The organism is Pigmentiphaga sp. MLSB6-MA01 (assembly GCF_058793475.1).
The window spans coordinates 1-55,432 of record NZ_JBXAFV010000012.1; the positions used below are offsets into that span (position 1 = coordinate 1).

The window sequence follows — 55,432 nt, forward strand, 5'->3', positions numbered from 1 at the left end:
GCGAGTTCACGCCCGCCCCGCCAACCGCGCCAACTCCGGGAAGTCCCGCGCAGCGGGACCGGCTTCGCTGCGCCCCACCGCGGGCCGCCCCACCCCACCGGTCAAGGACGGTTTAAGAACCCGATCCCAGACATTCATGAATGTCGATTCAACCTAGTGGTGCCGCCAGTACCCGTGGATGTCCTCGGCCACCGGCATCGCCGCCAAGAGGCCCAGCAGCACCGCCAGGGGCACGGTCGACACGAAGCCGAAATAGGCGAACGACAGCGCCCCGCCCACGCCGCCCGCGAAGAAAAGGCCGACCAGCATCGCCAGCACTCGCAGCTTGGCGCGGTCGGCCTTCACGAAATGCCCCGGGTCGGCGTCGCGCGAGACGTTCCAGTAGAACAGCTTGCCCAGCTCGATGCCGATGTCGGTCACCATGCCGGTGACGTGGGTGGTGCGGATCTCGGCGCGCGAGATCTTGGTGATGATGGCGTTCTGCAGGCCCATGATGAAGCACAGCAGCATGACGGTGGCCGGCACCGCCAGCCAGCGGAACTGCTCGATGTTGCCGCCCAGCAGGCCGAAGCACAGCAGCAACCCCGCTTCCAGCAGCAACGGCAGCGCGTACTCGCTGGCCAGCCGCGAGCGGCGGCCGAAATTGATCAGGACCGCCGACGTCGCCGCGCCCAGCACGAAGAACAGCAGCGCGGCCAGCCCTTGCAGGAAAAAGGCGATGCCCCCCAGGGCCAGGTGATCGGCCATGGACGACAGGATGCCGGACATGTGGGAGGTGTATTGCTGGACCGCCAGGAAGCCGCCCGCGTTCACCGCGCCGGCGACGAGGGCCAGCAGATAGGCGAGATGGCGGTTGGCCTGGGGCGTGCGCTCGACGGCGGTCAGTCTGCGTAGGTAGAACAGGGGCATGGCGCGGGCATTCCGGGAACGGCGGCGGCGCATGGGCCACCAGAGGCCGCGCCGGACGACCCGCCAAGCATAGACGTTTTCCCGCCCCCTGCGGGAGGGGCCGGCCTCAGTCGGCCTTGCCCTTGCCGCCCTTCTTCGGCGCCTCGGCGCGCGGGGCGGCCCCGAGCAACAGATCCGCGCCGCTCATGCGCTCCAGCCAGGACAGGGTGTCGGCATACGACAGGTAATGCCGCAGATACCCCGGCGCCAGATCGTGCATCAGCATCAGCGATTGATGGACGAGATGCAGCGAGTTCAGCGGCCCCGCGTTCTCGGGCACGTTCTCCAGCGCCTGCCGCAGTTCCCTGCCCACGCGCAGCTCGGCCCACAGGCCGCGGAAGTAATCCAGCACCGCCATGTCGCCGGCGCCGTCCTGGAGCGCGGCGCCGTTCGCGGACAGGAGCTCGACCAGCGTGGTCAGGCCATCGGCCGGCTCGGACGGGGCCACGGGTCCGGCCGAGCCGGCCGCCTGCGCCACGTCGCGGGCATAGCCGGCCAGCGCGTCGGCCAGCTTCGCGTCCAGGATGCGGCGCGCCTCGCCCTCGTGCCCCGGCACCCGCCGCGCCAATGCCTCGATGAAATGAAAGCGCAGCGGATCGACGCGCTCCGCCCCCTGCCCGCGCCAGGCGTCGAGCAGCGCCGCCGCGTCGGTCACGGCGTCCCTATTCACGGCGCTGGGAAGACCGCGGCATGGGCGCGATCTCCACGCGCCGGTTGCGCGAGCGGCCCGCGTCATCGGCGTTGGACGCCACCGGCTGCTCCGCGCCGAAGGCGGCGGCGAATACGGAAGACGACGGGATTCCCTCGTCGATCAGGGCACGCGTCACGGTCAGCGCCCGCTGCGCCGACAGTTCCCAGTTATCGGCGAAACGGCGGTTGTCTTCGCGTATCGGCCGGTCGTCGGTGAATCCGCTCACCATGATGATTTCGTCGCGCGCCTGGAGGTAGGCGCCCAGCGGCCCCACCAGGCTCCTGAGCAATTGCCGGCCTTCCGGCTGCAAGGCGTCGGAATTCAACGCGAACAGCACATTGCCGCTGATGCCGATGCGGCCGTCGACCAGCGTCACCCGTCCGGCGGCCAGCGGTCCGGCCAGCGCCTGCTCCAGGGCCTGCCGCCGCTGCACCTCGCCCTGCCGCCGCTGCACTTCTTCCTCGAGCCGGGTCGAGAGCTCCAGTTGCGTGCCGATCACGCCCACCAGGAGCAGCACGAAGGCCCCCAGCATGACCGCCATCAGGTCGCCGAACACCGCCCAGACGGGCGATGCCGGTTCGACGCTGGATTCGATATCCTCGGCCATCAGGACGCCTCGCCCGCCGGCGCCCGTTGCGCGTCGAGCTGCCGCAGTTCCTCGACGATCTGTTTCTGCGACATCATGCTCAGGTCGATCACGTCCTTGGCCTGGGCCACATAATAGGCAAGCTGCTCGTCGCTACGCGCGATGGCCTTGTCCAGCGCGCCCTCGATACCGCGCAGTTGCTCCATCAGCTTGTCGCTGGACTCGCCGAACAGCTTGACCGCCTGGCCCAGCGCCTCGCCCAGGCTGGCCACCTCGACGGCGCCGCCCGCGACCTGCGCCGCCACCGACTCCAGCCTGCCGGTCTCGGTGCCGACCTGCTCGGTGAAACGCGTGCCCACCCGGTCCAGCATATCGGCCGAGGCCGCCACCAGCGCATCAACCGCCTCGCGCTGTTCGGTGCTGGCGTGGTTCACGGTATCCAGCAGGCTGCCCACGGTTTGCAGCAACCGCTCGCGCTCCTCCAGCATCGCGTTGTCGCGCGTCATGCCGTCCGACAATTGCTGCCGCAGCTCGCCGATGATCCGGGCGGCCGCCAACGGGGCCTCCGAGGCTGCCTGCACCAGCCGCTCGATCTCGGCAATGGTGGCGCGGGCGTGGGCCTCGGACTCGGCCGCGATCTCGCCCGCCGTCCGCGCCAACGTCTCGCAGATTTCCTGTTGCCGGCCCGCGATCTGCGTGCCGGCTTCGCGCCATTCCTGGCTCAGCGATCCGGCCAGGGTTTCCAGGGCGCCCGTCCAGGCCGCCTGCCGCGCCTCGTCCCGCGAGGCCAGCTCGGACCTCAGCTCGCCATGTGCCTGCCCCACCGTGTGCAGCAGCGAGGCCGCATGGCGCTCGAAGGTGGCCGCGGCCTCGGCCAGCGCCTGGCGCGTGTCGCCGGACATCTGCTCGCTGACCTGCCCCTGGCGCGCGAGCGCCTCGTTCCAGGCGCCCGACACATTCTGGACGCTGGCCTCCAACTGGCCGGCCACGCGCTCCACCAGGCTGGCCGACCCTTGCTCGAAGGTTTCCGCGAAGCGCTCGAAGGACGTCCGCATGTCGCCGGCCAGGGCCTCGCCCGCGCGGCGGTGCTCGTCCAGCGCCGAACGCCAGGCGCCGGACACCGTCCCGGCCGTGGCATCGAGGCGGGCGGCGATCCCGTCCACCAGTCCTGCCGTACGCTGCTCGAACGCGCCCGCCAACTGGTCGAACGACGCGCGGACATCGCCGGCCAGCGCCTCGCTGGTACGCTGGTGGCCGGCCAGCGCCGCGTTCCAGGCCTCCGACACCTGCCCTGCCACGTTCTCCAGCCGCGCGGCCACGGTTTCCACCATCTCGGTCGACCGCTGGGCGAAAGCCTGCGCGACGCCATCGAAGGTAGCGCGCAGTTCTCCCGACAAGGTGGCGCTGGTCTGCTGGTGCGCCGCCAGCGCCGTCCCCCAGGTCGCCGACACCTTGTCCACCGACGCCTCCAGGCGGGCGGACACGCCGTCGACCAGGCTGGCCGAGCGCTGCTCGAACGTCCGGGCAAACCCGTCCAGCACCGCGCGCAGGTCGCCGGCCAGCGCTTCGCTGGTCCGCCGGTGCTCGCCCAGCGCGTTATTCCAGGTATCGGCCACCGTGGCGGTGCTGGTCTCGAAGCGGCTGGACAACATGTCCAACTGCCGCTGAACCGCCTGCGTAACCGTCCCGTGCAGCGTGGCCGTCTCGCGCGCCAGGCCCGCCATCGCCGTCTCGACCGCCGGCTGGATGGTGGCGCCCGCCACCCGCGCGCTGTCGGCCAGGCTTTCCTTCAGGCTCTGCTCCACCGACCCGGCCAGGCGCCGGTACTCGGACTCGACGCGGCCATGGAAGCTTTCCTGCCCGGCCGCCAGGCGCTCGCCCAGGGCCTCGTTGTGCCTGGCCACGGACTCGGCCAGGGCCTGCAACCGGTCGACCAGCGCCGGCATCAGATCCGCCTGCCGCTGCAACAGCTTGAACGATTCCTCGCGCTGGTGAGCCAGCGAATAAGGACGCAGCACCGTCCCGATGCGCGTATCCAGCGCCTGCGCCGCCTGCAGGCGCTCGCGCCGGCACAGCGAGGCCAACAGTCCCAGCATCGCCGACGCCGCCACACCCGCCACCGAGGTGCCGAACGCGAAGCCCAGCCCCTTGACCGGCGCCGCCAGCGACGCGCGGATCGCCTGCAGATCGGTCGCGCTTTCCAGCGCCACGCCCGTGCCCCGCAGCGTCGCCACCATGCCCAGGAACGTGCCCAGCATGCCCAGCAGCACCAGCAGGCCGGCCAGGTAAGGCGTCAGCGCGGGCCCCGGCAGCCCCACCCTTTCGCCCTCGACGCGCAGCCTCACCGCGTTGCGCAGCGAGGGATGCACTTGCTCCAGCCACGTCCCCAGGCTGGACGGCGCGGACGACAGGTCCGCCACGGCCCGCGCCAGCGACGACGTCGCCTCGTGGAAGCGCCGCAGTTCCAGCCCGCCCAGCACGTAGAACGCGGCGATCAGCAGGATCACCGCCAGCGCCAGCAGATTCGAGCCGACATAGCCCACGCCCACCCAGCCCACCACGGCCAGACCCACGAAGAAAACCACGAAAGGAAGATATCTGCTCATCTAGGATGGATCAGCTTGCGCGAAGGGCCGCCAGCAGCCCCTCGACCGGTTGAAATCGGAAATCCAGTTCGGCCAGCAGGACACCCCGCATGTCCGCGCGGAAAGCATCCAGCCAGGGGCCGGGATCGTTGCCGGCCGGCTCGCCGGCCGCTTGTTGCTTCTGGACGGAAGCCTGGCCGGCCTTGCGCAGACGCAGGAAATGACCTTCCAGCAGGCCGGGCACCGAGGCCAGCAGATTGCGCTCCTGCGTGCCCAGCACCCGCTCCATGACCGCGTCCACCGCGGCCAGCCGCGCCATGTCGGGCGACCCGGCGGCCAGCATCGCGCGCAAGCGGCCGCGCAGGGCCGCGATGCCGGTCTCCATCTGCTGCTGCTTGGCCAGGCAGCGCTGGCGGTAGCGGGAAAAATCGGTGTCGTCGTCCGGATCGACCAGCAGCGCGGGATCACGGCGATGGCGGCTGCGCACCGGGCGCAGCACCCTGTCCTGCTCGATGGACAGCGCCAGTTCGTCGCGCACCCGCGCGCAATCCTCCCGCGCGGCCGAATCGCAGGCAGGCGTGCTGGCGGGCGCCGCTTTGGCATTGCCGCACAGCACCGCGGACAGCGCGATGGCATCGGTCCAGCCGAGCCACAGGCTCAGCCGGTCGGCTAGCGGCTGCCGGGGGGTGGGAACGTGGGCGTGCGCCAGGCGGGCCAGCAGGCGGACGAAAGCCGGGCCGCTTGCGCCTGTGCGCCCGGAGATGTGCGCCATGGGACCGGACGGGCAAAACCCGGGAGTTTACACGCCCGGCCGGGTGGGGCCGAAGCCCTGGCGGGAACGGTTGACACCGTCCCCGCCGGATTTAGTAATGAATGGTAAGAATGACGTCATCCAAATAGTTGTCGGGCGTCGGCTTGCTTCCTGCGAGGATCTTGCCGTAGATCGGCACCGTCTGCACCGCGCCGGTGCCCTGGCCGTTGGGCGGGCCTCCGGAGCCGGGCGGCGTGGACATGCCTATCGTCCGCGCCGGATCCGAGAACAGGTCGTAGCCCAGGTACTCCGGTGTCGCCAAGGTCTGGCTGACCATGCGGCGGGTGCTCCCCGGATTGCCGCCACTGTCGGCCGTCAGTGCCCAGGACGTCCCCGACGAACAGCGAAAGCTGATGGACCCGGGGGTCGTTTCGTTCTGCGCGGTCTGCGCGGTACCTTCGATATCACCGAAGGCGAGCCCGCTCACGCTGTCGATCGCGCAGCTTTTCACGACCCTGGCCGTGATGTACATGGTAGCCGTGGCGGACTGGGACTGGGCCGATGCTGGCTGGGCCGCGAGGCATGCCAGCATGCCGGCCGCCGCGAGTGAAATGCGAGTGTGCATGGTCACGCTTTCCTTGGTGAGTTGATCGCCGGTTCGTCCGGACAGGTTCAATAAGCGATGCTGAGATAAATGGAATCCCGATACGAATCGGGCGACGGAAAGACGGGCTGGACGGGAATCCTTCCGTACAGGGATACGCTCTGGGCCAGGCCGTTCCCGGTGCCGCTGGCGGTTGCCGCCCCCGGGTCCGTCGGCGCGGCGGGGAAAGGCACCAGCCGGCTCGAATCGGCGTACAGGGCATACGGCAGGTATTCGGTCGTTCCCAACGTCTGGCTGCCCATGCGGCGCACACCGCCGTCGGCATTCCCCCCCAGGTCGGCGGTCACCCCCCAGGCCGTGCCCTTGGAGCAATGAAAACTCAGCGTGACCGTGCCGTCCTGGGGCGTCGCCGCAATGCCCGAGAACACGGGAAACGCCAGGGCCGGGCCGGTGGTTTCTATCGCGCAGCCCTTGACGATGGTGGCGGACACGGCCATGGGCACGCCGACGACGTCGGACATGGCCGGCTGGGCCGCCGCGCAGGCCAGCAGCCCCGCGGCAATGAGATGGATACGCATGCTTGCGATTTCCTTGATAAAAAACGGGATGGACACGATGAGGGCTCCTTGCTGGCGCTTGCTGCTAGTAGCTGACGGTGACGATGACGCTGTCCTGGTAGTCCCCCGGCGCGGGCAGCACCGTGCCGGCCGGGATGCGGCCGTAGACCGGCAGCGTCTGCACGGCCCCCGTACCGGAATCGCTCACGCCACTGCCCACGGCCTGGTTCCACACCTGGGTCCGATTGGCATCCCTGTAGAGCTGGTAGGGCAGGCGCTGGTCGCCGCTGGCCATCTGCCGGCTCCCGCTGCCCGCGCCCGCGCGATTCAGCCCGTCGCCCAGGTAGACCGTATAGGGCGTGGCAGCGGAACACAGCACCCCGACGCTGCCCTGCGCATCGACATTCGACGCCGTCGTAGGCATCGCGGGCAGGTCGCCGAAACCCACCGTGCCGGTGGAAGCGATGCTGCAGGAGCCGGGAATCACGAAGCGGGCCGTGGACCAGACCGACATCTGGAAACCCGGGTCGAAAAACTCCCCCATGCACATGGGCCAGCCGTTATCCAGGTCCGCATACTCCACCAGCATCGTCAGGATCATGTCGTAGCTTCCCGGCGATCGCGAGACCGCCTGGTTGGCCGCGGCGGTGACCGTGACGCGGCCGTTCACGACGATATTGCCGCCCGATGCCACGCCGGCGGGATACGGCCCGGCCATCACGGCAGGCGACAAACCCGTGTTGGCCGGGCTGGTCAGCCGCACGGATACCGGCATCGATTCGCCGGACCCCGATCGCGTGGCTTGCGACACGAACCAAGAGGTGACACACAGATGCACGGGCTGACCCGGTGGTATCCCATAGATGCTGGGGCAAGTGACCGAGAAATCGATATCGAGCAACGCGGGGCTGCTCAAGGTCGCCGCCGTATAGGTATAGGTCGAGATCGGCGCGGCGCCGCCGGTGCAAGCTTGCGCCGCGGCTTCCCCGGTCGGCGCCAGCCAGACCGCCAGCGCGGCCATCCATCCAAACAGATATCGCATCACAGGCATGGGACCGGCCCCAGTTGCGGCTGCGCGGGCCCGGCCCGATCGTAGGCGAAGCGCGCGGTGCAACGGCCCGCCTTGCCCAGGTCCACCGTCAGCACATTGCGCTCGCTCAATCCGCGCACGTAGACCTGGCCGTCGTAGCCAACCACCGTCTCGTCCCCGCCCTCCAACCGGACCGGGCTGCCCACGGGGGGCGCCTGGCCGGCCCGGTCGCGCAGCGTCACCACCGCCGCCTGCACGCGGCGCGCGCCGAAGTCCAGCACCGCGCCATGCCGGTAGGCCGCCATGGCCACCAGTTCGGTGCGGGCCGCCTCCCAGCCGTCGGGCAGCGTGGCGGCGTCGATGAAGACCTGCTGCGCCGAGTACGGCCGGATATCGGGCAGCAGCATCGTGCCCCGTTCGTCGGTACGGCCCATGGCCACGCCTCCCTGCCGGATCTCCACGCCCGGTCCGGCCTGGGTCACGACGGCGAAGGCCTGGCCGATGCGGTTGGCCGCATACAAGCCGCCCGCCGCGGCCACCAGCGCGCCGTCGGCCTGCACGCTGCCCCGGCCGCGGCCGTAGGCCTCGTCGGCCTGCACCCGCAGCAGCGCGGCCGGCGCGCGATAGCTTGCATAGGCCGACCGTATCGCATCGCCCCCTTCATACTGCTGATTGGACAGTCCCCACCCCACGTCGCCCTGCCGCATGCCCGTCTGCGACACGGCCTGCACGCCCACGCTGTCGCGGCCGCCGTCGCGCCGGGCGCTGGCGGTCACGCTGGCCTGGCCGTCCAGCAGGAAGGTCAGCCCGACGTAGATGCCGGTCGCGCCGCGCCCGTCCATGTCCTTGAAGGCGCTGGCCTGCAGGTTCGCGCTGGGGGACAGGGGCCGCGAGACTGTCACGCTCATGGTCCGGTAGCGGCTCTGCCGGGTGCGCATGCCGCTGTAGTTCAGGTTGATCGAGGTGCTTGGCAGCCACTGCGGCATAAACGTGAAGCCCAGCCGCTCGAGCCGGCTGGCCACCGCGCTCGCGTCCCCCCACTCGGCCACCGTGCCCTGCCGCGCGGCCTCGCGCTGGCGCTGGCGCAGCAGCGAAACGCGCGCGACGTCGGCATAGTCCGGCGACTGGCGGCGCGTGCTGGCATAGATCCGCACGCCGGCCACGCGGCCCTCCAGCGTCAGGGCCCCTTGCGCGCCGGTGCGGCCGCGGTACTGGCTGCCGGCCAGCGAGGCCGTCAGCGCGCCATGGCCGCCCAGGCCCCGCACCATGCCCGCGCCGGCATTGGCCAAGCCATCGGTGGAGGCCTCGGCGTGTCCTTCCAGCGTCAGGGCGTCGCTCCAGCCGTGGCGCCAGGACCCGGTCGCGAACACGGCGTCGTCGTAGTCGTCGGACCGCGCGCCGTAGTTCCAGCGCGGCACGCCCACGTCCAGCGAATACTGGCTCAGCCCGGCGCGCAACTGGCCCGGCACGTAGTAATAGGCGCGCGTGGTCTCCACCTGGCGCCCGAGCGCATCGGTGGTCACCAGCCGCACGTCGCCGTTGGCGATATAGGGCAGCGAGCGGATATCGTACGGCCCGGCCGGCACCTCGCCCGAATAGACGCGCTGCTGGTTCACGTACAGGTCCAGCGATGACGGCAGCGCCGCCGCCCCCGAGAACCGCGGCAGCGGCGTGGTCACGATGTCGGTGCGCTGCTCGAAGGCGCTGGCGATCTGCACCCCGGCCAGGCGCACGCTGTTGCTCCACGCCAGCGCATTGCTGACGAAGTCGCCGGCCGTGTAGGAACGTATGGCCTTGGCATCGATGGTCCGCCAGGCCGTATCCAGCCGCACCTGGCGCGCCGAGCCGTCGCCGCGCACCCCGTCGCTGTTGTAGAGCATGCCGCTGGAAAGCACGCCCACCCGCGTCATGCCCGCCAGCTCGACGTTGGCGGCCCGATGCGTGCGCCCGTCCTGCAGGCTGCCGTACAGGCTGTAGTTCAGGACCACGCCCGGCGTATGGCTGACGCGGTCCAGGTCGACGCGGGTTTCCTGCCCCAGCAAGCCCAGCACGTGGGTTGCCAGCATGTCCGGCTCCGCCTGCAACAGCAGCCGCTGCCCCGCCTCGTCGTAGCGCGCAGCCACTCCCGGCAGGGTCGCCAGCGGCACCAGGGCGCCATCGGTCACGCCATCGAGCCGGATCCGCACACTGCGCAGCTCCGCCGCGCGGGCGCTCATGCGCCCCGCCGCATCGCGCGATACGGTCAGCAGATGCCCGGTGGCCGCGCCGTTCACGACCGCCTCCAGCAGCAGCAACGTCTCGCCTCGCGGCGCGGCCCAGGCCACCTTGGGCGGCTCGCCCGGATCCGCGCCCCAGGCTGCCTGCTGCGCGGCCACCGGCACCGCCACCGCCATCATCCGCATCGCCACCGCCATCCGCCCCTGCACCGCCCTATCGTGCATCGACATGCACGATGGCCTCGATGGGAGTACCGTCGTCGGCCGCGCTCAACGTGACGGCACCACCGATCAGTTGCTCGCCCAGCGCCCGCGCCTTCGCCGCGTCGAGCTTGAAATGAAAGCGCCGCGAGGCTCCCGGCAGCACGTAGCCGTTCAACCCCAAGCCGAGTGTGAGCGGATCGCCCTGCCCGGGCCGCGCGGTCAGCCCCGCGATCTTCACGTGGCGGGTACCGCTGTTGGCCACTTCGGCATACAGCCCGTCCTCGCCTACCCAGGCCCGCCATGCCAGAACCGGCGCGAGCTTGCCGCCCGCCACGAACACCGGCATCGACGTGCGCAGCAGGATGGAGACACCTGTCTGCGCCGCCGATTCGCGCCGGGCGGGCGGGAGTTCATCCACGAACAGCCGGTAGCTGCGCTCGCCGGTTACGGGCGCCTCATCCAGCCGCGCTACCCGCACGGTGTAGGACGAACCGGGCGCCACCGTGGCCGCGGGCGGGCTGACCAGCATGTCGATCGCCGGCTCCAGCACGTCCTGGCCATCCACCTGCGTCCAGCGGAACACGCGCAGTTGCAGATTGACCGGCTCCGCGCCGCGATTGGCGATCGTCATCGACGCCGCGCGCTGCGACGACGGCAACTCGATGCCTATGGGGGAAATGGTCAGCGAGGCCGCCTGGAGCGGCGACGCGAACAGGCTCGCGGCCAGCGCCCAGGGCCGGATACGACGCTGGGAAAGGGTGTGAATGCAATCGGAAAACAGGGACATGACTCGCGACAGGTGATCGCAAACCGGCGATATTTCGCTCGGCCAGATATTCGAAGTCGAGAGGATAAATGTCGTTACATGTCCTGTGACTGAGCGAATCTGAGCTTGTCCGCGACGGGACCGGATCAGTCGATGATCGCAATCCGCTGGTAGACGCGGAACCCCTGGCTACGCACCGTCGATACCGGCAACTGCAATCCGCACGCTTGTTCGACCTTGCGCCGCAGGCGGCGCATCTGCGTGTCCAGGCGGCGCTGGTCGTAGTCCAGGAAATCCTCGCCCAAGGCCTGGACGATAGCCTTGCGCGTCACGCACTCATCGTCGTTCCCCCTGGCCAGCGCATGCAGCACCGTATAGTCCTGCGCCGACAGCGGAATCGGCCCGAATCCCGGCGGCGTCAGCGTCGGCGGCGCGGCTGACAATTGCCAGACCGCCTCGGCTTCCAGCCGCTCGTCCGGCAGCACGTCGTCGCGGGTCGAGATGTCCCGCGCCACCGCCACCCGCTGCCCCTTGGACTCCGACAGCCGGGCCGACCACATGATGCGCGCGACGCTGCCGTCCTTGCGGACATAGCGGTTCTCGAAATGACGCTGGAGATAGCCCGCCTCGATCCGTTCGACCGCCTGCAAGGTGCGCGCGCGGTCCTCGGGATGGACGAACTCGATCATGGGCCGGCCCAGCATTTCTTCAGGCATATAACCGAAAATGCTTTCGCAGGCCCCGGTGATGGACAGGAACCGGCCTTCGCTATCGACGACGCAGATCGCGTCCAGCAGCAGGTCCAGCAGGTCGTTGGGCGGCAATGTCGCCATCCGGGTCTTCACAGAATGGGAATACGCTCCCGCCGCGGGTGCGCAAGCGCGCGATTTTACCGCAGTGCGGCAAACGGACTGCCCCCAGCCCGGCGGCCTGGGCGCTAACCCAGGTATTTCTGCCGGATCGACCCCACGTGCACTTCCATCGTCCGCACCGCGCCGTCGCGGTCGCCGCGCCGGATACAGTCCAGCAGATCCTCCAGTTCCGCCACGTTCGCGCGCTCGCCCGCGTCCACCTTGGGCCGGAACCACAGCAGCATGGAGCGATCGAGCAACAGCGCCGCGAAATCCGACAACGTCCGATTGTCCGCCGTGTCGTACAACAGATGATGAAAGCGCCGGTCGACCTCCATGCCGCCGGCATGGTCCTTCTGCCGGTACCGCTCCCAGCCGGCCTCCACCAGCTCCTGCAATTGCTGCACGACCTCGGGGCGCATGCGGTCGACCGCCAGCCCCGCCAGGAAAGGCTCGATCAATTGCCGCGCCGCGATCAACTCCAGGAAGCCGTCCAGGGTCTCGGCCTTGACCAGCAGCCCCTTGCGCGGAAGGATCTCCACCAGCCCCTCGCGAGCCAGCCGGTGCGTGGCCAGGTGGATGGGACTGCGCCCCAGCCCGAGCCGCTGGCACAATTGCGCCACATTGATGTGTTCCCCCGGCCGCAGCTCGTGCGACAGGATCATCCTCTTGACCGCCACATAGGCCTGCTCGCCCAGCGAAGGCGAGCCGCTGGCATGTTCGTCGCCGTCGCGGGCGGCGGCAGGTCGCGAGGTCTTCGAGGATCTAGGCATGCGGCATGATGAAACGTGGCGGGAGCGCCCGCGATTGTAGCCTCGCGGGCGCCCTGCCCTGGCTCACTCCGGCTTGAGTCCCGCCTTCTCCACCGCGACGCGGTACTGGTCCGACTGCTGCTGCAGGAAACGCCCGAACTCGGCCGGGGTCGAGGGCTTGGCCTCCATGCCCTGCTGCTGCAGCGTCTTCTGCACCTCCGGATCCTTCAAGGCCTGCGCGAACAGGTCATGCAGCCGGTCCACCCGATCCTGGGCCACGCCCGCGCGGGTCAACAGCCCCATCCAGGTTTCCGACGAAAACCCCGCCAATCCGGCCTCGGCGAAAGTCGGCACCCCGGGCAGCGCGGCCGAGCGATTCACCCCGGACACGGCCAGCGCCTTCAGCTTGCCCGCCGCGATATGCGGCGCCACCACGCCGACATCGCCCAGCGTCGCGTCCACTTCACCCGACAACACCGCCATCGTGGCCGGCGCCGACCCCTTGTAGGGCACGTGCAGCATCTCCACGCCCGCGCGCTGCTTGAACAGCTCGAAGCCCAGATGGCCCGACGACCCATTGCCGAACGACGAGAAACTCGCCTTGCCCTGCTGCGCCTTCGCCCAGTCGACGAAACCCTTCAGGTCCTGGGCGGGCACCTTGGACGACACCACCAGGACATGCGGATTCGAGGCCAGCGACGTGACCGGCTGGAAATCCTTGCGCGTGTCGAACGGCAGACTCTTGATCAGATAAGGATTGATGACGAAACTCGCCGCCATCATCAACACCGTCTGCCCGTCCGCCGGCTTGCCCAGCAGCGCCTGCGCGCCAATGACCGTGCCGCCGCCCGGCCGGTTCTCAACCACCACGGACACTCCCGCCGCCTTGCCGACCACCTGTGCCAGCGCACGCGCCAACGCGTCGGAAGACCCGCCCGCGGCGTAAGGCACGATCAGCGTCAAGGGTTGAGAAGGAAACGGCTGCGCCAGCGATGCGGTGCACGCCAGGGACAACGCCAGACCAAACACGAACTTATTCATGGCAACTCCGTGAAACTCGGCGGGAATGAAATTCGGCCGCGACGCGGCCGAATGAAAGTGTCCGGCGGCTTCAGCCGCTGGCGCCCAGCCTGGCCTGGCCCTGGATCTCGACCAGGATCTCGGGCTTGGCCAGGGCCTGCACCTCGACCAGCGCGCAAGCCGGGAAATCTCCCGTGAAGAACTCGCGGCGCGCCTTCCAGACCCCCTGGTTGCCCGCCATGCGCGTCACGAACACCGTCAGCGTGACCACGTCGTCGATCTTCCCGCCCGCGGCTTCCACCAGGTGCTTGATCTTCGTGAAGATGAATTGCGATTGCTCGTATTCATCGCCTCCCTGGATGGTGTTGCCGTCGTTGGCGCGGGCGGTCAGGCCCGAGAGGTAGAGGGTGTCGCCGACCTGCAGGCAGTTGGACCAGAGACCGGGGGCGGCTTCGGCGACGTGGGGCGTGAGGATGCGTTGCTTGCGTGGCATATCAGTCCGTCCTTGTGAAATATCAGTGATATTTCACAATCATAACCACAGCGAAGCCAACCAGGCAACCGGATCGTCTGGACGGTGCCGGCGTGATCGTGCTATAGGAAATCGAACGACATTCAAACAGGTCGCTGCGCGCACCACGGCATGAAAGAAGACTCCCCCCGCAATGACGCTATCCCGCCCCTGGGCGATTGGACCGGCGAGCTGTCCAACCGCCCCGGCCACCTGATCCGCCGCTGCTACCAGATCCTGACGGCCCTCTATGCAAGGGAAACCGACTCCCTGGGCGTCACGCCGCTCCAATACGCGGTGATGCGCACCATCAGCCACCAGCCCCGCCGCTCCAAGCGGCGCCTGGGCGAGATCGCGGGACTCGACCGCACCACGGTCGCATGGATCGTTTCCAGCCTGGAAAAGAAAGGCCTCATCCGGCCCACCGCCGACTCCATCGACAAGCGCATCCGCTACTTCGAGCTCACGCCTGAAGGCAACGACATGCTGACCGTCATGGACCCCCGGCTGAACGCGATGCAGGATCTGATCCTCGAGCCTCTCCTGCCCTCGGAACGCAAGACCTTCCTGAAATCCATGCAGAAGATCGTCACCGCCTACAACCACCTGAGCCGGGCGCCCCTGCTGGACGACGGGGAAGACAGCTAGCCGGGCGGCGCCGTCAATCCACCTTCGCTCCGGACGACTTGACCTCCACCTTCCAGCGCTCGAGCTCTTCCCTGATGAAGCGCTCGAAGTCCTGCCGGGAGTCGCCGATGATGGACATCGAAAGCTCCTTGAATCGCTGCCGCACGTCCGGCTGATTCAGCGCCTTGACCGTCGCCGCATTCAGCCGGTCCAGGATCTCCGGCGGCGTCTGGCGCGGCGCGAGCAGGCCCGACCAGGCCGTCACGTCGAAGCCCTTCAGGCCCGACTCGTCGAGCGTGGGCAGATCGGGCATGAATGGCGAGCGTGACCGGCTGGAGATGGCCAGCGCCCTGACCTTGCCGGCCGTGACGTTGGGCGTCACGGCCGGCAAGGTGTCGGACAACAGATCGATGTTGTCCCCCAGCAGGTCGGTCATGGCCGCCGCCGACCCCTTGTAGGGCACATGCCTGATGTCTATCCCGGCCATGCGGGCGAACCTGGCCATGACCAGGTGGTGGCTGCTGCCGTTCCCCGCCGACCCGTAGGTGAGCTTGCCCGGATGCGCCTTCGCGTACTGGATCAGTTCCCCGATGCTGGATACCGGCAGGCTGCGCCGAACCAGGATCACCATGGGCAGCGACGCGACGTTGCTGATGGGAGCGAAGTCACGCAGCGTGTCATAGCCCGCGTCGGCGAACAGGAAGGGATTGATCACCATCGCGCTCGTGCCGCCGATCAGGAGCGTATAGCCGTCCGCGGGCGCCTTGGCCGCCTGCGCGGTGCCCAGCATGCTGCCCGCGCCGGGGCGGTTCTCGACGATGAAGCGCTGCCCGAACTCGTCGGAGAAACGTTCGGACAACAGGCGGGCGATGATGTCGGCCCCCTGGCCGGGCGGAAACGGAACGATGATGCGCACGGGCTTGGTGGGCCAGTCGACCGGCGCCGCCCCGCCGGCGATCGGCATCAACGCCACCAGCAACGTGAAGAAAACACGGATGCGTTTCATGGCACATCTCCTCTGCCTGCCGCGGCCCGGAACCTCGAGCGCCGTGCGCCTCTGCGCGGTTGGATCACGGCACTCGTTTTTTGACAGCATACTGCCATCTATAAAAATCACGAGTGGGGTTTGCCCTTAACAAAAATCTACATATTTTCGTTGACTCATTCAAGCGACCGGCCCTAATTTATTGACAGCTAGCTGCCAATAAAAGGACTCAAAGTGCGTGTCATCGACTTTCGCCTGCGCCCGCCATCGGGCGGCTTCCTGAACATGGTCATGTATGCGGACCTGGATCGCAGCGCGCGCATGGCCGCAAACCTCGGCATGCGGCTTTCGCCCTCCGCCACGCGAGCCTCCATGGCGCTCCTCCTGCAGGAAATGGACGCCGCGCACGTCGTGGCCGGCGTCGTGCCCGGACGCGGTTCGCCCGTGCTCGGCACCGTGTCCAACGGCGACATCGCCGATCTCGTCCGGCGCCATCCCGGCCGCTTCATCGGCTTCGCCGGGGCGGATCCCACCGTCTGGCGCCAGGCCATCGAGCAAATCGAAACGGGCCTCGCCCAAGGCCTCAAGGGCGTGGTCCTGGAACCCGGCCTGCTGGCCCATCCCATGCATCTGGACGACGCGCGTCTTTACCCCGTCTACGCCTACTGCGAAGACAAGCGCCTGCCCGTGCTGCTGATGGCGGGAGGCAACGCCGGGCCCGACTGCACCTACAGCGCCGCCGAGCACATCGACCGCGTCGCGCGGGACTTCCCCGACCTGAGCCTGATCTCCGGCCACGGCAACTGGCCCTGGGCGGCCCAGATCCTGCACGTCTGCTACCGGCGTCCCAACATCTACCTGTCCCCCGACATGTACATCCACCGCGGCATGCCCGGCGCGCAGGACTACGTGAACGCGGCCAACGGCTTCATGGCCGACCGGTTCCTGTTCGCCTCGGCCTACCCCGTGATGCCGCTGGCCGAATCGATCGACCGCTTCCTGGCGCTGGGGATACACGAATCGGTGGCCGACCGGGTGCTGTACCGGAATGCCGCGACCCTGCTTGGCCTGGAAACCTGACCCCATCCGTTCCCTTCCGTAGGAGACGCATCATGCCGTATGCCAAGACCCGCTCGGGCTCCCTGCACTACGAGGTCATCGATCACGTGGCGCCCTGGCATGCGCCGGGCGGGACCGTGCTGTTCCATCACGGCATCGGAGCCGCGCCCGGCATCTGGCTCAAGTGGCTGCCGAACCTGGTCGACCGCTACCGGATCGTCCTGTTCGACATGCGCGGCTATGACCGCTCCGAGGCCGCGGCCGAAGGCGCGGACTGGAGCATGGCGCTGCTGACGGACGATGTCTTCGCCGTCGCGGACGCGGCTGGCCTGGACACGTTCCACCTGGTCGGAGAATCCATAGGCGGGACCGTCGCGCTGGCCTGCGCCTTGCGGCACCCCCACCGCCTCGCGTCCCTGACGATCAGCAACGGCGCGCATGTCGGCACCAACATCCAGCACGTCGAGAACTGGGCATCGTGCATCGCCACGCAAGGCATCAAGGGATGGTCGGATCAATTCCTGCGCGACCGCTTCCACGACGATGCGCTGCCGCCGCGGGAACTGGACTGGTATGCGCAAGCCCAGGAACGCTGGCGCGGCGACGTCGTCCTGTCGGCGCTATCGGTCCTGATCGGCACCGACCTTTCCGCTCGCCTGCCGGACATCGCCATCCCCACGCTCCTGATGCATCCCGACTCCAGCCCGTTCATTCCCGCATCGGTCACGGCCGACCTGCACGCACGCCTGCCCGATTCGACGCTGAACGTCTGGGGTCCGGCCCGCCACGGCCTGCCCTTCTCGCATGCGGCGGCGTGCTCGGCGCGGCTGCGCGCCTTCCTCGATGGGCTGCGCGCCCCGGACCGGGCCGCATGAAACTCATCGACTTCCGCGTGCGCCCGCCCGTGGCGGGCTTCGAGCACGCCAGCATGTATGCCCGGCCCGAGCGAACCGAGGCCATGGGCGCGGTCTTCGGCTTTCCCGGCGCCATGCCTCCCAGCCTGCGCACGCGCTCGCCCCGGGACTTCCAGGCCGAGCGGCGCGCGGCCGGCATCGGCCTGTGCGTGCTGCCCGGACGCGTCGGCGCCCCCGGCGTCGGGCCGGCCGACAACGCCCTGCTGGTCGACTATGCCGCCAGCGAGGATGGCCTGTGCGCCTTTCCCGCGGTCGACCCCCTCGTCCCCGGCTGGGAAAACGCCATCGACGCCCTGCACCGGCGCAGCCCGGCGGCCGTTCGCGGCCTCGTGCTCGAACCGGGACTGCTGGCCTCGCCCCTCTATCCCGACGACGAACGCTGCGAGCCCGTCTACGCCTATTGCGCCGCGCGCGGCTGGCCGCTGATCCTGTCCGCGGGCGGCAATATCGGTCCCGACTGCGGCTTCAGCCTTCCCGTCCACGTGGACCGCGTCGCCCGCGATTTCCCGGAACTCCCCATCGTCGTCGCCCATGGCGGCTGGCCCTGGATCACCGCCATCAACCACGTCGCCTTCCGCCGCGGCAACGTCTACATCTCGCCCGACATGTATGCCCTCATGCCCGGCAACGAAGCATTCCTGGTGGCCATGAATTCGTATCTGTCGGAACGCTACCTCTACGCCTCCTCCTACCCGTTCGTCCCGCTGACGGCCTATCGCGATGCCTTCCTGAGCAAGATCGCCAGCGACACGGTGGCCGAACGGGTGCTGTTCCTCAACGCCGCCAACCTGCTTGGCCTGGATGCGCCATGATCAGGACCGAACAGCCCTTCATCGACGGACAAGACCGCGCACCGGCCAACGGCCAATGGCTGGACATCGCCAGCCCGCTCACCGGCGCCGGCATCGCCCGCGTCGGCCGCGGCCAGCATGCCGACATCGACCTGGCCGTCGCGGCCGCCGGCAAGGCCCGCGCGGACTGGCGCGGGCGGCGCCCCATGGAGCGCGGCCGCGTCCTGGCGGCCCTCTGCGCCTGGATACGGACCCATGCCCCGGAACTGGCGGAACTGGAACGCGAAGAAACCGGCAAGCCCGCCAGGCAGGCCCAGGCCGACGTCGAGACCGCGGCCCAATACTTCGAACTCTACGGCGGACTGATCCCCGGTTTTCATGGCGACCTCATCGACCTGGGCGACCACCACCACGCCTATACCCGGCGCGAGCCCTACGGCGTCGTCGCCGTCATCCTGCCCTGGAACGCCCCCATCAACCAGGCCGCCCGCGCCATCGCGCCGGCGCTCGCGGCCGGCAACACGGTCGTCGCCAAACCCTCCGAATTCACATCCGCGACCACGCTCAGGCTGGCGCGGGCCGCCGTGGAACACGCCGGCCTGCCCGCCGGTGCCTTCAACGTCGTCACCGGCCTGGGCAACGAAGCCGGCGCGGCCCTGGTCAGCCATCCCGACGTGCGCAAGATCGCCTTCACCGGATCCGTGCGCGCCGGCCGGGAGATCGCCCGCATCGCCGCCGACCGCCTCGTGCCCGCCACCTTCGAACTGGGCGGCAAATCGCCCGACATCGTGTTCGCCGATGCCGACCTCGACGCCGCCGCCAGCGGCGTCGTCAAGGGCTACTCGCTGAACGCCGGACAACTCTGCACCGCGGGCACCCGCATTCTCGTCGACCGCGCCATCCACGACGACTTCGTGCAACGCCTCGTCGCGGCCACGCGCGCCCTGTCGATCGGCGGCGACCCCGGCGACGCCGTCGGCCCGCTCACGACGCCCGCGCAACTGGAGAAGGTCCAGGCGTACTTCGAGATCGCGCGCCAGGAAGGCCTGACCGCCGCCTGCGGTGGCGGCCGGGTCTCCCGCGCCGACTGGCCCGAGGGCCGCTTCGTCGAACCCACGGTGTACGTCGGCGCGACCAACGACATGCGCACCGCGCGCGAAGAAATATTCGGGCCAGTGGCGTGCGTCATTCCTTTCGATGACGAAGACCAGGCCGTGGACATCGCCAACGACTCCCCCTATGGACTGGCCGCCGGCATCTGGACCCGCGACCTCGCGCGCGCGCACCGCGTCGCGGCACGCCTGGAAGCCGGACAGGTCTACGTCAACGACTACATGGCCGGCGGGGTCGAGACGCCGCTGGGGGGATACAAGCTAAGCGGGTATGGGCGAGAGAAGGGGCTGGAAGCCCTGCATCACTATTCACAGGTGAAGTGCGTGATCGCGCGGTTGTAGGAGGCGCCCGGCCCGCCACGAACTCAGGCCGGATCGCCGGCCCCGTCCAGCGGGGCATACGCGGCGGCGGCACGCCGCGCCGCCTCGCCGATCACACCCCGGAACCATGCGTGGAACGCGCTGCGCTGGGTACGCTCGTGCCAGTACAAGGCATTGCTGACACGCGGCAGGCGGCCCGGGAAGTCGACCATCCGCACCGGAAAAACCTCCTGTATCTTCAGCGCCATGCGCCGCGGCACCGTGGCGACGGCATCGGACACCATCAGCGTGCCAAGCAGCGCCATCAGCCCCTGGGCGTGGATGCAGACCGCCAGGCTTTGCCCATGCTGCCGGATGAACTCGTCGATCACCCGCCCCGAGGTGGTACGGCCGCTTCCCAGCAGACGCACGTGAGGCAAGGCCACGTAGGCCGCCAGCGTCAGCGGCGCGGCCAACGCCCGGTTGCCGGGCCCGCCCATGACCACCACATCGTCCTCGAACAAAGGCATGGCCCGCACCGAAGGCAGGGGATCGCGCACCCAGCCCAGCCGGAAATCCACGTCGCCCGCGGCCAGCAGCGCATCGATACGCCGCTGGTCGGGCGACCGTATGCTCAACGCGACGCGAGGAGCATCACGCCGCAGCACCATGGCGATGGCGGGCAGGAGCAGCTGCTCCAGGTACTCCGGGGCGGTCAGCACGACTTCGCGCCGCTCTCGCGAAGGATCGAAATCCTGCTGCGACGCCTGGATCAGCGCGACCTCCCCCAGGAAACGCCTGATCTCGCGCTCCAGTGCCAACGCCCTTTCCGTCGGCTGCATGCCTTGTGGGCTGCGCACCAGCAGCGGATCGCCGAAGGTCTTGCGCAACCTGTTCAGCGCCTGCGTGATGGCCGGCTGCGAAACGCCCACCACCCGCGACGTGGCCGTCACCCCGCGCTCGGCCATCAACGTCAGGAAAATCTGCAAGGTGCGGAAGTCGACATTGGCCAACGGATGCATACGGATTCCCCCAGGAATTGGCGCCCTGCCGGGCTCGCGCCCCATTAGGCGCTGCTTATTTTCTTCATAAGCGCCGCCCCGCCGACACCCCGTCCGACGGCGCGTAGCATGCCTGCCAAACACAAGCACCGGAGACAGCGATGAAACCGATATGGGTTCTGGGCGCCCTGCTGGCGGCCTGTTCCACGCCCGCGGCCGCCAGCGACGCCAGGAGCTATCCAACCAAGCCCGTCAAGCTGGTCCTGCCCTTCCCCACCGGCGCCACCTTCGTCGTCGGCCAGATGCTGGCCGAGCGGTTGACGCAGGAACTGGGCCAGCCGGTCGTGGTGGAAAACAAGTCCGGCGCCGGCGGGCGCATCGCCATGGAACACGTCGCCAAGGCCCCGCCCGACGGTTATACCCTGCTGCTGACCTCGCCCACACTGACGATTACCCCCGCCATCAACCAGAACCTGCGCTTCGACCCCTTGGCCGACCTGGCGCCCGTGGCCATGGTCGCCGAAGTGCCCAACGTATTCGTGGTCAATCCGCAGAAGTTCGGCCAGGACGATTTTTCCGCGCTGCGCGCACGCCTCACCGCCAACCCGGGCCGCTTCAGCTACGGCTCGGGCGGCGCCGGTTCGTCGAACCACCTGGCATTCGAGAAATTCAAGGCCTTGACCGGCACCGACATCCTGCACGTCCCCTACCAGGGCGCCTCGCAGGCCGTAACCTCGGCGGTGGGCGGACAGATCGACATGGTCATCAACGGCCTGCCCAGCTCCGTACCGCTGATCAAGGGCCAGCAACTCAGAGCGATGTTCGTGCTGACCCGGGAACGCCAGCCCCTCCTGCCCGACATTCCGTCGGCGGTCGAAGTCGGATTGCCCGACATGGTCGTGACCACCTGGTACGGCGTCCTCGCGCCCCGCGACACGCCATCGTCCATCGTCGACAAGGTTTCCTCCGCCATCCAGCGAGGATTCTCGACCGCCGAGGTACGCAAACGGCTCGCGGACAACGGCATCGAGGTCGTCTATTCCGATCCGCGCGACTTCTCCGCCTTCATCAAACAGGACTACACCGCCTGGAAAAAAGTCGTATCCGATGCGGCCATCAGCGTGCAGAACTGAGCCCTCTCCCTTGCCACCAGGAACCGTCATGAAGACCCTCTGCCCCACCCAGGACGAGATGCAACCCCGCATCGCCCGCTTCGACAAACTCAAGCCGCGCTCCGCCCACTGGAACGACAACCTGGGCATCCCCGCGGACGTGCTGCGCATCTTCAACCCCAAGGCCAACTACGTGCTGATGGCTCCCGCCTCCCTGCCCGGCCGGCTTTCCCCCAACCCCGCCATCGTCGACGGCGACAAAGGCGTCATCCGCGTCGGCCTCGCCGTCGCCGCGCCCAACGACGGCCCCGAACTCCACGTCCACTGGAAGACCCACGAGACCTTCATGGCGCTTTCCGGCCGATGGCTCATACGCTGGGGCGACGAGGGCCAGGAAAGCGTGGAACTGGATCCCTACGACATGATCGCCATGCCACCCAAGGTCGCCCGCCAATTCATCAACATCTCCGACCAGGACGCCCATCTGCTCGTGATCATCCAGGGCCAGCTGGAAGACTTCGACGACGTCGGCCGCCTGCCCGCCGTGCGGCAGAAGATCATCGACCAGTACGGCGCAGATGTGCTGGACAAGATGGAAAACAACGGCTGGGATTTTTCCCTGGTGCCCAAGAGCATGCGGCAAGAGACCCAGGTATGACGGCGGCACCACTCCCGCCTCTCGATCCCCTGATCGCCGCCGAGCAAGCCCGCCTCAAGGCCGCGGGGTGTGCCCAGGCGGATCCCACCGTGCTGCCGCTGGCCGAGGCACGGGCTCAGCAGGATCGATATTTTGCTGCGATCAATGCGCGGTTGCCGCCCATTGCTAGCACGCGTGACTTGACTGTTGCAGGTGCGCAGGGCGATATGCGCGCACGCTTGTATCGGCCTTCTACCTGCCGCGACGACGCCTTCGTCGTGTTCGTGCGGGGGGCGGGCTGGTGGGCGGGCGGGCTGGATTCGCACGAGGCGGTCTGCCGGGGTATTGCCAATGCCACCTCGCGATCGGTGGTCGCGTTGGATTATCGGCGTTCGCCGGAGCATGTGTTTCCGGCACAGCGCGATGACGTGGTGGCTGGCGTGGAGTGGCTGCTCGAGCATGCTACCGGGTTGGGTTTGCCTGCTCGCGTGGTCTTATGGGGAGAGTCGGCCGGCGCGTCGCTGTGTGTGCTGGCCTGGCGTCGATTGGCGGACGCAGGACGAAGCGCGGCGCTGCCTTGCCTGATCCTGTTCTACGGCAACCTGGGCGGGCCGCGAGAGAGTCTGCGGCCGCAGTCGAAATGGGTGTGGGAGCAGTATCTGGGGGCTGCCTGGGCCGAGCCACCTGCTTCGGCCATACCGGCCAAGATCGAAATGCGGGATTGCCCGCCGGTCTGGTTGGGGGTGGGTGATGTTGATCCTCTTATCGAGGACTCTCGGCTGTTTGCGGAACGGCTGGCAAGCGCGGGGCGGCCGCGTGAATTGGCGGTTTATTCCGGCATGCCACATGGGTTTTCAGGTTACGGCGAGATATTGGCGGATGCGGCGAAAACGACGCACGATGCCGCCGTCTATCTAGAACAGGCACTACTGAAAATGGCGACATAAGATGTCATCAGGCGGCCTATCACGGTGCTGGAATCTCCCCAATCGAAAAACCCGGCAGTCCCCCTCCGAAATCTGGAAGAACCCTACGCCTGGGCAGCTTCGAAAGTGGTCGAGTGAGCTTTTTGTGCGTAGTTCGCTTGATTTACTCTACTCTATTCTCTTCGGAGATAGCTTTACTGCTACGAGTGGGTAACAACCTTTAAACGCCTCGCCCACAAAAATCCGGGCAGGCTCCTAACGAATTCAAGCGCAAGGCGGGGCACCTAGCTGAACAGTTAGACAGCACGAGTGTTTCTGCGGTTGCCCTACGCGCTAACGAGTCCCTCGCCGCATTGGTCGCGCTGCCCAAGGATTGTCACGCTGCAGCACTTGTTCATCGGCATCGGTTAGGTAACGAAACTCCCGTTTGCCACTACGTCGGTGGTGCTCTTCAGATGGCCGTTCATACTAGGTAATCTGGAAACCCCTTACCCAACCTCGTGCTCGCCAAGCAACATATATGTCAGTAAAATTTGCTTGCCATCAGGCAACGACGTTAACTACTTTAAAAGTAAAATAGCAATCAGTTAATTAGAGACGATCAGCAAGACCACTCACCAAACGGCACCCTCCCCTTGAATACTAAGCAACATTCGCGATAGTTTGAATTATGCACCCCGTCTTTTTACTATAAACAACGTTCCGCTCTTTTCCAAAAACCACGCTTGAAGGAAAATTAAAAGTCGCAACCAACCCATCAAAATCCATGGGCTTTAAAACATGGCAAAAATATCCCTCACGATTACTTCCCCATCGATAGGTATGTGCGAGTGAATTTCCGTTGGCTATCAAGTAATCCACAACCACCTCCAGATGAGCATGCAACGGCTGGCCCTCTGGCGCATCATCAGAAATATCGACCTTATTCACCCCACCTCCCATAACTCTGCCAATTATAAACCGGCAGCAGCCCAAACCGACGGATTCAGCCCAAAGTAGCTCACCAGCTTCTCCGGATTGGAAAAGCGTTCGACAGTGCCGATTGTTGACAGCAGGCCGATTGCCACCGTGGCGTTTACGCCTGTGATGGTTGGCAGCCTGCGCAGTCGCACGACTGCTCTCCGATCTGGCTAGGGGTCGGGGATACTGACCTGCTTATCGAGGATTCGCGCCTATTCGCGGAGCGATTGACGGGGATAAACCGTCGGCATGAATTGGTGGTCTATCCGGGCATGCCTCATGGATTTTCGAGTCATGGGGAGATATCATCTGAGGTAGTTGACAACCAAGCCACTACCACCCATTCTCCGTCATCATTTAAGTCAACCTAAATACCAAACCATAAATTCAAAAAATGACCCCCATCTTGCCTGTTGGTGTTCAGCGAGAAACTCTTCTCTAGTTCGAAGTTCGAAATCCCAGACTTTCCCAGTTTTCCTGTCATAAAGATAGGCTCCCTCGCCCTGAATAGCAGTAATACATATGAACTGCTCCGACAGCCCCCAAACCTCCCAAACAAATCGAGATCCGAGCACGATTTGAGAAGTGGGCTCTGCTATATCACAAAGCTGTTCATCCGACACTTGGCTGGTAAACAGTGTAATCACATAAGCAAGAAAAAATTCTGCAAATTCACTCTCTATAGGCACATGCAAATCAGACAGTGCTGCCTTAACCTTCTCTCGATCAACTCGGTACACGCCTCCCGGTTGCTGCTCGACTAGACTCTGGAGTTCAGCAGGAATCATCGTTGTGCCCCTTCTGCTCGATCACGCCAATATTGCACCACGCCCTTATAAAAAATCGGACAATTAACGGTAAATTTGGATGCTGTTGCCTAGCATATGGATGCGCAAGCTCCCCTGTCAAGTAGACATTGGCTGATAGACGATCGGATCTAGGGTTAACCGAGGCATGAATTGCTCCGGCGGAAGACCGCCCAGCGACTCATGCTGGCGGTATTCGTTGTAATCGACGAACCATCGATCAGTAATTGCTTGGACCTGCTCAAGACTGGCGAACAGATGTACATCGAGCACTTCGATACGATAAGTGCGATTGAAGCGCTCGATAAAGGCGTTTTGATTCGGTTTGCCAGGTTGGATATAGCGGATCGAAATGCCTTTGGCAGCGGCCCATTCGGCAAAGGCGTCGGAAATCATCTCAGGACCGTTGTCCAGGCGTACTACGTCGGGAGACGCCAGCAGGCCGTTGCCGTAGTACACATAGCTGATCGATTGGCCGTAAATTCCCTGCTGGCTACTGATCAGCCTCGCCTTTTTGTAGGTAGTCCGCCCTGAATAATCCTGTTTTCGGGCAACACGGAATCGCCTGAAAACAGGATTATTCAGGGCGGACCAAGTAGATGGCTTGCCTTGCTTGCTCGGTAACTTGCTCGGTAACTTGCTCGGTAACTTGCTCGGTAACTTGCTCGGTAATAGCGGCCGTCGCTTTAAAAATAGGATCCTCCAAATCCATGCTGTCGATGCAAAAGCGGCTCAAAATAAGCACTTCATCCTCAATTCCACGTTGTGACTGAGAGTCCCCGACTGCTTCCCGGAAACGCCGCAAATGGTTTAGCAAATACCATTCAACACTCTCGCTTTTCCGCGCACGCACCTCAACATCTTTAATGAGCTCGTTGAGCATTTGAATCAATTTTTCCACTCTTACCTCGGCATTGGAATTTTACGGAAAGTGTAGAAGCTGACCTGCCCAAGTTTTTCTCAGCGGCTGGGTTGCGGAAGACTCTCTCTCTGAAATGGAGTCTCAGCTCGCCGGTTTGTAGGGCTTCACTGTTTCGGCGATGAACATTTCAAGGCCATAGCGCTTCTCGTCCTTCGCATTGGACTCGTCATCGTGCCTCGCACCATGTTTGGCAAGCATGCGACGACCATTCGCCAAGCTCACACCGACATTCACGTCACCTTTTCTTAGACCAAACAGGCCCATTTCCGCCAGCTTGATTTGCGGATCAAGGAATGCCGCCTCGGCTTGCTCGAAGCTCGTGATGGGGGCAATCGCGTGCTTGCTGTTGCGCGAAGCGACGGCGAAGTCTGGGCCGCGCGTTGACTTTTCATACCCGTGCTCGGCAAACCACCGATGCAACGCCTTGGCCTGCTCTATGGCTTGATGCAGGTTTGTCCGCCCGGTCTGCACTGTCACAGTCAGGTCCGTCACCTTGCCGTTCTTCAGCGTGATGTTGGTCAACTCGCGCTGCCCGCCCAGGTTGTCCAACTTCAACTCGCCGGCCGCGTCCACGAACACCAGGCTGTAAGGTGTGATGATCTGGAAGGCTTGGAAGTCGCTGTCTATGATGATCGATGGCGATGTAGCAAAGGGATAGGTCGAACCCGCCTTCAATTCATCGATGGTCATGCCGATGCCCACACACACCCTGGGTAAGTCGCTGGTTTGCGCCATGCACGCCCCGATGCTGGTAAGGATAGGCAGGCTCAAGACCGCACGGGCCCACTGTCTACGGTTCATAGGCGCCACCTTGGTTGCGGTTGCAGAATGGACGGGAGCTTGTAGCGACTCGTTCCGTCATACAACCTGTTAAACGAGTTCTGGAGAATGTTGTACTTACCCTGGTCTTGCCGCGCCTCGTGCCTAGAATTTGGCAAATTTCGAGGCCCTTGCGAAGGTTCATTTTTGCAATCGGTCCGATCTGCACCCGCAAACCACTCTTACAACCTGATCATCGAGGCATTCAATACCGAAAGTGTAGTCAATCAGTGGATCCTCGAGTCCGTAACCAGTGGCTTGCCAGACCACCAGCCATGACCGCTGTGATGAGCACAACGAGGCTTAGATAGTTATATGGCGACACGGCCTCTGAAGAAATCAGCATCAGGATCGCACACAAAACAAGCAGGATCGCCGTACAAGAATAGGTCATGATTCTCGCCCTGCATCCCGCGAGCCATGCACAACCAAACGTGACAAGTGCGTCCAGCACCCAGCGAGATCCCAAATCGATCCCGGTTTGGATTGTTGTGAAAGGAGAACTCACACCAAACGCCAGCCCTACTCCGACTGCCTGAAAAAAATTGACCACATATAACGAAACGAAGAGCAGCAAAACCAACAATATGACGCGCAGTGTTGAAGGATGAGAAGTCATGGTCTCAATCGTCGGCAGACATTGGATATAGTAAAAAACAGTTAATTACACCATCAATGCGACGAAAACGCTATCGTCATGCCGTGGTACGGCTTGAAGCACATCGGAAGTTCATAGCACATATCGGTGATGTTTCTGGAACACATACTGTCAAGATCAACAGCTTGGGATCTAGCTAATAGGAACGGCAAATATTTTCAATCGCTGGGTATCGGAGTGACGTACGGTAATGCCCCCTAAAAAGCGACGGGATCAGAAGTAGAATTTTCTAGGACAGAGGGTTCTACAGATGAAGCGATCGAAGTTCACAGACAGCCAGATCATCGAGGCGATCAATCGGGTGGAAGCCGGCTTGGCGGTACCGGAGCTGTGCCGGGAGTTGGGTATCAGCACGGCGACGTTCTACAAGTGGCGCTCGAAGTACGGTGGCATGGACACGAGCCTGATGGCGCGCGTGAAAGAGCTGCAGGCCGAGAACGCGCGGCTGCGCAAGATGTACATCGAAGAGAAGCTCAAAGCGGAGATCGTCGGGGAGGCGCTCGCAAAAAAGTGGTGAGGCCATCTTATCGACGTGAGATGGCCAAGCGAGCGGTTCATGGGCACAGCGTGTCGATCCGGCTGGCGTGCGAGATGTTCCGGATCAGCCAGGCGTGCTACGGGTATGAAGCGAAGCTCAGGACCGAGAACGAAGAGATTGCACAATGGCTGCTCCGCCTGACGGACAACCATCGGACGTGGGGTTTCATGCTGTGCTTCCTGTATCTGCGCAACGTCAGGGGCTTCGGCTGGAACCATAAGCGTGTATATCGGATTTACCGGGAGTTGGAACTGAACCTGCGGATCAAGCCGCGCAAACGCCTCGTTAGGCCAGTTCCTGAGCCATTGGCCGAGCCGTCGAGCGTGAACGAGATCTGGTCGATGGATTTCATGCACGACCAATTGGCCGACGGCCGCACCATCCGGACGTTCAACGTGATCGATGACTTCAACCGGGAGGCGCTGGCCATCGAGGTGGATTTTTCTCTACCGGCCGAGCGGGTTGCCTGGGTGCTATCGCAGATCATCGAGCAACGTAGCAGGCCCTTGGCGATTCGCTGCGACAACGGTCCGGAATATGCCGGCACCACACTGACGACATGGGCGGCCAAGCGTGGCATCAAGCTCGAATACATCCAGCCGGGCAAGCCGCAGCAGAATGCCTACATCGAGCGATTTAACCGGACCGCCCGCTACGAGTGGCTGTCCCAATACGAGTGGGAAGACCTGGTCCATGTGCAGGACCATGCCACGCGATGGATGTGGTCCTACAATCACGAACGCCCAAATATGGCCTTGGGCGGCATCACTCCGAAACAGCGGCTGGCCATGGCCGCTTAGTTTCTACTTCTGCGGCCCATGCAAAATGAGGGCATTACCGGAAGGCAAAGAGCAGAGTAACGTACTCCCGAGCCCGTTGTTTAGCGGCGACATCGGTACTTCGCATCCTAAGGGACCTCGGCAAGCGCCTGTAGCGCCTGCTGGGAGGCCTGCTCGCTGACGGCAGTCCACCTAGAATACTTAGATCGGCTTCAACAGAACCGACCACAGCCCTCTTCAACCTACAAAGGGTTCTACCGACGCATGCGGGATTCCCCCATCCAAGAGAGCCTTAAGAGCGCGATCTGATACGACAAGCTGAAGATTGGAAGTCACTCCGAAGTCATCTTGACCTGCGGAGCCCTCTACCTTGAGCCACAAGAATCTAGGTAATTCGCGATCGGGATATAGCGCTCTAAATTGGTCTGACTTAGTAGTTTCAACCTCATCCAGAGTGAAGCCCGACAACCGTGCCTGCTGAAGTTTTCCGGCCATTTTTTCCGACACGATATAACAAGGCGTGCTTTCAAGCAGCTCATCTCCCATCCAGCCGTCGAACTGATAATGGAGCTTGTGGATCACCCCAGGTTGGCCCGGCGTTCGGGTAAATTCGGTATCCTCCCCCCAACCTCCAGCCACCTCCGGCTCAATAATATGGTAGTTAGTCAACGACCGCCTCCTACGGGTGGGTTAAATTGAGAACCCAGTTTGACATCGATTTCAGTAGCCTTTTGCAGCAACTGCGCCTTCGTTGGCTGTGTTCCACTCGCAACAAATGGCTTGTAGAAGCGGTTCCATTCTAGCCTGATCTGGCTCAAATGAAGGTCAGAATTCAGTGAATTCGGAATGCCTCGCAAGTTCTCTAGAGCATTGATCTCGGCCTTACTTACTACCCCCGGAAATTTCGTAAGAACCTGTTGTTCAACCGCATGATGAACAATAACTTGGCCCTTCAGCGTCGGGGGGGCGGAAAAGAAAGTTGCGCGACAATCATTCGACGTCGCGGCACCAAATCGTGCTCCTGCACTTTCTGTGGCGAAACCTCTCGCCCCCTTCACCATACTTCCGAACAACACCCCCGCCTTGGCTAATACGATCTCGGGTCCGGCAATCGCTCCTACGGCATCCTGAACACTAAGCGCCAGCTTGTTATGGAGGGAACCATAAAACGGATGAGACTGCGTTGCCGAAACGTTGTTCAGGCGTCCATCCCACTGCGACAGCACGGGTGCATTTCTGATTGCCCCTGGTACGGCAACAGGAATCCTCGGCCTATTGCCTAACTCACGCGCTGTGGGCTGCTGCCGGTTTCAAAGACACCTTGTTAAGGTGGAAGATGAAACCGGAGGTGGTTTATGGGAACGAGAAGGCAATTCAGCCGAGAGTTCAAGCTTGAGGCAGTCAAGCTGGTGAAGGAACGAGGCGTGTCGGTAGCACAGGCTGCACGCGACCTCGATGTACACGAGAACGTATTGCGCAAGTGGGTGCGCGAGGCAGCGGTCGACCCGCAGCAGGCGTTTCCTGGTCAGGGCGTGATGAAGCCCGAACAGGCTGAGCTGGGGCGTCTGAGAAGGGAGAACGCCAAGCTGCGCATGGAGCGCGACCTGTTGAAAAAAGCGGCGGCCTGCTTCGCCAAGGAGTCGATGTGAAGTTCGGCTTCGTTGCGAAACACCGAGGGACGTGGCCGTTGGCAATGATGTGCGAGGCGTTCGGTGTCTCGCGCAGCGGCTTCTATGCGTGGCTCAGCAGGCCCCGAAGCCAACGCAGTCTGGAAGACGAAGTGCTCGGCAGCCAGGTGCGTCAGAGCTTCCCGGGCAGCGACCGCACCTATGGTGCTCGGCGCGTGTGGCATGACGTGCTGGCACTGGGTCAGCGATGCGGATTGCACCGCATTGAACGGCTCATGCGTGAGCAGGCCCTGCGCGCGAGGCCGCGACGTCGAGGCTTGCCACAGAACCGAGGCCAGCGCGATGCTATCGCCGACAACGTGTTGGACCGCCAGTTCCAGGCTGATGCGCCCAACCAGAAGTGGGTGGCCGACTTCACGTACATCTGGACGGCCGAGGGCTGGCTATATGCTGCTGCGGTACTCGACCTGTACTCGCGTCGCATCGTCGGCTGGTCGATGCAGGACAGCATGACCTCGCAGCTCGTGGCCGATGCGCTGATGATGGCAGTGTGGCGCCGGGGCAAGCCGGTCGCGTTGCTGCATCACTCCGACCAAGGAAGCCAATACACCAGCGAGCACTTCCAGGAGCTTCTCAAGGGGCAAGGCATCACCTGCAGCATGAGCCGCGCAGGCGAGGTCTGGGACAATTCGGCCATGGAGAGCTTCTTCAGCTCATTGAAGACTGAGCGCACGGCCAGAAAGGTGTACCGGACCCGGGAACAGGCCCGCGCCGATGTGTTCGACTACATCGAGCGGTTCTACAACCCAACGCGTCGTCATTCGACGCTCGGCTACGTCAGCCCGATACAGTTCGAGAAAGCTCAAAAAGCTTAGGTCGGTGTCTATGAGACCGGCAGCAGCCCAAACGTTCCATCCTGGCAACTAGTGATCGACGAGCATTGAGCAGTTCACCCAGGCCCTGGACTCATACATCCGGCACAACGAGGCGCGTCACTCTAAGCCCGATTGAATATTGTGAGAGCATCGAGGTCACGGCATAACCAATCCAAGATTTCTGCTCCTCTCAGCAGCATTAAATCGGACCTCTTGCTTCGTCTTTTATTACGCCCATTTTTTCCAACTCGCTAACGGTTATTGGCCTGATGGCAATAACATCCCTCTCCTCCGAGATAGCAAACTGTCTTCTAACGATATCTTCCGCGTCATAAGGCTCTGTAGTTCGAACAGCGAATAACAATGGCCCCGCCTCAGCATCCACTTCAACGACCCAGCCCTCGTGCATCACATCGCCTCCACATGTCGCCATCCATCGGATCCAAGCAATTCCTGTTAATACGTCCATAGCACGATTTGTTCTAAACCCCGCCTGTATAACAGCGTCAGACGTACCATATTTTTCATTTGTGCTTCATAACTAGGCCCATACTTATTGCCATAGCGATCAAAGTTTCGCTGATACAGCATATCTCGAGAATTGATCAAACTTTGCTTACTACCCCCGGAAATTTCGTAAGGCCTATTGCTCAACAGCATGATGAACAACAACTGCCTCTTCAGCGGTCAAAACTGCTCTGACGTCGCGACACCAAATCGCGCTCCTGAACTTTCAGCGGCAAGAAAACTTCATATCACGACCGAAAATTGGCTAGGCCTCAACGCGATTTGAGCGATAGTGGCCCCGTTTTCATCGCTAAACTCAATCTCGTAAGCCTCATCGGGTTCTGAAAACTCCGCTACTATTACTCCTAGCGCCCCCTCTTCCAGGGCTTCATCCGGAAACGCCTCAAGCAAGCGGACGGTATCGTTGATTTTAGGGCACATTATTTTCTCACTTTGGGAAAAGGGTTGTTAGTGACCTGCCTGATTTCTTCGGATCATCATGCCTCGGGAGTTGTAGTGGTGTAGCCAGGTTTTCATGGCATCGGCGCGGAGCTGAGAGTTTTGATAGATGTAGGCGTAGGCCCATTCCGGCAAGGCCGACTGGGTGAATCGTTCGGCCTTGCCGTTGGTCTGCGGCCGGTAGGGCTGGGTTGTCGGTGAAGGCCACGCGCGCGTGGTCATCGATGACCACGAACACGTCGTCTGAGCAGGCTCCCTCGACGGTATCGCGTCGGTTACCGGTGACTCGGTGGCCAGGGCGTGGGATGCCGCCCAATTTCTTGATATCGATGTATAGCAGATCGGGCGCCGCGTGTTCATAAGGCACGACCGGCTCGGATGGATCGGGCCGACTCACTAGGCTATTGGTGGGTAAGCGATGTTGATCAGACTCTCGAGCGGCCCGCAATTGTTTGCTGAACATTTGACAAGCGTAGACTTTTCGCCTGAACTGGTGCTTCATCCTGGCCTGCTGCATAGCCATTAGACTTATGTAGAAATATCGCAGGATGTAATACCCGATGCCATGATTTTTTTGAAACGCGAGACTTTGATCTCAGGTTGAAATTTCGGCAGTTCACTTTAGATAAACGGCCTCGGCAGTCTATTGCATGCCATCATATTTGACACTCTAGCTATAGCACAGAGCCCAAGAAGCGCCCTTTATCTTGCCTTCAACCCCATGCCGCTATCAGCCACAAAATGATCGAGCTGTTCCGCCTTCTCCGCATCGCTCAGACGGTCCCACCTGACGTGAGTAACAACCGGTATGTCATATTCGACGATCTTGGGCGGATAGATCAGCTCCCACGATGCAACATGCCCATTTTCGCAGAATGGACAGGCTGGTTGAGCACCGATCGCGTAAGGCGCCCCTGTTGGATCGGCGTCGCAGGCCATTGGCCCGAAGATATTTTGGAGGACTTCTGATGCTCTGAACGGATCGGCCCGAAGGTCGTCAAAGGTTTCTGACAGCAGACCTTTCACTTCCAAATAGACCCGATCTTCAAAGGCGTTCATGTAAGCGACCTTCCCGGTCGATGACCAAAGAAGGAACTCGCCGTAGCTCGATTCATCAAGCATCGGGGCTTCGAAGGTGCTGCCGCAATGGTCGCACGTGTATTTTGCCAGAGCTATTTTCATGGTCTTGTTGGGGTCACCATCACTGGCCTGAGGACATCATTAAAATCGCGGATTACGACAAGATTGCTACCCGCTGCGCGCTCCGATGTGAAGCGGATTGCATTCTAACCTTGGTTGGCTGCGCTCGTTCCGAGCGCTTGCGTATGGGAAGAAATCGGCCCGCTCTTATAGCCCCTGCTCGGGCTACGCTCGCATCCGTTAAATCCAGAACCCGCAGTGCATCTTGATTGACGCTAAACCGGATTCTGGTTGTCGGAGCGACGCCATGATGAGCAAGTTCGGCCAGTGCGGTGCCCGGCTGCTCAGCTACATAGAAGCCTTTTCCGAACCGGCTGCTGGCGTTCATAAACGCTGGGTCAATTCCGTTTTCAAGAATGCTTCTCGCTGCGCCCGGCGTTGCCGTTGCGTGCCAAATCGGTCCGGCTCCCCTTTCTGCAGCAACAGAGCATCCCGCGGGATTACGGTGCAGGTTCCCAACGATAGAAGCGGTAGGGCACGCCCCCGAAGGCGAGCGTCAACTCTCGATCTTCCAATGAAAAAGCCGTACGTTCCGTCTGCGGTGCAGAGGGTTGATCAGTGACAATGGTGTCGCCATCGATTTCATAGCGGAGTTTGATAATTTGATCAGTTTTTTCACCGCGAACGACGTAAGTGAGATTACCATCTTCATCAAACTCAAGAAGCACGTCGCCCAAATCGGCGCGCGCGCTCATCCGTTTCATCGAAAACCCAAGTTCCAATGAGATTCATGCTGCGCATTCTTTCGTGGTGTTGAGCCTCGTTAGATATTTCAGCCTCTGGATTTCTGTTAGCCCCGGCGATTGCCCAGACTCCCATAACGCGACTAGCGCTTTATCATCCAAGTAACGGTCGAGATAGGGCACGACATCTCGTTCGATGAGGCGTGATATCTCTTCGACGAGCGAGCGAGCGTCAGATCTTGGTTCGATTGTCCACCACTTATCAGACCGATCAGACAACAACATCCCAATGCGTTGCCGGATATGCGCGTCAACGATCCCGACTTTCTTTGGTAAAGATCTTTCGGCTTCGAGCAGCCGACCGCAGATAATGCCAACATTTATCGTAAATAAAATTACATCAGCACTGCTTTTACTGCTCTTTTGAAATTCTATAACCGCGACGTTGCCATCCATCTCTTTTCGTAGGGACGATCCACGCCGAACATAGCCGACAGTTCGCAGAGTTTGCGTACATGATGCCATAACGTCATCATAAACTGCTTTGGGATAAAACGTGGTCATTTGTCTCTCACAACATTCACGATGTAGCCATCATTGACCTTGAGCCACCAATCCTTTGTCCTCTGAGCAGGTGTGTATCGCGACCCTCCGAGCTTAGTTTCTACACCTCCGAGAACCTGCCCATCCTTGCTGACTTCGATGTCGATAAAGCGCTTCCCAAAAGGCGTCGATTTATACACCTCGGCACTGACATCTCGGCCTTCCGCGCGGAGTGCTCCAGCTATTTCATCATGGAACGCATTACCAGCTAACCGATTGGTCGTCACCTGAGGCACCGTCGTCTTTGCGACGGCATTTGCTACACGACTGACCCCATATCCCCTAGCCAGCCGTGCCAAATCACCTACAGCCTTCGTTGCGCCACTCAATAGAGCTGAACCTAAAGCCATTGCCCCGATCACACCGCTTGCCGACTCTGCTCCATACCATTCGCTTGTGCGGAAGGTGCGATGATGCCCGAATACCCGTTGCGTTGGCTTCCTGCGCTCACGCTCCGGCAGCGGCGGACCTCACGCTCGAAGCAGTCGCATCGGCTGAGGTCCCGTCAACATCGCCCGCCTGGGGGCGGGCCGGCGCTTGGACCACGACTCGATGCTGCTGGCTCCCCCGGCCCTGCGGTGTCCCCGCTGGGGCGCGGCGTACCTTCGGGTCAGCCCCGGCGCCGGTCGGGACTGACCGCTGCCCTGCGGCAGCGGCTCCGAACAGCCGGACGACTCAGCGCCGCCAGCGCTGCATGACGAGGAAGTTGTGAAGGTGGAGCAGCTCGTGCTCGCCCAAGCGACCGGCTGCGGCATGGAGGGCCGCAGCCACTTCAGCCAGCAAACGCGCAGGCTCGGTGGTCAACTCAGGCGATGGCGCACCATCGTCGGTCAGCAAGCGTACCGATGAGGTGTCGGTGGTGTAGAGGTACCAGGCGGGGAAGGGTTGAAGATGCATCCCCTTTGTAGCGACACATCACTCAGCTCGCCGAACGAGGGAAGGTAATCGCAACCTTTTCTTGGTCGTCGGTGAACCCCTCCTCACCAGCGTTTTGCGGTGTCGGCTCTACGAGCCAATGCCGAAATGTCGCGATTGCTAGAACTGCAGCTCTAGCCTCTTCCGTCAAGGGCTCCTGCATGTGGACCACTTGCTTTACCTTTGACCACCCCTCAGAGACCTCCACGATGGAGTTTCCATGAGAGGCTGCAACTGCCGCTGCAGCCTCAATGCTCTTTGATTTGATGGCTGACATGCTCATTGGCCTATCCGCACCTGCGATGTGACCGCGCCTTCCTCGACCTGCACGGGCTGCGATGTCATCTGGCCGATGCCGTAGGGGTCGAGCGCCGCCCTGCGCGCTGCCGCGTCTTGCGCAATCTTGCTTTCGACCTCACTGGAACAAAATCGGGAGATTCCGCTGCATACTCAGTTGAGCCAAGCCCATTAGGCGGTCCACGAGAGGCTCGCCGTCTACATCAAAAAAGCAGTCATAAAGGCTGTTCGGCCGAAGCCCGAACAGCCGAGCAACCTCTGGTTTCCAATCATCCCCAAGAGGTTCAGGAGGCAGCTCCAAGAAGCTTTCGGCGACCATCGACAGCTCCGCTTGCAATAGGGCGGCCTCTTCAGACGACCATTGCCCGTCACAGTCAGAATGCTCCATCAGCGTCGGACACCGTGATCCTGCGACGCCCTGTTCTACGTGCGTTGCAACCGCGGAGCGGAACGTTCCGAAGTCAGCATATGAACCGACCTCGACGCCATCGAGCTCCTCTTCGCCATCAAAGATAGCTAGATAAAGTCCCATCAGTTTCTCGTGATTTCAAAATGCCGACGATACTCTTTGGCCAACGACTTCAAGCCATTGCTCAACTTACAGTCTTTTGGAAGGTCTAGAACCAACTTCGTACCTTCTTGCGTCGCTCGATAAAGAAGAAGCCTAACCTGATAAGTCGCCCTCATTTCAGAGGCGTTCTTAATTAGATAGATTCTATTATTCACTTCGGCATCGGCACGCGCACCCCTCGCGACATGCCGTTTCGTCATCATGAATTCCACAGCCCATCCCCTCTGAGGTCAGCGTCCGCACCGCCTATCATTTCGGCCTCGCGACCGAAGCCCCTATCGATCCAACCAACTCTGGAAAGCCGGATTGATCGGGCGGGTTGTTTCGATCGTAAAGGGCGTGTTCGTTTTCAAAAAAACGGTAGGTTTGGAGTCTGAACTGATAGCTTGAGTCCAACATACTGGCGCCACCTTTAATCTCCAGATTTCCGCCCGCCGTACCGTCAAAAATCGTGCCTTTCGGCAATCCACCCTTGGTGAATTTCGGCTCTCTTACAATGACTTTGAATGCCGCGCTATCGAAGTCGGCCTGCGTCGGTCGCAAAACGGTATTGTTCTTGGGTATCCCTAATTGAGCCAATCGCTCGGCTTCATGGGCGACACCTCCTTGAGGGGAGCAACGACTCTACTTTCTGCGGCGGCATTTGGTACACGACTGGCCCCGCCCCCCTAGCCAGCCGCGCCAAATCACCTACAGCCTTCGTTGCGCCACTCAATAGAGCTGAACCTAAAGCCATTGCCCCGATCGCACCGCTTGCCGACTCTGCTTCATCATACTCTGCAAGGTCGAAGCGGCCTACCAAGTAGTCTAGTGCTTGCTCCTGCCCGCGCTCAATAAACTTTCCGAGCTCGGCCATGGAGATTGCTTGGCGAACAGCAAAAGCTGCTGGGCCTGCTGCTACATCCAAAACCATCAGCCCCAGCTTTGCGATAGGATTGCTCTCTATTGCTTGCCCTAGCCGTTCCACCACACGTCCAACTCCGACGGTCATATCATCCAACTGTGCGGTTGCAAGAAATGGCTGAAATGGCTGAGAGATTTTTGCAACGACTATGATAGGGGCCAGCATGCCCAATGCTTCAGATGATTCGACTGTGCTTTGAACATTCGGCAGGGCAATTGCTTTAGAAAAAAGTCCCTCAGCTCGGAATGGCTTCATCGTTTCGTTTACAAGATCCTCGGACATGCCAGAAAACAGTCCAAGATAGGAGGCAGTGATCCCAGCCCGCTCCTCAGGTAAGTACAAATTTCCTTGCGGTCCTTGTACCCAGCTAGCTTTGGCCAGAATCTGCAGCTTCGCTGGATCGCCCCATGATGAAATGCCGGCCCTCTCTTCTAACCTTTGCATCGTCCGCAAATCACTAGCGCTGACATTCTTCAACGCTCCGGCCAAATCCGCGGAAGCCAGTTGTCCCGCTACGGCGTTGCGCAGTTCCGGACCCACTCCATTGTTCAAAAGGGCCCAGTCCCTTTCGCCATATTGCGCCTCGCCGATCGCATTCGGCGCGAGATAGCTCACACCTTACGCAACTGCGCTGATCGCTCCCCCCTTCCAATCAAAGCTGGATTGGACCCCTGTCGCCATTGCCGTAGCTTGACCCACGACGGAACCCAATGCGCCGGCCGCCGCCCAGCCGAGGATCTTGCTACTGAGTAGCGCAGACGCGGCACCGCCTGTCCATGCAGTGACCGCCACAGCCACCACCACTGACAGTACCGCCCCCACCACACCCACCGCGCCCCGGCGGCGGAGGCGGCTCGGGCAGCCTCGGACTGGTATTCCCCAGTGCCTTGCCCGGGTCATACGGCCGACAGGTCTCCGACGTGTTGTGCATGTTCGTGAGCTTGTTGGGCACGCGCAGCACCGTCCCGGCCACCAGCGGATCATCGCCACTGAGTCCGTTTGCATCGCGGCCAGGATCCACCACAGCGCCGCATCGCCCCACAGGGAGGTCGCGATACCGCGCAGCGTCTCGCCCGTGCGAAGCGTATGCCGTAGCACGCATAGCAGATCGACTGGCCGCTGGCACCCTGTTGGCTACTGATCAATCCCGCCTTGTTGTAGGCATAGGTGAACGGATGGCCGCCGAAGTCCCGATGGCTCAGGACCCGGACTACCAACACCTGATCGATCTGGTCTGCGAAGCCATCGAAAACGACCCCGACCTCCTCGCCGCCATGGACATGGCTCGTCGACGAAGCCTGATTCGCGAGCCAGTCCCGCTGCCACCGGCCTGGCGCGGACCCATACTCGTCAGCCCGGCTCCGCCACCGGCTCGACCCGCGCCCATCCTCCATCCACGTACAGCAGCGGCTGCGACTCCCCGCTCCGGCAGCCCGCCTCTACCTCCCCCACGATCAGGGTGTGCGTACCTGCCGCCATGCTCTGCACCAGGGCACAGTCGAACGCCAGCACCGCCCCTTTCAGCATGGGTACCCCCGACGGCGCACTCGTCCAGTCATCCGCGCCGAATCGAGCCTCCCCCGCCATCCCCCCGTGCCCGGAAAACAGCTTCGCCACCGGGATCTGTCCACGCTCCAGGACGTTCACGCAGAACCTGCCATGGCGCACCAGCCGCTCGTGCGTATAGGTGGAACGGTTGATGGCGCACACCAGTTGCACCGGCTCCATGGACAGCGACATCACCGCGGTAGCCGTCATGCCCGCGCGGTCGGGCGCCCGGCCGGTGGTGATGACGGTGACCGCGGCCGGGTAACGCCGCATCATCTGCCGGAACTCTTCCGCGCTCAGCGCCATGGCCCGCTCCCGCTAACGGCCGCCAATGGCGGCATGGACCCGGGGCATGACCTGGGTGGCCATCAGTTCCATCGATCGGTTGGCCAGGGTCTTGTCCACCATGTCCATCCCGGCGTAGACGATCTCGCCAAAGTCGCCCGCGGTCTCGCGCAGCGCCAGGATCTGGTCGACGACTTCGTCCACCGTGCCGGCGATCACCAGTTCGTCGACCAGCCGGTCCAGGGTGACGGCGCTGTCGTCCTCGTCGCGATGCTTCTTGAAAATGACGTGCCGGTTGGACATCTTCATCTTGGTCAGCATCTGCCGGTAGTAGTAGCGGTAGGGGCTGTTGGCGTCGCGTTTGCCGTAGGATCGCGCGGTGGCGTCGTCGTCGGCCACGAAGATGGTCCGGGCGATGCGCCAGTCGGCCACGTCGGGTTCCACGCCCACCGAGCGCTTGCCTTCGGCGTAGTTGTCCCAATGGCTGCGCAGCCAGTGCGCCAGCAGGAAGTTGGCGGACATGGGGTGGAAGTCGCGCCGGCCCATGGCGACGACGCCCTTGGAAAAAGGCGCGACCACGGTGCCGACGATCTCGGGATACGGCCGCTGGTAGGGCTTGGGCATGATGCCGCGGCCGATCTCGAAGGCGCAGGTGGTGGCCGTGGTGACCTTGAAGCGGTTGTCGGGCAGGTCGATGTCGTAGGGGGCGTTCTTTTCCCAGATGGCCAGGATGACGTCGATGGCCTCGGCGAACAGGCGGTTGCGATCCTGCTCCAGGATGCCGAGCGCCTCGGCGTCGGACGCCAGCGCGCCGGGACTGATCCCGAAGATGAAGCGGCCCTTGGCCAGGTGGTCGAACATCGCCGCATGGGCGGCCAGCAGCGTGGGGTGCGAGTGCGACAGGTTCGAGGTACCCGACGCGAGTTTGATCCGAGTGGTTGCGGGGATCAGGGTGGCCAGGAACAGCAGGCTGTTGGTGACGTTCTCGGCCTGGTCGGTCAGGTGTTCGCCCACGAAGGCGTCGTAGAAGCCCAGCTTGTCGGCCAGGATGATCGCCTCGCGATCTTCCTGCAGGGTCTCGGTGGGGTTGCGATGCAGGGGATGCAGCGGCATCGTGAAGTAACCCAGGCGCATGTCCATGTCCTATCTCGTTGCGGTGTCATTGCGGCGGCACGCCGGCGGCCTTGACCTGCCGGGCCCAGTAGTCGATCTTTTCGCGCGAGAAGCGCACATACGCGTCCCGGCTCATCGGCAGCGGCTCCATGCCCAGTTCGTTCAGCTTGGCGACGAAGGCGGGGTCATGGGCGGCCTCGTCCATCCAGGCGTGCAGCCTGGCCAGGATGGGCGCGGGCGTGCCCTTGGGCGCGACCAGTCCCAGGTGGAAGTCGAGCTCGTATCCCGGGTAGGTCTCGGCGATGGTGGGCACGTCGGGCCAGGCGCCGTAGCGCTTGCTGGCCGTCACGCCCAGCGGCACGAGCTTGCCGCCGGGGATCTGGCCGACCGCGGGCAGGTATTCCATGAAAATCACCTGGATGTGGCCGCCCAGCAGGTCCGAGGTGGCGTTGCCGATGGATTTGTAGGACACGCCCTTGAGCGGCGCGCCGGATTTCAACCGGAACAATTCGCCGGACATCTGCGAGGCCGAGTTGTAGTAGCCGAAGAAGGCCTTGTCGGGATGCGCCTTGGCGTAGTCCGCCAGTTGGCGGACGGAAGCGATGCCCGATTCCTTGCTGACCATGGCCACCGAGGCCGAGAGGCCGAAGGGCGCGATGTGCTCGAAGTCCGCCATCGCATCGTAGGGAAGCTGCTTGTACAGGCTGACGTTGGCGGCGTGCGTGGTATTGGTGCTCAGCTCCAGCGTATAGCCATCGGGCGCCGCTTCCTTGACGTAGCGCGTGCCGATGATGCCGTTGGCGCCGGCGCGGTTCTCGACCACCACGGGCTGGCCGGTCTTCTTCTGCAGGTACTCGCCGAATACACGCCCGACGATGTCGCTGGAGCCGCCGGGCGCGAACGGCACGACGAGGCGGACGGGGCGATCCGGATAGGTGTCGTTGGCATGCGCGGTCCAGGGCGCGGCGATTGCCGCGATGGCCAGCATCGATCCCGCGAGCCAGCGGTGCACGGACATGGTGATCTCCTCCTGTCGTTTTGATTGACGCCAGTATAGGCAGGAGGATCACTCATCAAAATACCAATAGTTCCATATTATGGAATTATCGAAAAGCAATCGGACTGGCCCGGAACCGCCTACCCGAGCAGGTGCCGCGACCCCGACCCGCGCACCGCTACGCGCCATTTCTCTTCCTGTTGCTGCTGCAGGCGCGCGCCTTCGTACAGCTTGGCGATGAGCGCGGCCTCGTGCCGCAGCCTGCCCACCAGTTCCTGCAGGTAGCCCCCCTTCATGCGGCTGGCCTCGGCCACCGCGCACAAGGAGCCGATGGGATAGCCGCGCTCGTCCAGTATCGGCACCGCCACCCCCGCGTTGCCCTTGTACGAGCGCATCGTGCGCCGGGCGTAGCCGTTGCGGCGGGTCTTCGCGATGGACTCGGCGATGTGCTCGAAGGTCAGGGTGTCCTCGGAGCGGACGCGGCGGCGGTTGAAGCCGATGACGTCCTGGATTTCCGGCTCGGGCAGGAAAGCCAGCACCGCCAGGCTGAACGAGCCTATGCCCAGCGGCCAGCGGTCGTTCACCTCCAGCAGCAGACCGGCCTCGTCGGCCCCCGCCACGTGTTTGTCCAGGCACAGCATGTCGTAGCCGCTGCGCACGCCCAGGTACGCCGCGGTGCCCGTCCCTTCGGCCAGGCGGGCCAGGGACGCCCCGGCCAGCGGTTGCAGGTCGAAACAGGATCGCACGGCGATGCCGAAAGCGAAGATGTCCGGCCCCAGCCGGTAGTTGCGCGTGCCCGCCGGGCGCTCGACCAGGCGCTCGTCCACCATGGCCGCGAGCAGCCGGTGCACGGTGGCCTTGGGCAGGTCGGTCAGCCGGCTGATGTCCATCAGCGGCGCTCCCATGGATCCGAAGGTCGCCAGCGTCCGCAGCAGCAATGCCGCGCGGGCGGTGCTCTGCGCGCCTTCCATGCGCGTCGTCGATGTCGTCGTGGCCATGTCTTGCGGATTAGCTTGAAGAATATTTCCATGATACGGAATATTTTCCAAAACCGCGGGAAATCGTCCGCAACGCCGTTGATGGCGCCGGCCCCCGCTCGCTAGACTGGCCGCACGATGAACCCGTCCCGCCGGCACCCGGCGGACAAGGACCTGGAGCAGGCACAGACATGGTTGGAAGTTCAGACCCGCGATGGACGGAAGGCTTCACGGCACTGGAGGACACCCGGCTGCACTACATCGAGGCCGGCCAGGGGGAACCCTTGATCCTCCTGCACAGCAACGGCAGCTCCGTCTTCGAGTTCCAGTTCGTGATCGAGGACCTGGCCCGGCGCCACCACGTCTACGCCATCGACCTGCCCGGCCAGGGTGACTCCGACCCGCTGGTCCAGCATTGGACCTATCCCATGTATGCACGCACCGTGGCCGCCTTCATGGACGAACACGGGCTCGACCATGCCACCGTGCTGGGCACGTCCATAGGCGGCGTCATCTGCCTGGCCCTGGCCGAGCACCACGCGGAGCGGATGCGCGCCGTCATCCTGGTGGAAACGCCCATCCGCCCCGCCCAGGCCTGGGCGGGCCGCTGGGCCTACGTGGAAAGCAATTTCGCGCTGCCCATCCAGACCTTCGACAACGTGGCCGCGCGCGTCGGCAACCTGACGCCGGAACTGCACCAGCGCTGGAACATCGATCGCAGCAAGGCCGGCGCACACACCATGATGGACGCGATGTGGGCCCTGCGCGAGTACGACGCCCCGCAGGGGCTGGCCCGCTCCCGGGTGCCCACCTTCGCCATCCTGGGCTCGAAGGGCCCGGTGGGCGACAGCCTGGATGCGCTGCGCCAGGCCCTGCCGGCCGAGCACCTGGCCATCATGGATGGCTGCGGACACTTTCCCATGATTGAGGATCCCGCCCGCTTCGTCGAACACGTCGGCCGCTACGCCGGGTCGCGCTAGCGCGGACCGCCCTGCAATACACTTCGAACAGGCCGCGGCCTGTTTTTTTTCGCCCGGCCCATGGATAAGGATTCCAGAATGGAGACATCGCTGCAGGGCGTCCGGATACTCGACCTGACCCATGTCCAGGCCGGCCCCAGCGCCACCCAGTTGCTGGCGTGGCTGGGCGCCGAAGTCATCAAGGTCGAGCCGCCCCGGGGCGACATCACCCGCCATCACCTGCGGCATGCCGACGGCATCGACAGCCTGTATTTCTCGATGCTCAACTGCAACAAGCAATCCGTGGTGATCGATCTCAAGCAGGCCGAAGGCGTGGCACTGCTGCTGCGGCTGGCCGAACGCTGCGACGTGCTGGTCGAGAACTTCGCGCCAGGCGTCATGGACAAGCTCGGACTGGGCTGGGAAACCCTGCATGCCACCCAGCCTCGGCTGATCGTCGGATCCATCAAGGGCTTCGGCGACACGGGCCCCTACAAGGACCTCAAGGCCTACGAGAACATCGCCCAGGCCATGGGCGGCGCGATGAGCGTGACCGGCGCGGCCGACGCCACGCCCACCGTCAGCGGCGCGCAGATCGGCGACTCAGGCACCGGCCTGCACCTGGCCATCGGCCTGCTGGCCGCCCTGCACCAGCGCACGCGCACCGGCCTGGGCCAGCGGGTCGAATGCGCCATGATGGATGCCGTCATGAACCTGGGCCGCATCAAGTGGCGCGACCACCAGCGGCTCGCCCACGGGCAGGACGGCACCCAGCCCGGCGCCGGCGGCGACCTGCCCCGCGGCGGCAACCATTCCGGCGGCGCCCTGCCCGGCAACACCGTCCGGTGCAGTCCCGAAGGCCCCAACGACTATCTCTACATCGTCCTCCAGGAGCATGCCTGGAACCCGCTGGCCCGCTTCCTGGGCGGCGAGGCACTGGCGCGCGATCCGCGCTTCGCCACGGCGGCCGCGCGGCAGCGCAACCAGGACGAACTCTGGACTTGCATCGAATCCGTCACCCGGCGCCACACGAAGATGGAAATGTTCGAGGCCCTGACGAAACTGGGCGTCGCCTGTGGGCCCGTCCTGGGCACGGGCGAACTGGCCGGCAACGAACACGTCCGCCAGCGCGGCATGTACGTCCACATCGACGACGTCCGACGCGGCCCGTGGGCCACCATCGGCATGCCCATCCGATTGTCCGGCTCACGGGTGGACATCGAACGCGCGCCCTATCTGGGCGAGCACACGGACGCGGTCCTGCACGGGGTCGCCGAACTGGACGACGCCGCGATCCAGGCGCTGCGGGAACGGCGAGTCATCGGCTAGAAATCCTCTCCCTTGTCCGGCCCCCGACTGTTGCCTTCAGCAAACACCCGGACAAAAAGTAAACATAAGTATAAATAAAAACAATTATCATTCATAAAAATCAAGGGGGAATCGGGTTCTGGCGTCTGGCTCGGCGACGTGCCGCCGCGGCCGATCGCAACCCGGATCTTGTGCATTCGTTCAACCCAGACCAACCATCACGAGGGAGAAAATGGCAGCCCGCCCAGCCGTACCCGTTCAACTCAAACGACTCAGCCTGTGCATCGCCGCGGCGCTTCCCGTGTACGCCTCGGCGCAGGAAGCGACGGCCGTGCTCCCGGCGATCACCGTCAATGCCGCGCCCCGCAACGACGACTCCGCAACCACGGAAGGCACGGGCTCCTACACCACGGCGGGCCCTTCCCGCACCGCCACGCCGCTGGGCCTGAGCCTGCGCGATACGCCGCAGTCCGTAACCGTGGTCACGCAGCAGCGCGTCGAAGACCAGAAATTGCAGACCATCACCGACGTGCTGAACAACACCACGGGCGTCTCGGTCAACCAGTACGAGACCCATCGCGCCCAGTTCAACGCCCGCGGCTTCGACATCAACGCGCTGATGATCGACGGCGTCCCGACCACCTGGGAGCAGCCCTGGAGTTCGGGCGAGATCTTCAGCAGCCTGGTCACCTACGACCGGGTGGAGATCGTGCGCGGGGCAACGGGATTGACCACGGGTTCAGGCAATCCTTCCGCGGCCATCAACATGGTCCGCAAGCGGGCCAGCAGCAAGGAGTTCACCGGCACCGCGCAGGTGGACCTGGGCAGTTGGAACCTGCGCCGCGGCATGGTCGACCTGTCCACTCCCGTCAACGCGGCCAGGACGGTACGGCTGCGCGTGGTGGGCGAACACTCGGAACGCGACAGCTGGATCGACCGGTTGAGCAACAAGAACCAGACCCTGTTCGCGACGCTGGAAGCGGACCTGACCAGCAGCACGCTGCTGACGGCGGGCGTCAGCTACCAGAAGAACAAGGCGCGCGGTCCGATGTGGGGCGGCCTGCCGCTCTGGTACAGCGACGGCACGCCCGCGAACTGGGACCGCTCCAAGAACGCGGCGGCCGACTGGACGCGCTGGGACACGACTTACCAGACTTATTTCGCTTCGCTGCAGCATCGCTTCGACAACGATTGGCGGGTCAAGCTCAGCTACAACCGCAGCGAGCGCAAGGCCGACTCGTACCTGCTCTACCTGTCGGGCGCGCCCGACAGGACGACCGGGCTGGGCATGAGCACCTTCGCCGGCTCCTATGACGTGAAGACGACGCAGGACGACGTGGCCGTGCAGGCCGACGGCCCGTTCGAACTGCTGGGCCGCAAGCACGAGCTGGCTTTCGGCTACGTCTACGCCAACCAGAAGTTCAACGCCGACGCCCGCGCGGCCACGCCGGCATTCGGCCTCGCGCCGGACTTCAATGCCTGGAACGGATCCTTTCCGGAACCCGCCTGGGGCGCCCCCACCTTCTACGAGAACGGCACCACCACGCAGCAGGCGATTTATGGTGTCGCGCGCTTCAACGTGACCGATCCGCTCAAAGTGATCGTCGGCGCCCGGGTCACGAACTACCGGAAGAAAGGGGACGTCGCCTACAGCGGCGCCTACGAGGTCAAGAGCGACAACGAATTGACGCCCTACGCCGGGGTGATCTACGACCTGAACGACAAGTATTCGCTCTACGCCAGCTACACCGATATCTTCCTGCCCCAGAACGCGCGCGACGTGAGCGGCCGGTACCTCGATCCGGTCCAGGGCAAGGCCATGGAAACGGGGATCAAGGGCGAATTCCTGGATGGCCGGGTGAATGCCTCCGCGTCCGTGTTCCACATCAAGCAGAACAATCTGGCGCAACAGACGACGGACACCGTACCCGGGACCAATCCGCCGGAAACGGCCTACCGCGCGGTGGACGGCGCGACCAGCAAGGGCTTCGAGCTGGAAGTCACGGGCGAACTGGCTCCCAACTGGAACCTGAGCGCCGGCTACACCCATTTCCGGGCCAAGGCCGCCGATGGCACGGACGTGAACAGCCTGTATCCGCGCCGGCTGTTCCGGCTCTTCACCACCTACCGCCTGCCCGGCGCCTGGAGCGGGCTGACCGTGGGCGGCGGCCTGAACTGGCAGGGCAAGACCTACACGAATGCCCCGAACCCGCTGGGCGTGGTCGAGAAGGTCGAACAGAAGGACTACGCCCTGGTCAGCCTGATGGCGCGCTACGAGATCAACAAGCAGTTGACCGCGCAGTTGAACATCAACAACCTGTTCGACAAGAGGTACTACGGCATGTTCGCGGCCTACAGCCAACTCACCTACGGCGCGCCGCGCAATGTCACGGCCAGCCTGAAGTACAAGTTCTGAACGAAACGGGCCAGGAAGGCTTGCCGGGACCGCGGCACCGGCAGGTTTCTATACCGACTCCCTGGCCCGCAATGCCGCGGTCAGTTCAACCGCCGTCTTGCGCAGCGGCTCCAGATAGTTCGCCAGCAACTCCTCCGCCGAAGCCCTTCCCTCGGGCACGCTGATGTTCAAGGCCGCGACGACCTTCCCGGCGCCATCCCGCACCGGCACCGCCAGCGATCGCAGGTTCGGCTCCAGCTCCTGGTCCACCAGCGCCCAGCCCTGCCCGCCGATCTCCCGCAGCATGTCCAGCAGCAGGTCCGTGTCGACCACGGTGTGGAGGGTATTGCGCGCGGGCGGCAGCTGGCGCAACAAGTCCCGCTGCACGTCGACGGGCTGGGCCGCCAGCAGGACACGTCCCAGCGACGTGCAATAGGCCGGCACCCGGCTGCCGACGGTCCGGCTGACATCGACGATATGGGGATTGCTCCGGATCCGCGCCACATAGACGGCGTAGGGGCCGTCCAGCGTGGCCGCTGAACAGCTCTGGCGCACCTTCTCGGTCAGCCGCGCCATCAAGGGCCTGGCAACGTCCCAGAACGGATAGGACGACAAATAGGCATAGCCCAGGCTGAGCGCCCGCGGCGCCAGCATGTAGCGGCTGTCTTCGTTCCTGACGTAGCCCAGCGAACCCAGGGTCAGGAGGAGGCGCCGCGCCGTGGCCCGATCCAGCGAGGCCTCCTGCGCCAGGTCGGTGAGCGACCGGCCACGCGGGTGTCCTCCCAATGCCTCCATCAACGCCAGGCCGCGCGCCAGCGCGCGCACGTAGCTCTGCGGGTCTCTCGATTCCTCGTTCGTCGTCATTTCTGCCTTTCTTGGTCTTCCTGCAAGTGCGGAGCATACCGCTTGACAGTCTGGACACCCCGCGCCCATAATTTTCACTAAACGCACACATTTTCATCTAGCGCACAATCATAACCGAAGACGAGGAGACGTCATGGAAACGGTGTTCAGTCCCCGGCAGCAGGAGTTGGTCGAAAGAATCGACGAACTGGTTTTTTCGTCCCTATCCAAGCGCGCCGCGGAGCTGGACCAACGGGGCGAGTTTCCCGATGCCGACTTCCGCGACCTGCATCGCGAAGGTCTGTTGCTCTCCACGCTGCCGCGCAAGGATGGCGGCCTGGGATTCGGCTTCGATGGCGACGATCCGCTTTCCTACTTTCTGATCATCGAGCGGCTGGCCATGGGCAATCCATCGACGGCCCATTGCTTCCAGGTCCACAGCAACGCCGCGCAGATCGTCCGGGCATTCGGCTCCGACGAACAGGTCGCGCGCTTTCTCGCCCCCACCAAGGAGCATGGCCGGCTGCTGGTGGGCGCCGGTTCTGAACCGGGCGGCGGCCGAGGCGGCACGGTGGCCCGTCCCGTGCGCGGCGGCCTGTCGATCACCGGCGTCAAGCACTACGCCACGAACGCGTCGCGCAGCGACTGGCTGACGGTGCATGTGCGCAACGAGCAGACCAACCTGCTGGAGACGGTGGTGGTCCATCGGGAAAGCGCCGGGCTCGACATCGATGAAGTGTTCTGGAACCCCGCGGGAATGCGGGCCTGCGTCAGCCCCCTGCTGACCTTCAAGGAATGCTTCGTGCCCGACGATTGCGTGCTCGCGCGCCCCGGCGCGTTCCTGACCGAACACTGGCTGGGCAAGATCAACTTCGGCTTTACCGCCAACTACCTCGGAACGCTGCAGGCCATGTTCCAGTGGACGGTGGATTACATGCGGCAGCGCGGCCAGGTCGATACCCAGGTCTACCAGATGTACGTCGGCGAGATCCGCGCCAAGATCGACGCCGCCCGGCTGCTGTATTACCACGCCGTCAACCTGGCCCGCCAGGACATGGTCCAGGGTTTGCTCAAGAGCAACGAGGCCAAGTACCTGGCCGTCGATTGCCTGCAGCGATTCAAGGAGATCGCCGGCCAGCTGGTCGGCAGCACGGCCTTCTTCAGGTCTTTTCCGCTGGAACGCATGATGCGCGACATGGACGTCCACTCGCTGCACCGCCGGCATCACTTCGGCGCGGTCATGGTCGGGCAGGCCGAACTCGGCCTGCCCTTCGAACTCGCGCATTCCTGATCCGACGCAGAGGAAACCCATCGATGACATCCGAATACAACACCCCCCACCCCGTGTCCTGGTCGAGGGCATGGCAAACGGACCCGCTGGGCGGCGCGCTGAGCGACCAATGGCCCGAGTTGATCGCGTCGTTCCGCGCCCGCGCGCCGCTGGGGCGCGAGGCACCGCCGCTGCGAGGCGAAACCCTGGATGGCCCCGCCTTCGACCTGGACGCCTATCGGGGGCGCAAGTCCGTGCTCGTGGTCTTCGGCAGCCTGGCGTGCCCGCCGTGCGTGACGAACATCCGCACCACCACACCTAGCCTCGTCTCGCTGTACGAGCAGTATTCGCAGGCAGTGGAGTTCTGCTATGTCTACACGCGGGAGGCCCATCCCGGCAGCCGTATCGGCGCCCATGCGTCGATGGACGAAAAGCGCCGCAATGCCGCCCGGCTTCGAGAGCAGGAACCCTTCCCGTTCCCGCTGCTGATCGACGCGCTGGACGGCGCCAACCAGCTCGCCTGGGTCGATCCGCAATTCAACAATCCGGTGTTCCTGGTCAATCGCGCGGGCATCGTGGTCTACAAGTCGGCGTGGCTCGACGCCTCGGAACTGCCCCAGGTCCTGGACGACGCCGCGCTGTGGGACGCCAGGTCCCCCACCGAAAAGACCATCAAGAAAACATATAGCGAACGCATCCGCCCGCTGCGCGAACCCTTCGACTCCACCGCCAATGCCCGCATCAAGAAACTGATGGACTTCATCGGCCTCGAACAACGGGCGATGGGTCCCATCCCCGGCGTGGAAGCGGAGCGCGCCGGGCCCGGGACAGGAGACAAGGCATGAATACCTCGATATCGGCGCCGGACACCGCGAGGTCCGGCGCATCGGCCGACCCGTTGCTGCAAGGTCTCGCGGCCGGCCCGCTGTACGTGGACCGCCGGTGCTACACCGACCCCCGCATCTTTGCGCTCGAACAGCGCGATATCTTTGCCCATACCTGGCAATTCATCGCGCACGACAGCGAGCTGAAGCAGGCGGGCGATTTCCGTACCACCGAGCTGGCGGGCGAGCCCGTCATCGCGATCCGGGGCGCGGACGGCCAACTGCGGCTGTTCCTGAACACCTGCCGCCACAAGGGCACGCTGCTGGTCGACGCGCCGGCCGGCCAGTGCGAAAAGATGAAGTGCCCCTACCACCACTGGACCTACGACACGCAAGGCGGCCTGATCAGCGTTCCCAAGGTCGAAGCCTACGGCGACCGGTTCCGCTTCGCCGAGAACGGCCTGGTCCCGGTTGCCCGTTTCGACGTCCATGCCGGCATGTGGTTCGGCTGCCTGGATCCCGACGCGCCGCCGCTGGTGGAGTATCTGGGCCCCGCCGCGCCCCACCTGGCCGAGATCGGCGCCTATGCGGGCCAGGAGCTCGTGGCGCTGGGCGCCTATCGCTACAGCTACGACGCGAATTGGAAGCTGCTGATGGAAAACACGCTCGACGACTACCACGCCGAGTACCTGCACGACTACGCGTTCACGCAGCGCGCCGCGCTGTTCCAGATGGAAGGAACCAGCGGCTTCCAGGAAAAAGAGGGGTCGCGCTTTTCCCTGGACCTGGGCATCCACGGGGCGTTCGATCAATGCGACGACATCCGCACGCTGACGATTCAAACGCTTCGCGAAAGACGTCTCTACCTGGGCATCTTCCCGAGCTTCATCGCCCTGTACAACCCGGTCTGGGACGTCACCAGCTTCCGGGTCATCGAACCGGTCAGCGTGGACAAGACCAATGTGCTGACCTATTGCCTGGCCCCCAGGTCCGCCACCGAAGAACAGCGCCGGGCGATCGGCGAACGCTTTCATTACTCCTGGGGCCCGGGCGGCCGGGCCGGTGTCGACGACATCGTGGTCTTCTCCCGCGTCCAGAAAGGGTTGCAGGCCCGGGCCGGCGGCCGCATCAACATCGGCCGCGGCATCGACAGGACCGACCCCCAGGGCGGTCCCGCGGACGACCACGCCGTACGGGCGCTGTGGAAAGGCTGGCGGCAGTACATGGGGGTGGACGAAGCCGCGGGAGCGCCGACATGCTGACATTCGACGACGACACCCGGGTCGACCCGGAAGTCACCGCGCTGGTCGATGAATATGTGTGCCTGCTGGACCGCCGGCGAGGAACCGCCTGGCTGGAGCTGTTCACCCCCGACGGCTACTACCTGGTGGCGCGCGAAGCCGAGATCGAGCAGGGCAACAACGTCCTGATCATCGGCGAAGACCTCAAGCGGCTGCGCGCCCGCATCGTCTCCGGGGCCGAGCGCGACCGCCGCCGCAGCGTGCACACGGTCAGCGGCGTCCGCTGCGATCGCGACGCCACGCACGCGACGGCCTCCTTCACGGTCTGGCTGGACGGCAGGCCCACCTATTGCGGGGTCTATCGGATGGCGCTTGCCCGGCACGACGGGAAACTGCTCATCCGCCGTTGTGAAGTCGTGCTGTTCGGCGACATCGTCCACACCCCCATATTCCTGCCCGTGTGAGGCCGCCATGTCCACGCCCGATCTCGAGTTCAGCCACGTCGGCATCCATGTACACGACATGGACACGATGGTGGGCTTCTATCAGCGCGTACTGGGGCTGGTCCTGACCGACCGCGGCCATCTGCCCGGACGCGAACTGGCTTTCATGAGCCGCAACCCCAGGGAGCATCACCAGGTGGTCCTGGTCAGCGGGCGGACCGGCGCCGGGGACGACAAGGTCATCAACCAGATTTCGTTCCGCGTCGCCTCGCTGGAACACCTGCAGGAAGTGTTCGGCTGGCTCCAGCGCGAATCCGGACCCAGCCGCTTCCGCGCCATCGATCACGGCAATGCCTGGACCCTGTATTTCCACGATCCCGAGGGCAACCGGCTCGAACTGTTCGTCGATACGCCCTGGTATGTCCGGCAGCCGCGCTCCGAGCCCCTGGACCTGGCCGAACCGGCCGACCGCATCCGTGCCCGGACGCAGGCATGGTGCCATGCCGACCCCAGCTTCGCGCCCGCGCAAGTCTGGCGGGCCGATCTGAAGGCGCGTATCGAACAGGGCATGGGGAGTTCGCATGTCAGCCGATGAAAACCGGATCAGTACCGATTTCCGCCGCGCGCTGCGCGGATTCGCGGCCACGGTTTCCATCGTTTCGGCCCGCGACCGCGCGGGCAACCACGGCATCACCGTGACGGCCGTGTCTTCGGTGTCGATGGATCCGCCTTCCCTGCTCGTGGTCGTGAACCGTTCCGGCGGCATGCACGCGGCCCTGGCCGAAGGCGAGCGATTCTGCATCAACATCCTGGGCACCGAACAGGTCGAACATTCCCGCCTGTTCGGCAAATCGATGCCCATGGACGAACGTTTCGAACATGGAGATTGGCGGCTGTCGGCCGACGACGTGCCCTATCTGAACGAAGCCCAGGCGAACATCTTCTGCCGGCGGGTCTCCCAGCTGGATGTCGGCACGCATACCGTTTTCGTCGGCACGGTCTATCGGCTCGCCATCGGCGACGCCATCTCGCCCTTGATCTATCTCAACGGCGAATACCTGGGGCTGGACGACGAGGCCGGCGCCGGCCTCGTCACCGCCTCCCCTCCGGCCGCTGCCGCGGTCCGGTCTTCCACCAGTCACCCGAGCCTCCATCATGCCCACCGACGAATTTGAATTCATCGACGCGCCCGGACTCGAAGCGCTGCTGCTCGGGAACCAGCGATTCGCCCTGTTCGATGCCCGCGACGAAGGACTGTTCGCCAAGTCCCACATGTTGTTCGCCTGTTCGCTGTCGCTCGCTGACCTGGAGGCGCGCCTGTTCCGGCTGGTCCCGTGGCAACGGACCTTGATCGTCCTGACCAGCGACGAAGAAGACGGCATGGCGGCCCACGCGGCGCGGCGCTGCCTCGGGCTGGGCTATTCGAACCTGCGCCTGCTGCGCGGAGGCAACCAGGCCTGGCAGCGTCACGGCAAGTCGCTGTTCCGGGGCATACATGTTCCCAGCAAGGCCTTCGGGGAACTGGTCGAGGCCCACTATCACACCCCCATGATCGAGGCGGCCGAGCTGCATGGCCTGATGGCCAGCGGCGCCAAGGTCCGTGTCTTCGATTGCCGCCCCCCCAATGAATTCCACCGCATGAGCCTGCCCACCGCCCGCAACTGCCCCGGGGCCGATCTGCTGTCGCGCGTGCCGGCCATGGTGGATCATGACGAGACCATCGTCATCAACTGCGCCGGCCGCACGCGCGGCATACTGGGCGCCCAGTCCCTGATCAGCGCCGGCGTCCGCAACCGGGTGGTGACGCTGAAGAACGGCACCATGGGCTGGCACCTGGCGGGATTTCCGCTGGAATCCGGCCGCAGCGACCTGGTCGAGCCCGTCGACCCGGCGCAGCTCGATGGCGTACGGCGGATGGCCGCGAACCTGAGGGAGCGATTCGGCATAGCCGTGCTGGACATGTCCGCCTGGCTGTCGCAGGCCGAAGACGAGCCCGCAGGCCGTCCGCTCCTGCTGGACGTGCGCGGACCGTGGGAATACCAGGCCGGCCACCTCCCCGGCTCGCGCAACGCGCCCGGCGGCCAGTTGCTACAGGCCACCGACTACTACGTCGCCGTCCGCAACACCCCCCTGCTGCTGGCCGACGACGACGGCATCCGCGCAAGCATCACCGCCGCCTGGCTGCTGCAAATGGGCTTGCGCGACGTCAGCGTGCTCGATCATCGCGACATGTCCAGGCACATGACCGAGTCCGGCCCGGCCTGCTGGCTCCCGGCCCGCCTGATCCCTCCCGTCGATACCGTCGATGCCCCGCGACTGGCGCGCGACATGGAAGACGGCACCACCCTGGTACTCGACCTGGGCAGCAGCGACGACTACTACAAGGGCCACATCCCCCGCTCCCGCTTCGTCATGCGCTCCCGGCTGGCGCACAGCGTGCCCGCGCTGCCCCGGCTTCCTTGCGTCACCCTGGTCGCCGACGATGCGGTCACGGGCGCTTTCGCGGCCCGGGAAATCGCCGGCCGCTACGGCGCCCCGGTCCGGCTTCTGCAAGGCGGGCGCCAGGCGTGGCGCGAGGCCGGCCTGCCGATGCAAACCGGGCTGGAAGATGCCGTCGACCCCCCCGAAGACATGTGGCACATCCCCTCTTCGCCATTGGGCGGACTGGATTCCGCCATGCGCGACTACCTGTCCTGGGAAATCGACCTGGCCGCCCAGGTCGCCCGCGAACCAGGCACGCGCTACAGCGTGGGTGATCGGCCGGACCCTTCGCCACGCGCTCCCGCCCCCCCCGCACCGGCGCAAGCCGCCGGACCCCGCAACTAGCCCCCTCTTGCCTGGGCCGCAAGCGTCACCGGGCATCGTTCACACACCAGGAGACAGCCATGCACAAAAAGCAGACGACCGCAGTGACACGGCGCGAGGCGATCGCGCGCATCGCCTGGACGGCAACGGCCTCCGCGCTCCCCTTTCCCGCGCTGGTCCGTGCCAATGGCGGCCCGGTCCGCCTTGTCATCGCCTCGACCCCCGGGACCGGCCCCGACACCATGTCGCGCCTGATGCAGCCGCTGCTGCAATCGCGCTGGGACCGCACCGTGATCGTGGAGAACAAGCCCGGCGCCGGCGGCGTCATCGGCATCGATGCGGTCGCCAAGTCCGCGCCCGATGGCGGCACCTTGATGCTGCAGACGTCAACCATGTTCCTGTTGCCGTACTTCTACAAGAGCATCCCCTTCGATCCGGTCAAGAGCTTCCAGCCCATTTCGCAGGTAGGATGGAGCACATTCGCGCTCGTCGTGAACGACAGCGTTCCCGCCAGCGACCTGCCCACGCTCATACGGTGGCTCGCGGCGGGTGGCGGGAAAATCAGCTACGCCAGCCCGGGCAACGGCACCGAGAACCACCTGTTCGCGGAATTGTTCAAGCAGCAGGCGGGCGTGGAAATGATGCACGTGCCCTATCGCGGCACGGCCAATGCCATCCAGGACCTGATCGGCAACCAGGTGGCCTTGATGTTCCTTCCCATCGCCACCGCCAACACCCATGCCAAGACCGGCAGGCTGCGCATC

60 protein-coding genes and 3 pseudogenes (1 of these 63 cut by a window edge) are annotated in these 55,432 nt (G+C 64.0%); 22 read left to right on the forward strand and 41 right to left on the reverse strand.

The genetic code is table 11. The features are described from left to right. Positions 1-153: 153 nt before the first annotated feature. From AC1Q6E_RS19115 to AC1Q6E_RS19180, 14 genes are all read right to left on the reverse strand, one after another. On the reverse strand, positions 154-909 hold the full coding sequence (locus AC1Q6E_RS19115) for a YoaK family protein (RefSeq protein ID WP_152799489.1): 756 nt from the start codon (positions 907-909) through the stop codon (positions 154-156). A 106-nt stretch (positions 910-1,015) separates the two neighbouring features. Further along, positions 1,016-1,618, reverse strand: a complete 603-nt coding sequence (locus AC1Q6E_RS19120; protein WP_296554702.1) for a DUF2894 domain-containing protein — start codon at positions 1,616-1,618, stop codon at positions 1,016-1,018. After that, positions 1,611-2,246, reverse strand: coding sequence for an OmpA family protein (locus AC1Q6E_RS19125; RefSeq protein ID WP_152799485.1), 636 nt, complete (start codon positions 2,244-2,246; stop codon positions 1,611-1,613). The genes AC1Q6E_RS19120 and AC1Q6E_RS19125 overlap by 8 nt, the downstream gene beginning before the upstream one ends. Then, positions 2,246-4,831 (reverse strand): DUF802 domain-containing protein, encoded by a 2,586-nt coding sequence (locus AC1Q6E_RS19130; RefSeq protein WP_492573295.1) that lies wholly within the window; start codon positions 4,829-4,831, stop codon positions 2,246-2,248. The genes AC1Q6E_RS19125 and AC1Q6E_RS19130 overlap by 1 nt, the downstream gene beginning before the upstream one ends. A gap of 10 nt (positions 4,832-4,841) precedes the next feature. Beyond that, on the reverse strand, positions 4,842-5,582 hold the full coding sequence (locus tag AC1Q6E_RS19135) for a DUF3348 domain-containing protein (RefSeq protein WP_492573296.1): 741 nt from the start codon (positions 5,580-5,582) through the stop codon (positions 4,842-4,844). 91 nt (positions 5,583-5,673) lie between these two features. Continuing rightward, on the reverse strand, positions 5,674-6,186 hold the full coding sequence (locus AC1Q6E_RS19140; RefSeq protein WP_296554706.1) for a Csu type fimbrial protein: 513 nt from the start codon (positions 6,184-6,186) through the stop codon (positions 5,674-5,676). A gap of 47 nt (positions 6,187-6,233) precedes the next feature. Beyond that, positions 6,234-6,743 (reverse strand): Csu type fimbrial protein, encoded by a 510-nt coding sequence (locus tag AC1Q6E_RS19145; protein WP_296554707.1) that lies wholly within the window; start codon positions 6,741-6,743, stop codon positions 6,234-6,236. 64 nt (positions 6,744-6,807) lie between these two features. Beyond that, entirely contained in the window at positions 6,808-7,773 is a 966-nt protein-coding gene (locus tag AC1Q6E_RS19150) for a Csu type fimbrial protein (RefSeq protein ID WP_492573297.1), read from the reverse strand. Beyond that, positions 7,764-10,199 (reverse strand): fimbria/pilus outer membrane usher protein, encoded by a 2,436-nt coding sequence (locus AC1Q6E_RS19155; RefSeq protein ID WP_492573298.1) that lies wholly within the window; start codon positions 10,197-10,199, stop codon positions 7,764-7,766. The genes AC1Q6E_RS19150 and AC1Q6E_RS19155 overlap by 10 nt, the downstream gene beginning before the upstream one ends. Beyond that, on the reverse strand, positions 10,183-10,959 hold the full coding sequence (locus tag AC1Q6E_RS19160) for a fimbrial biogenesis chaperone (RefSeq protein ID WP_492573299.1): 777 nt from the start codon (positions 10,957-10,959) through the stop codon (positions 10,183-10,185). The genes AC1Q6E_RS19155 and AC1Q6E_RS19160 overlap by 17 nt, the downstream gene beginning before the upstream one ends. Positions 10,960-11,084: 125 nt before the next feature. Continuing rightward, positions 11,085-11,771 (reverse strand): PAS domain S-box protein, encoded by a 687-nt coding sequence (locus AC1Q6E_RS19165; RefSeq protein WP_296554712.1) that lies wholly within the window; start codon positions 11,769-11,771, stop codon positions 11,085-11,087. A gap of 104 nt (positions 11,772-11,875) precedes the next feature. Further along, entirely contained in the window at positions 11,876-12,562 is a 687-nt protein-coding gene (locus tag AC1Q6E_RS19170; RefSeq protein ID WP_492573300.1) for a GntR family transcriptional regulator, read from the reverse strand. 63 nt (positions 12,563-12,625) lie between these two features. Beyond that, a complete protein-coding gene (locus AC1Q6E_RS19175; protein ID WP_296554714.1) occupies positions 12,626-13,582 on the reverse strand; it encodes a Bug family tripartite tricarboxylate transporter substrate binding protein in 957 nt (318 codons plus the stop codon). 70 nt (positions 13,583-13,652) lie between these two features. Further along, complete coding sequence (locus AC1Q6E_RS19180; protein WP_152799479.1) at positions 13,653-14,054, reverse strand: RidA family protein; 402 nt, start codon at positions 14,052-14,054, stop codon at positions 13,653-13,655. 150 nt (positions 14,055-14,204) lie between these two features. Between AC1Q6E_RS19180 and AC1Q6E_RS19185 the strand changes: the two genes are divergently transcribed. After that, positions 14,205-14,720: a MarR family winged helix-turn-helix transcriptional regulator gene (locus AC1Q6E_RS19185; RefSeq protein ID WP_492573301.1), complete on the forward strand. Its 516-nt coding sequence runs from the start codon at positions 14,205-14,207 to the stop codon at positions 14,718-14,720. 13 nt (positions 14,721-14,733) lie between these two features. On the opposite strand, the gene AC1Q6E_RS19190 is transcribed toward AC1Q6E_RS19185, so the two are convergent. Beyond that, positions 14,734-15,705, reverse strand: a complete 972-nt coding sequence (locus AC1Q6E_RS19190) for a Bug family tripartite tricarboxylate transporter substrate binding protein (RefSeq protein ID WP_492573302.1) — start codon at positions 15,703-15,705, stop codon at positions 14,734-14,736. Between the two features lie 213 nt (positions 15,706-15,918). On the opposite strand from AC1Q6E_RS19190, the gene AC1Q6E_RS19195 reads away from it, so the two are divergent. Genes AC1Q6E_RS19195 through AC1Q6E_RS19210 form a run of 4 tightly spaced genes read left to right on the forward strand, consistent with a single transcriptional unit; the run spans position 15,919 to position 19,902 of the window. After that, complete coding sequence (locus AC1Q6E_RS19195) at positions 15,919-16,764, forward strand: amidohydrolase family protein (protein WP_152799476.1); 846 nt, start codon at positions 15,919-15,921, stop codon at positions 16,762-16,764. A 32-nt stretch (positions 16,765-16,796) separates the two neighbouring features. Continuing rightward, positions 16,797-17,618 carry an alpha/beta fold hydrolase gene (locus AC1Q6E_RS19200; RefSeq protein ID WP_492573303.1) on the forward strand — a complete coding sequence of 274 codons (822 nt, stop codon included), beginning with the start codon at positions 16,797-16,799 and terminating at the stop codon, positions 17,616-17,618. Then, positions 17,615-18,469: an amidohydrolase family protein gene (locus tag AC1Q6E_RS19205; RefSeq protein ID WP_492573304.1), complete on the forward strand. Its 855-nt coding sequence runs from the start codon at positions 17,615-17,617 to the stop codon at positions 18,467-18,469. The genes AC1Q6E_RS19200 and AC1Q6E_RS19205 overlap by 4 nt, the downstream gene beginning before the upstream one ends. Beyond that, the gene (locus tag AC1Q6E_RS19210; protein ID WP_492573305.1) at positions 18,466-19,902 is read left to right on the forward strand and encodes an aldehyde dehydrogenase family protein; all 1,437 of its coding nucleotides are present in this window, start codon (positions 18,466-18,468) and stop codon (positions 19,900-19,902) included. Before AC1Q6E_RS19205 ends, AC1Q6E_RS19210 begins: the two co-directional genes overlap by 4 nt. A 23-nt stretch (positions 19,903-19,925) precedes the next feature. On the opposite strand, the gene AC1Q6E_RS19215 is transcribed toward AC1Q6E_RS19210, so the two are convergent. After that, positions 19,926-20,882, reverse strand: coding sequence for a LysR family transcriptional regulator (locus AC1Q6E_RS19215; protein WP_492573306.1), 957 nt, complete (start codon positions 20,880-20,882; stop codon positions 19,926-19,928). Between the two features lie 140 nt (positions 20,883-21,022). Between AC1Q6E_RS19215 and AC1Q6E_RS19220 the strand changes: the two genes are divergently transcribed. Genes AC1Q6E_RS19220 through AC1Q6E_RS19230 form a run of 3 tightly spaced genes read left to right on the forward strand, consistent with a single transcriptional unit; the run spans position 21,023 to position 23,557 of the window. Beyond that, a complete protein-coding gene (locus AC1Q6E_RS19220; protein ID WP_492573307.1) occupies positions 21,023-21,994 on the forward strand; it encodes a Bug family tripartite tricarboxylate transporter substrate binding protein in 972 nt (323 codons plus the stop codon). A gap of 28 nt (positions 21,995-22,022) precedes the next feature. Further along, positions 22,023-22,631: a cupin domain-containing protein gene (locus AC1Q6E_RS19225; protein WP_492573308.1), complete on the forward strand. Its 609-nt coding sequence runs from the start codon at positions 22,023-22,025 to the stop codon at positions 22,629-22,631. After that, a complete protein-coding gene (locus tag AC1Q6E_RS19230) occupies positions 22,628-23,557 on the forward strand; it encodes an alpha/beta hydrolase fold domain-containing protein (protein ID WP_492573309.1) in 930 nt (309 codons plus the stop codon). The genes AC1Q6E_RS19225 and AC1Q6E_RS19230 overlap by 4 nt, the downstream gene beginning before the upstream one ends. A gap of 621 nt (positions 23,558-24,178) precedes the next feature. Here AC1Q6E_RS19230 and AC1Q6E_RS19235 read toward each other — a convergent pair. Beyond that, positions 24,179-24,466 carry a hypothetical protein gene (locus AC1Q6E_RS19235; protein WP_492573310.1) on the reverse strand — a complete coding sequence of 96 codons (288 nt, stop codon included), beginning with the start codon at positions 24,464-24,466 and terminating at the stop codon, positions 24,179-24,181. A 41-nt stretch (positions 24,467-24,507) separates the two neighbouring features. Beyond that, positions 24,508-24,645: pseudogene (locus AC1Q6E_RS19240) on the reverse strand (transposase); the annotation flags it as partial. Positions 24,646-24,693: 48 nt separating this feature from the next. On the opposite strand from AC1Q6E_RS19240, the gene AC1Q6E_RS19245 reads away from it, so the two are divergent. Continuing rightward, complete coding sequence (locus AC1Q6E_RS19245) at positions 24,694-24,867, forward strand: hypothetical protein (protein WP_492573401.1); 174 nt, start codon at positions 24,694-24,696, stop codon at positions 24,865-24,867. Here the strand turns inward: AC1Q6E_RS19245 and AC1Q6E_RS19250 are convergent. From AC1Q6E_RS19250 to AC1Q6E_RS19270, 5 genes and pseudogenes are all read right to left on the reverse strand, one after another. Continuing rightward, complete coding sequence (locus AC1Q6E_RS19250; protein ID WP_492573311.1) at positions 24,859-25,284, reverse strand: hypothetical protein; 426 nt, start codon at positions 25,282-25,284, stop codon at positions 24,859-24,861. The two genes, AC1Q6E_RS19245 and AC1Q6E_RS19250, sit on opposite strands and share 9 nt — an antisense overlap. 117 nt (positions 25,285-25,401) lie before the next feature. Further along, positions 25,402-25,731: pseudogene (locus AC1Q6E_RS19255) on the reverse strand (integrase core domain-containing protein); the annotation flags it as partial. Positions 25,732-25,879: 148 nt separating this feature from the next. Beyond that, a complete protein-coding gene (locus AC1Q6E_RS19260) occupies positions 25,880-26,203 on the reverse strand; it encodes a hypothetical protein (RefSeq protein ID WP_492573312.1) in 324 nt (107 codons plus the stop codon). Between the two features lie 102 nt (positions 26,204-26,305). Beyond that, complete coding sequence (locus tag AC1Q6E_RS19265; protein ID WP_492573313.1) at positions 26,306-26,914, reverse strand: hypothetical protein; 609 nt, start codon at positions 26,912-26,914, stop codon at positions 26,306-26,308. Between the two features lie 352 nt (positions 26,915-27,266). After that, complete coding sequence (locus AC1Q6E_RS19270; RefSeq protein ID WP_492573314.1) at positions 27,267-27,662, reverse strand: hypothetical protein; 396 nt, start codon at positions 27,660-27,662, stop codon at positions 27,267-27,269. 289 nt (positions 27,663-27,951) lie between these two features. On the opposite strand from AC1Q6E_RS19270, the gene AC1Q6E_RS19275 reads away from it, so the two are divergent. Beyond that, positions 27,952-29,039, forward strand: a protein-coding gene (locus AC1Q6E_RS19275) for an IS3 family transposase (protein ID WP_492573315.1) whose coding sequence is annotated in 2 segments (ribosomal slippage) — positions 27,952-28,204 and positions 28,204-29,039 — 1,089 coding nt in all. Because the reading frame shifts where the segments join, the coding sequence is not laid out codon by codon here. Positions 29,040-29,255: 216 nt separating this feature from the next. Here the strand turns inward: AC1Q6E_RS19275 and AC1Q6E_RS19280 are convergent. Together AC1Q6E_RS19280 and AC1Q6E_RS19285 are read right to left on the reverse strand one after the other, a co-directional pair. Beyond that, positions 29,256-29,687 carry a hypothetical protein gene (locus AC1Q6E_RS19280; protein WP_492573316.1) on the reverse strand — a complete coding sequence of 144 codons (432 nt, stop codon included), beginning with the start codon at positions 29,685-29,687 and terminating at the stop codon, positions 29,256-29,258. Continuing rightward, positions 29,684-30,244 (reverse strand): hypothetical protein, encoded by a 561-nt coding sequence (locus AC1Q6E_RS19285; protein ID WP_492573317.1) that lies wholly within the window; start codon positions 30,242-30,244, stop codon positions 29,684-29,686. Before AC1Q6E_RS19285 ends, AC1Q6E_RS19280 begins: the two co-directional genes overlap by 4 nt. Before the next feature lie 129 nt (positions 30,245-30,373). Here AC1Q6E_RS19285 and AC1Q6E_RS19290 point away from each other — a divergent pair. Further along, a protein-coding gene (locus tag AC1Q6E_RS19290; protein ID WP_492573318.1) for an IS3 family transposase occupies positions 30,374-31,521 on the forward strand; the annotation gives its coding sequence in 2 pieces (ribosomal slippage) (positions 30,374-30,641 and positions 30,641-31,521; 1,149 coding nt in all). Between the two features lie 750 nt (positions 31,522-32,271). On the opposite strand, the gene AC1Q6E_RS19295 is transcribed toward AC1Q6E_RS19290, so the two are convergent. The 15 genes and pseudogenes from AC1Q6E_RS19295 to AC1Q6E_RS19365 all read right to left on the reverse strand — a co-directional run bounded on the left by AC1Q6E_RS19295 (position 32,272) and on the right by AC1Q6E_RS19365 (position 42,601). Then, positions 32,272-32,469: a DUF4926 domain-containing protein gene (locus AC1Q6E_RS19295; protein ID WP_152792526.1), complete on the reverse strand. Its 198-nt coding sequence runs from the start codon at positions 32,467-32,469 to the stop codon at positions 32,272-32,274. A 69-nt stretch (positions 32,470-32,538) separates the two neighbouring features. Then, positions 32,539-32,890, reverse strand: a pseudogene (locus AC1Q6E_RS19300) (integrase core domain-containing protein); the annotation flags it as partial. 299 nt (positions 32,891-33,189) lie between these two features. Then, a complete protein-coding gene (locus tag AC1Q6E_RS19305) occupies positions 33,190-33,669 on the reverse strand; it encodes a hypothetical protein (RefSeq protein WP_492573319.1) in 480 nt (159 codons plus the stop codon). Between the two features lie 458 nt (positions 33,670-34,127). Then, positions 34,128-34,391 (reverse strand): hypothetical protein, encoded by a 264-nt coding sequence (locus tag AC1Q6E_RS19310; RefSeq protein WP_492573320.1) that lies wholly within the window; start codon positions 34,389-34,391, stop codon positions 34,128-34,130. Positions 34,392-34,415: 24 nt separating this feature from the next. Further along, a complete protein-coding gene (locus AC1Q6E_RS19315; protein WP_492573321.1) occupies positions 34,416-34,934 on the reverse strand; it encodes a DUF4304 domain-containing protein in 519 nt (172 codons plus the stop codon). After that, complete coding sequence (locus AC1Q6E_RS19320) at positions 34,931-35,335, reverse strand: hypothetical protein (RefSeq protein WP_492573322.1); 405 nt, start codon at positions 35,333-35,335, stop codon at positions 34,931-34,933. Before AC1Q6E_RS19320 ends, AC1Q6E_RS19315 begins: the two co-directional genes overlap by 4 nt. A gap of 313 nt (positions 35,336-35,648) precedes the next feature. Beyond that, positions 35,649-35,870, reverse strand: a complete 222-nt coding sequence (locus AC1Q6E_RS19325) for a hypothetical protein (RefSeq protein ID WP_152792531.1) — start codon at positions 35,868-35,870, stop codon at positions 35,649-35,651. 22 nt (positions 35,871-35,892) lie between these two features. Then, positions 35,893-36,171, reverse strand: coding sequence for a hypothetical protein (locus AC1Q6E_RS19330; protein WP_492573323.1), 279 nt, complete (start codon positions 36,169-36,171; stop codon positions 35,893-35,895). A gap of 132 nt (positions 36,172-36,303) precedes the next feature. Next, on the reverse strand, positions 36,304-36,717 hold the full coding sequence (locus tag AC1Q6E_RS19335) for an Imm70 family immunity protein (protein WP_152792533.1): 414 nt from the start codon (positions 36,715-36,717) through the stop codon (positions 36,304-36,306). A 288-nt stretch (positions 36,718-37,005) separates the two neighbouring features. Further along, entirely contained in the window at positions 37,006-37,335 is a 330-nt protein-coding gene (locus AC1Q6E_RS19340; RefSeq protein ID WP_152792534.1) for a hypothetical protein, read from the reverse strand. Positions 37,336-37,345: 10 nt separating this feature from the next. After that, the gene (locus tag AC1Q6E_RS19345; protein WP_492573324.1) at positions 37,346-38,275 is read right to left on the reverse strand and encodes a hypothetical protein; all 930 of its coding nucleotides are present in this window, start codon (positions 38,273-38,275) and stop codon (positions 37,346-37,348) included. A gap of 735 nt (positions 38,276-39,010) precedes the next feature. Then, a complete protein-coding gene (locus AC1Q6E_RS19350; protein ID WP_492573325.1) occupies positions 39,011-39,514 on the reverse strand; it encodes a flavin reductase family protein in 504 nt (167 codons plus the stop codon). Between the two features lie 12 nt (positions 39,515-39,526). Continuing rightward, positions 39,527-40,633: an LLM class flavin-dependent oxidoreductase gene (locus tag AC1Q6E_RS19355; protein ID WP_492573326.1), complete on the reverse strand. Its 1,107-nt coding sequence runs from the start codon at positions 40,631-40,633 to the stop codon at positions 39,527-39,529. A 19-nt stretch (positions 40,634-40,652) separates the two neighbouring features. Continuing rightward, entirely contained in the window at positions 40,653-41,624 is a 972-nt protein-coding gene (locus AC1Q6E_RS19360; RefSeq protein WP_492573327.1) for a Bug family tripartite tricarboxylate transporter substrate binding protein, read from the reverse strand. A 119-nt stretch (positions 41,625-41,743) separates the two neighbouring features. Continuing rightward, positions 41,744-42,601 (reverse strand): IclR family transcriptional regulator, encoded by an 858-nt coding sequence (locus tag AC1Q6E_RS19365; RefSeq protein ID WP_492573328.1) that lies wholly within the window; start codon positions 42,599-42,601, stop codon positions 41,744-41,746. Positions 42,602-42,771: 170 nt separating this feature from the next. Between AC1Q6E_RS19365 and AC1Q6E_RS19370 the strand changes: the two genes are divergently transcribed. The 3 genes from AC1Q6E_RS19370 to fhuE all read left to right on the forward strand — a co-directional run bounded on the left by AC1Q6E_RS19370 (position 42,772) and on the right by fhuE (position 47,263). Then, complete coding sequence (locus tag AC1Q6E_RS19370) at positions 42,772-43,560, forward strand: alpha/beta fold hydrolase (protein ID WP_492573329.1); 789 nt, start codon at positions 42,772-42,774, stop codon at positions 43,558-43,560. Between the two features lie 78 nt (positions 43,561-43,638). Further along, the gene (locus AC1Q6E_RS19375) at positions 43,639-44,868 is read left to right on the forward strand and encodes a formyl-CoA transferase (RefSeq protein ID WP_492573330.1); all 1,230 of its coding nucleotides are present in this window, start codon (positions 43,639-43,641) and stop codon (positions 44,866-44,868) included. 211 nt (positions 44,869-45,079) lie between these two features. Next, positions 45,080-47,263 (forward strand): ferric-rhodotorulic acid/ferric-coprogen receptor FhuE, encoded by a 2,184-nt coding sequence (gene fhuE / locus AC1Q6E_RS19380; protein ID WP_492573331.1) that lies wholly within the window; start codon positions 45,080-45,082, stop codon positions 47,261-47,263. Between the two features lie 48 nt (positions 47,264-47,311). On the opposite strand, the gene AC1Q6E_RS19385 is transcribed toward fhuE, so the two are convergent. Next, a complete protein-coding gene (locus tag AC1Q6E_RS19385; protein WP_492573332.1) occupies positions 47,312-48,106 on the reverse strand; it encodes an IclR family transcriptional regulator domain-containing protein in 795 nt (264 codons plus the stop codon). A 133-nt stretch (positions 48,107-48,239) separates the two neighbouring features. Between AC1Q6E_RS19385 and AC1Q6E_RS19390 the strand changes: the two genes are divergently transcribed. The 8 genes in view from AC1Q6E_RS19390 to AC1Q6E_RS19425 are tightly spaced (at most 59 nt apart) and all read left to right on the forward strand, a layout consistent with a single transcriptional unit that may run on beyond the window. Next, positions 48,240-49,376, forward strand: coding sequence for an acyl-CoA dehydrogenase family protein (locus AC1Q6E_RS19390; RefSeq protein ID WP_152792543.1), 1,137 nt, complete (start codon positions 48,240-48,242; stop codon positions 49,374-49,376). Positions 49,377-49,399: 23 nt separating this feature from the next. Then, entirely contained in the window at positions 49,400-50,200 is an 801-nt protein-coding gene (locus AC1Q6E_RS19395; RefSeq protein WP_492573333.1) for a TlpA family protein disulfide reductase, read from the forward strand. Next, a complete protein-coding gene (locus AC1Q6E_RS19400; protein WP_492573334.1) occupies positions 50,197-51,441 on the forward strand; it encodes an aromatic ring-hydroxylating oxygenase subunit alpha in 1,245 nt (414 codons plus the stop codon). The genes AC1Q6E_RS19395 and AC1Q6E_RS19400 overlap by 4 nt, the downstream gene beginning before the upstream one ends. Next, positions 51,435-51,884: a nuclear transport factor 2 family protein gene (locus AC1Q6E_RS19405; RefSeq protein WP_152792546.1), complete on the forward strand. Its 450-nt coding sequence runs from the start codon at positions 51,435-51,437 to the stop codon at positions 51,882-51,884. Before AC1Q6E_RS19400 ends, AC1Q6E_RS19405 begins: the two co-directional genes overlap by 7 nt. Before the next feature lie 7 nt (positions 51,885-51,891). Beyond that, positions 51,892-52,458, forward strand: coding sequence for a VOC family protein (locus AC1Q6E_RS19410; protein ID WP_492573335.1), 567 nt, complete (start codon positions 51,892-51,894; stop codon positions 52,456-52,458). Further along, on the forward strand, positions 52,445-53,038 hold the full coding sequence (locus AC1Q6E_RS19415) for a flavin reductase family protein (protein WP_492573336.1): 594 nt from the start codon (positions 52,445-52,447) through the stop codon (positions 53,036-53,038). Before AC1Q6E_RS19410 ends, AC1Q6E_RS19415 begins: the two co-directional genes overlap by 14 nt. Further along, positions 53,019-54,689 carry a rhodanese-like domain-containing protein gene (locus tag AC1Q6E_RS19420; protein WP_492573337.1) on the forward strand — a complete coding sequence of 557 codons (1,671 nt, stop codon included), beginning with the start codon at positions 53,019-53,021 and terminating at the stop codon, positions 54,687-54,689. The genes AC1Q6E_RS19415 and AC1Q6E_RS19420 overlap by 20 nt, the downstream gene beginning before the upstream one ends. 59 nt (positions 54,690-54,748) lie before the next feature. Then, on the forward strand, positions 54,749-55,432 hold the 5' portion of the coding sequence (locus AC1Q6E_RS19425) for a tripartite tricarboxylate transporter substrate binding protein (RefSeq protein ID WP_152792550.1). The gene runs 315 nt beyond the window's last position; the window shows 684 of its 999 coding nt (coding positions 1-684); it begins with the start codon at positions 54,749-54,751; its stop codon lies beyond the right edge, outside the window.

Coding starts and splice junctions, on each gene's coding strand:
- AC1Q6E_RS19115 (WP_152799489.1), bottom strand. CDS start 909: ATGCCCCTGTTCTACCTACGCAGACTGACCGCCGTCGAGCGCACGCCC.
- AC1Q6E_RS19125 (WP_152799485.1), bottom strand. CDS start 2,246: ATGGCCGAGGATATCGAATCCAGCGTCGAACCGGCATCGCCCGTCTGG.
- AC1Q6E_RS19130 (WP_492573295.1), bottom strand. CDS start 4,831: ATGAGCAGATATCTTCCTTTCGTGGTTTTCTTCGTGGGTCTGGCCGTG.
- AC1Q6E_RS19135 (WP_492573296.1), bottom strand. CDS start 5,582: ATGGCGCACATCTCCGGGCGCACAGGCGCAAGCGGCCCGGCTTTCGTC.
- AC1Q6E_RS19140 (WP_296554706.1), bottom strand. CDS start 6,186: ATGCACACTCGCATTTCACTCGCGGCGGCCGGCATGCTGGCATGCCTC.
- AC1Q6E_RS19145 (WP_296554707.1), bottom strand. CDS start 6,743: ATGCGTATCCATCTCATTGCCGCGGGGCTGCTGGCCTGCGCGGCGGCC.
- AC1Q6E_RS19150 (WP_492573297.1), bottom strand. CDS start 7,773: ATGCCTGTGATGCGATATCTGTTTGGATGGATGGCCGCGCTGGCGGTC.
- AC1Q6E_RS19155 (WP_492573298.1), bottom strand. CDS start 10,199: ATGTCGATGCACGATAGGGCGGTGCAGGGGCGGATGGCGGTGGCGATG.
- AC1Q6E_RS19160 (WP_492573299.1), bottom strand. CDS start 10,959: ATGTCCCTGTTTTCCGATTGCATTCACACCCTTTCCCAGCGTCGTATC.
- AC1Q6E_RS19165 (WP_296554712.1), bottom strand. CDS start 11,771: ATGGCGACATTGCCGCCCAACGACCTGCTGGACCTGCTGCTGGACGCG.
- AC1Q6E_RS19170 (WP_492573300.1), bottom strand. CDS start 12,562: ATGCCTAGATCCTCGAAGACCTCGCGACCTGCCGCCGCCCGCGACGGC.
- AC1Q6E_RS19175 (WP_296554714.1), bottom strand. CDS start 13,582: ATGAATAAGTTCGTGTTTGGTCTGGCGTTGTCCCTGGCGTGCACCGCA.
- AC1Q6E_RS19180 (WP_152799479.1), bottom strand. CDS start 14,054: ATGCCACGCAAGCAACGCATCCTCACGCCCCACGTCGCCGAAGCCGCC.
- AC1Q6E_RS19185 (WP_492573301.1), top strand. CDS start 14,205: ATGAAAGAAGACTCCCCCCGCAATGACGCTATCCCGCCCCTGGGCGAT.
- AC1Q6E_RS19190 (WP_492573302.1), bottom strand. CDS start 15,705: ATGAAACGCATCCGTGTTTTCTTCACGTTGCTGGTGGCGTTGATGCCG.
- AC1Q6E_RS19200 (WP_492573303.1), top strand. CDS start 16,797: ATGCCGTATGCCAAGACCCGCTCGGGCTCCCTGCACTACGAGGTCATC.
- AC1Q6E_RS19205 (WP_492573304.1), top strand. CDS start 17,615: ATGAAACTCATCGACTTCCGCGTGCGCCCGCCCGTGGCGGGCTTCGAG.
- AC1Q6E_RS19210 (WP_492573305.1), top strand. CDS start 18,466: ATGATCAGGACCGAACAGCCCTTCATCGACGGACAAGACCGCGCACCG.
- AC1Q6E_RS19215 (WP_492573306.1), bottom strand. CDS start 20,882: ATGCATCCGTTGGCCAATGTCGACTTCCGCACCTTGCAGATTTTCCTG.
- AC1Q6E_RS19220 (WP_492573307.1), top strand. CDS start 21,023: ATGAAACCGATATGGGTTCTGGGCGCCCTGCTGGCGGCCTGTTCCACG.
- AC1Q6E_RS19225 (WP_492573308.1), top strand. CDS start 22,023: ATGAAGACCCTCTGCCCCACCCAGGACGAGATGCAACCCCGCATCGCC.
- AC1Q6E_RS19230 (WP_492573309.1), top strand. CDS start 22,628: ATGACGGCGGCACCACTCCCGCCTCTCGATCCCCTGATCGCCGCCGAG.
- AC1Q6E_RS19250 (WP_492573311.1), bottom strand. CDS start 25,284: ATGATTCCTGCTGAACTCCAGAGTCTAGTCGAGCAGCAACCGGGAGGC.
- AC1Q6E_RS19265 (WP_492573313.1), bottom strand. CDS start 26,914: ATGACCATCGATGAATTGAAGGCGGGTTCGACCTATCCCTTTGCTACA.
- AC1Q6E_RS19270 (WP_492573314.1), bottom strand. CDS start 27,662: ATGACTTCTCATCCTTCAACACTGCGCGTCATATTGTTGGTTTTGCTG.
- AC1Q6E_RS19295 (WP_152792526.1), bottom strand. CDS start 32,469: ATGTGCCCTAAAATCAACGATACCGTCCGCTTGCTTGAGGCGTTTCCG.
- AC1Q6E_RS19305 (WP_492573319.1), bottom strand. CDS start 33,669: ATGAAAATAGCTCTGGCAAAATACACGTGCGACCATTGCGGCAGCACC.
- AC1Q6E_RS19310 (WP_492573320.1), bottom strand. CDS start 34,391: ATGAAACGGATGAGCGCGCGCGCCGATTTGGGCGACGTGCTTCTTGAG.
- AC1Q6E_RS19315 (WP_492573321.1), bottom strand. CDS start 34,934: ATGACCACGTTTTATCCCAAAGCAGTTTATGATGACGTTATGGCATCA.
- AC1Q6E_RS19325 (WP_152792531.1), bottom strand. CDS start 35,870: ATGCATCTTCAACCCTTCCCCGCCTGGTACCTCTACACCACCGACACC.
- AC1Q6E_RS19330 (WP_492573323.1), bottom strand. CDS start 36,171: ATGAGCATGTCAGCCATCAAATCAAAGAGCATTGAGGCTGCAGCGGCA.
- AC1Q6E_RS19335 (WP_152792533.1), bottom strand. CDS start 36,717: ATGGGACTTTATCTAGCTATCTTTGATGGCGAAGAGGAGCTCGATGGC.
- AC1Q6E_RS19350 (WP_492573325.1), bottom strand. CDS start 39,514: ATGGCGCTGAGCGCGGAAGAGTTCCGGCAGATGATGCGGCGTTACCCG.
- AC1Q6E_RS19355 (WP_492573326.1), bottom strand. CDS start 40,633: ATGGACATGCGCCTGGGTTACTTCACGATGCCGCTGCATCCCCTGCAT.
- AC1Q6E_RS19360 (WP_492573327.1), bottom strand. CDS start 41,624: ATGTCCGTGCACCGCTGGCTCGCGGGATCGATGCTGGCCATCGCGGCA.
- AC1Q6E_RS19365 (WP_492573328.1), bottom strand. CDS start 42,601: ATGGCCACGACGACATCGACGACGCGCATGGAAGGCGCGCAGAGCACC.
- AC1Q6E_RS19370 (WP_492573329.1), top strand. CDS start 42,772: ATGGTTGGAAGTTCAGACCCGCGATGGACGGAAGGCTTCACGGCACTG.
- AC1Q6E_RS19375 (WP_492573330.1), top strand. CDS start 43,639: ATGGAGACATCGCTGCAGGGCGTCCGGATACTCGACCTGACCCATGTC.
- fhuE (WP_492573331.1), top strand. CDS start 45,080: ATGGCAGCCCGCCCAGCCGTACCCGTTCAACTCAAACGACTCAGCCTG.
- AC1Q6E_RS19385 (WP_492573332.1), bottom strand. CDS start 48,106: ATGACGACGAACGAGGAATCGAGAGACCCGCAGAGCTACGTGCGCGCG.
- AC1Q6E_RS19390 (WP_152792543.1), top strand. CDS start 48,240: ATGGAAACGGTGTTCAGTCCCCGGCAGCAGGAGTTGGTCGAAAGAATC.
- AC1Q6E_RS19395 (WP_492573333.1), top strand. CDS start 49,400: ATGACATCCGAATACAACACCCCCCACCCCGTGTCCTGGTCGAGGGCA.
- AC1Q6E_RS19400 (WP_492573334.1), top strand. CDS start 50,197: ATGAATACCTCGATATCGGCGCCGGACACCGCGAGGTCCGGCGCATCG.
- AC1Q6E_RS19405 (WP_152792546.1), top strand. CDS start 51,435: ATGCTGACATTCGACGACGACACCCGGGTCGACCCGGAAGTCACCGCG.
- AC1Q6E_RS19410 (WP_492573335.1), top strand. CDS start 51,892: ATGTCCACGCCCGATCTCGAGTTCAGCCACGTCGGCATCCATGTACAC.
- AC1Q6E_RS19415 (WP_492573336.1), top strand. CDS start 52,445: ATGTCAGCCGATGAAAACCGGATCAGTACCGATTTCCGCCGCGCGCTG.
- AC1Q6E_RS19420 (WP_492573337.1), top strand. CDS start 53,019: ATGCCCACCGACGAATTTGAATTCATCGACGCGCCCGGACTCGAAGCG.